We start from the raw sequence: 57,671 nt of genomic DNA on the forward strand, positions 1-57,671 counted from the left end.
TGGTTGTCGGGATATATCAAATATGTACCATGTAGGTTTGCCAAGTGGTGAATTTACGATAAAGCAACTTAAGGGTCGATATATTCAAATAATTGAATTTATCTTCTTGTTTTAAATAGCGTAGTTCATTATTTTTATGGAAATACAAAATTTAACAAAGACCATATAAACGAGATATCAAAACATGGGTATCAGAAAAACACTTCAACTTTTAAATTATAATAACCATGGGAATGACCCAAAGAGACATACGTGCATCTGAATTAATCCACATGAAAAAACTAATATTTACTATCCTTTTCGTATCATTATTTTCACTAGGTTATGCCCAGACTACAGTTCAGATCTCAAAGACATCAAAAGGAGCACCTATTATGTTTGTTGATAGTGTACAGATAAGCCAAGCAGACCTGCAAAAATTGAATCCTAACGACATAGCTTCAGTCAAAGTATATAAAGATAGTCAAGCATTTAAACACATTGACAGTAATGCAAATGGAGCCCTCTACGTTGAAACAAAGCAATTCTGCAGAAAACGCTTTCTTAACTACTTCAAATCTAAATCATCAGCGTTCAAGCATCTATTGGAGTCCCAGGGTAGCGATGACGGTTTTCATTACATCCTTCATGGAAAATTACTTGGCAAAGGCTATGAAGCAAAGCTCGCAACTATTAATGACAAGTTTTTTAAATCCATAACAATCATCGAAAAAAAGGAACTTGTGGACAGATATGGCGCTACGGACAAGAATTTCGGAATATTAATTGTTTCGGATGAGCCAAAAATTTAAAATAATGGAAAATAAAACCGAGCATATAATTCGCTTGTATAGCAACAAAAAGAAAACATTGTTAATGCTAATTGGTTCGCTACTGTTTGTCGCAGGTGGTATTTTCTTTGTAATGCATCCGGAGAGTTTTGACGGTGAACCTCTAATAACGAGGATGATCGGTATCCTATGTATTTTATTTTTTTGTTTCGCCGCCATCGTATTCGTCCGATATTTGATTTCAAACCGGCTACTTCTTGAGATTACGGATCAGGGGCTACATATCGTCGATATACACAAAACTTTTATCGAATGGCAAGATATCAGTGGGTTTAAGGAAATAGCAATCTATTCAACCCCTATTATCATTATCCTAATTAAAAATAGTAAGGCAGTGATAGACGACGAGCCCAATATGATCAAAAAGAAAATGATGCAGTTTAATATGAATTATGGTTCGCCATACAACCTTAGTAGCGGCAATATGGCTATAAGGCATAAGGAGCTATTCAGACTCTTGAATGAAAAACTCATAAAATATTCGAATAACAACGAGTAACAAAACCGGATATTTCTCCGCTACGGCAAAAAGCAAAGCCATTTCAAAAACTGTCAATTTGTTAATTACAATCCTTTTTTACTAAAAGCTGATATTTCAACTATGAAGATTTCCTACACTATCCGTATAAAATTTTAGTGAAACACGGCTAGCATCAAAAACTGTTCTATTAGTGAAAATATATGTACTTCTGGGTTTCAATGAAAAGGAATTCATTTTACCAAACCGAAATGACTCATCTACCCTGTTTTTACTATAAATATCTTTTAAATCTACAGTCTTTTGATGTCTTACATTACCCTTCAATAGAAAGTAATACGAAGTATCATTTTCTTCTATTTCAAAACGTACAATGTCTCCTTCTTTTGATACTATTTTTTTTTCATTCAGATTAATGCAAATATTATTTCCAGCACAACCTACCATTGAATAAGCTATCATCACTAAATATAGAAAGAACACATCATTATTTATTTTCATCATCATTTTTATTAACTCCAATGCTCATTTAACAACAATCCCCTAGATTACTTACAATATCAAAAAGAATCTTTTCAGTAGAAATTATAACCTATACTTCCCTTGGTTAATATCCTTTTCAAAAATTTCCAAATTTGATTTTGCTCTAATTGACCCAAGTTCAGCCCCCCTTTTATATAATTCGTAACTCATCTTTAAATCTTGCCGAATCCCTTCGCCTCTTTCATAAAAATCCGCCAGGTTATTATAAGCCTCTGCATAGCCACCAGTAGCGGACTTTGTATACCAATAGATACATTTCTTTGGATTGTATAATGGGTTATTAACACCTAAAAAACTAATTGAATCAAACTGCTGCGCATAATCATATTGACCTTCCGGATTACCGCTATAAGCGCTTTTTTTTAGGTGATCAAATGCCAGCCAATATAATTTGTGCTTTTCAAAGTTCTTGTTCTTTCTCAAAATCTATGGTTTATTTCTTATTTCCCAATAAGGGATTTCTATTTTAAGCCAACACAATTTATAAAAAAAATCACATTGATAAAACTATTTCAAATTGGCTATTGTTCTTACTATACAAAACGGCTACAAGCTACCTTTCGAAAGAAAGGTTCAACATAAAAATTGGCGTCGTACAGTGAAAATCCAATGGTCTTTAAAAACATTGGATGACGAAACAAAAAGAGGAAACGATAGGAAACATAAAGATTACTGTACAACTAAACGCTAAGAGAAAGGGTCTGATGAGAATCAGGCCCTTTCGACGTAAAAAAGCCACATCTCCCGGCGTGGCTTTAATAAATAGATGATTCACTAGTGGTTTGTCTTTCATTACTGGCAAACCACCAGTTGTAAAATTCTATTTATACGAATTGATCGATTTTGATACTTTCCAGTCATTGCCCACACGCTCCAAAGTAACTAGATCAGTCTTGGTGAAGTTCTCAAATTTCAAAGTGACTTTAGCCACCATATAGTCTGCTGATTCTTCTAAAATGTCTGTGCTTACTGTACAGTTCAAGTGCTCACCTTTTTGCTTTTTCAATAGTTTAACTACGGCACTACGCCTGTTACTTTGCGCATTGGCCGCTTGGATCTTTTGATTGAAATCTTCGGCGAATAACTGCTCTACTCCTGCAGATTCGCCCTCTGTCGTCACCGCAACATAGTGGTCGAGCGCCAAGTCTGCTCTAGAAAGATTAACGTTTGCTTTTGTTGCTTTTGCTCCAGGTCCTTCAGCTGCCATAGCGAAAGTAGATACGGCGATGAGGGCTGCTGCTGCGAATGTTTTTACTAATGCTTTCATAATGTCTTTATTTTATCGTGTTAGTTCTGTTGTTCTTATTTGTTGACTCAAAACTACAACACACTACGCCCCTAGCCTACGGGCTTTAGACTAACAATGAGGAAAACTCGGTGAATAGCGGAAATGCGGAGGTAAACGTATAGTACAAATCCGGTACAGAATACCTCATAAAGTTTTTGGAATAGCCAGCCACATTCAAAAAATAAATGACTAATTTAATGCCGGGAAAGGCTTCCTATACGCGGGCAGTCGATCACCACTCAATAATATATTATACCTAATATTCTTTTATGGAAGATCTAACGACAATTGATGCACATCAGTCACATCCAAGAAATGCTTTTAAGGCAGGTGTATTTTCTTTAGTTTTTCCTGGCCTCGGGCAGGTCTATAACGGACAGATAAAAAAAGGTATTCTTTATTTTGCCCTGAGTTATCTCATTCCTGTAATTTTTGCTGTTACCCGTTGGGCAACCTCCTTTACCGGAATGGTCATTTTTATGACGATCGCGATTTCATTCCTTTTATGTATGGTAATGGATGCTATACGGAATGCAAAAAGACAAAAATTTTATATACTCAAACCGTACAACAAATGGTATAACTACATATTGATCGCCATCTTTATCTTAACAATGAACTTTGTGTTTGATATAAAAAAAATGATAGGCATACAATCTTACATTGCTCAAACAACAGCCAATACCCCAACGATTCTGGAAGGCGACTGGATTATAACAGATACAAAAGCCTACGAAAAAAATACACCTAAAACTGGTGATCTGGTTACGTTTACTAAAGAAGATGGTCAGTTATTCATGTATCGTATCGTTGGTCTGCCCAAAGACACGATCTCACTTAAAGACAATATTGTATCGATAAATAACAAGCTAAGTAAATCTAAATTTATTGCAGACAGAAATATAGAAGGTATAGACTTTTCTGAATTGGAAGAGACATTTCCAAATGGACACAGTCATCGCATCTATAAAAGTAAAGAAGAGTTTGATGATGGTATGATGAATATGAATGATTTCGTTGTTCCGACAGATAGTATTTTTGTATTGGGCGATAGCAGAGATCATGCGTTTGACAGCAGATACATAGGCTGCATCGGCAAGAATCAAATTACGGGACAGATTAAATACAGTTATTGGGGTAAGACTGGGTTCAAACGAATGAATATAAAATTCTGACAGGGAATCACGCCACAGGTATATACTCAGAAGGGGCAGAGTATACCCGATATGAAAGCCTAAACCAAGCTTTTAGAGCTTAAATAGTTAATAAAAATCCGTCCATGAATATGGACGAGGATAGGTCAGCTGATATATCATTTGTTCCCTTTCAGACAGATGATCATAAAAAGCACCGAATTCACTCAAATATTCCTCACCCAATCCCATTCTCCAAAACATATCCCTACTGTCCTTATCGGAAAACTTCGACCAAGGTGCTTGCATAGCGTTTTGAAGTGCTTGAAATTGCCCAAATTGATCTAGAAAATCTCGTACTTCCATCAATGCAAAGCCCAATAAATTTTGACCACGCCAACAATAGATGTTTTCAATATCGACGTCATCTTGTGCAAGTCCAATACCCCAGATGGCATCAACGGGGCTTGCCTCAACAAGAACTCTATTTTCTGTTTTTAACAGATATTCGGCCAGCGCCCAATGTTGATTAAACTTATGGATGTTTCCGTTCTTAACGATCTCAAATTTGCGTTCATTCCAAATCTGATCATCATAGCCTACAAATTGCCTTCCCAACTCTTTGGCCTCACCCGGTTTAATACAGTTGATGATTTTCTCAAAATTCTTCTTATCATCAAAAAGCAATGCTTTTTGGGCCATCATCCAATGTTCCGCAGTCCTATAGGTAATATTATCTACTGTAAACGGACTCTCATACCATTGACTTAAAACAAATTTTCCAACTTCCTGATTTTGCTTAGCTGTATGCCCCCAAAAGAAGAGAAATTTGAAGCTATCTCCATTTTCAAATCTATCTGTTAGCCACTTGATATTATATTTTATCATATGCTCAATTCAAAATTGATCGTCTATTATCCATAGACATACAATGATACGCAAAAAATTGAAGCCACATCTCTCGATGTGACTTCACAAGATAAATTGACCATTAGGCTGCTCGATTTTTTATTACTGCTCACAGAATCTATAGTTTTTTTGATCAGAGAGCCTTTTTAGATATAATCTTCTTTCGCCATAATAGGTATCAATCCGATTAATTACAGCGATTGGGGAATCAATAGCCATCCTCCGATAGACAGTATCATTCCGCACAAAATTATGCGTATCGTTAAAAACAAGAATATCTTGTAACCCGCTATTATCTCCACAATTTTTTCCAAATGGAATTTATTAAACTGTTGTTTTTGCAAGAATAAGGAAAAAGGCTTAAGCCCAAAATAACAAGGAGAGATTTTAGTTTCATCGTAAAACTAATTTGAATACTATGGCAATAGTAAGTAATTTTGCTAAACTATTCCAATCTCCGATTTACAGAAAAGTTTTCTGAAAATGGGTTATAAAGCTTTAAACCTTTGGAATCTCATCAGAATAAGTCCTCATAAGTAACAAGAAAAATTACGGTCAATGTTGAGCCACAGGTCAGACTGCGGCACAACATACATATTAGTTATTTTTTGTCACGAAAAGATCATCAGCTCACTCATTGATAGGGATATACAATCTTTCCCAGCTTTTTGAATGAACCATTTCCCAGCTATGCCCAGTACCTTTCAAATCTTCAGCCAAAAGAATCGTCCCAGGTTCGATTAAAAAAGTTGAACCATCGCTGACTTTAAATCTGATTTTACCTTTCAGCGTAACCACGTATTGTCTTCTTGGAGCTGGATGAGCATTTTTCTCCCATTCTTCTGTTTTATTACTTGTCCAAAATGTACTCGTATTGGCGTGTTTCAATGTTGGAATAAAGCCTTTTTGAAACGAGCAGGTTCCATCCGGGTTGTTAATCAAACGTACTGCAGGCATTTTACCTTCGGCTTCCACGTTGACCTCCTTAATTTTTCCATGACCTTCTTGCGCTTTCACAGCGTTTAAGCTTGATGCTGCCAGTACGCAAGCAATAGCTAGTTTGGATATCATTTTCATTTTGTAATGTTGAAATTATTATTTTGTTGTTTTAATTTTAGAATTCATAAACCGTGTCGTGCACCATCATCCGTTCAAAATAAGGTTTGTATTTAGCGACAAGGGCGAGGTGTCCCGGCAGTTTACCATAAGCCTCTAGTTCCTCCAATGTCGCAAATTCCATGGATGCATTGTAGGTAAACGAGTTGTCCAATACCGCTCTTGGAGAAGAAGCAGCTGGCTTGCCATAACGTACATTTTTGACATAGGGAAGCTTTTTAAGACCTTCAAAAAACTGTTTAAATTCTTCTACCTGTTCAGCAGACAAGTCAGGTTTTAGCCAAAAAAGCAAATAGTGGAAATACACTTTTTTAGTTTTCGCTTTTTTCTCTTTTGCCATCAGTGAGGTAGCCGTAAAGCTCATAACACCAGCAGTACCTAGTGTAAGGATAAAATCTTTTCTTTTCATGTTATTGCTATTTAATTAAAATCAATTCTATATTTAAGCACAAATGCCCACTTGTGATCTGTTACCACAGCTTGATCCGCAGCATTTAAATTATAGATTGGACGATTTTGCGCATCAAAAGTCAGCCGGCTGCTATTACCGTGCATCAGTAGCGAGATACCTGCATCATAAACTAAACTTTTGTCTTTCAATGCCTTGTAGTCCCCTACTTGTACAGAAACCGCTGGCTGCAGCTGTAAATTATGTTTGGATGGATTGAAATAAGGGAGTGTACCGCCGACCTGTGCGTAAAATGTATTTCCCGTGCCAGCATTTGGCAAGCTATTTCCCGCACCATTCAGGCTTGCATTGGCCGCATCGATACCTGTCGCGGGGTTGTTTGTCCCTGCAAAGCGGAGATAGTTAGGACCATAATCGCTGTGCATGGCCATACCATAGGCACTAATCGAAGTTCCATTCTCTTTATCGATTGGCGCATCATAGATGATATCCGCTGCAAAATTGCGCATATCGTCATTTTTGGTCATCTGCTGTTCATCCAGATGCCAAAGTGCATTGTGCATATACTCAAATCCAGCCCCTATGCTGAGCACATCTTTTTTACCGAGATATGTACCCGAATTGAATGGCGTTTCGTTACTTTCTTTATCGTGGAATGCGTAGCGGAAGTACCCTGACACATCTTTACGTGCTTCGTTTTTGCTAAAGGTGGCTTTATTTAATTTAGGATCAGCGCTGGCGGCGGAATATGGATCGGCAAGTACCACCCGATAGTCAAATTTTCCAAGCTGCCCTTTTGCATAGAAGCTCATTTCACGCACGACCATATCAGTCGCCCCAGTATTGGATGTCGCATACAAAGGCAAGTCGTAAAGAAGCGTATTAAGTGGTCCTGTTGTAAATCGGGAAAGACCGCGCCAAGTCGAACGGCCGCCACCGATCGCAAGTTTGGGGCTGAAACTATATTCCGCATAGGCATCCAAGAGATCCATATACGTATTAGTCTTGCTGTTGACGTTTACGTTAGTAGGACCCATCTGTAATACAAACAGTAAATTTTCGGTAGGCTTGTAGGTCATCTTTGCCCTAATACGCCGCAAAGAAAGATCAGATACATTCGAAACGGACTCGTTGTTTACCAAGCTTCCGGGATTAATCTGGCTATATCTCGCCCACAGCTCAGCGTATCCGCTGAAACTGATATAACGTGTATGCTCCTTATTTAAGAAATGAGTAAGTTTTGGATTTCCAAAATCATTGGTTTGCGCCTCGGCGAGCTCTGCGCTACCTAGTCCCAAACTGAGGAACAATGCCAAGGTAAGCTGTTTTCTATTCATGATTCAACCTAATTTTGTTTTTTTGATAAGTCAAAATTAGGCTGAATATGGAGGTGATATTATTAGAAAACCATTAGAATTTTTAGCTTAGTCAAGCCCCTTTGGATAGGCCAGTTTAAGTTCGACTGAAAACACAGTCCCTACATGGAGAGTTGAATTAACCGCTACATTACCCTGATGCATCTCAATAATCCGCTGAACAATTGAGAGACCGATGCCATGTCCCTCTTTTGAAGGCGTACCGGCCACACGGTAAAACAAATCAAAGATATGCGGGATATCCTTGCTGTCTATTCCGATACCATGATCTATTACCTGCACCTGCGCTATGGTTTTATTTCTGGAGAGCAGTACCTGGGCATGCCGATCGGCACTATATTTACAAGCATTCTCGATCAGATTAGCAAAGGCCACTTTCAAGAGGTAGGCATTTGCAGATACCAAGATTTCCTCTTCGTCGATTGCAGCATTAGCATCAAAAGAGATGCTTACCCGATAGTCTTTATTTTTCTCTAAGACCACTAACTTTGCTTCAAGCAGTATTTCATCCAGTCTGATTTCTTCAAAATTTACCTGCGAACTATCGTAGTTTGCCCGGGCAAAATCCAGCAAGGCTGTCGAAAGTACAGTAGCCTCCTTCGCATCGAGCAATGCCCTATCAATAGAGTTAAAATACTCATCCACATTGGTATTCAGCTGCTGCGCCAATTCCAGTTCGGCGATCATAGCTGCCAAAGGTGTTCTAAACTCGTGTGAAATAATGGATACAAAATGGCGCTGGTTATTGAAAGATTTTTCCAACCGATTGAATGTATTGTTGAATGTTTCGATAAGTTCTGAGAGTTCGTCTTTTGCATTACTATAGGAGACACGTGTGCTCAAGTTATGTTCGGACACATCCTTTATCTGATGTATAATGTAATTGATTGGCTTAAGAATATAACGTGCAAATAGAAATGAAGAGAAAAAAATAAAAAATAGGGCAACGATATAAATCGTTATCAAAATATTTTTCAGCCGTTCCATATGTGCAAAACCCGTTACATCGTACGCATGTCCGATCAAGAAAAAAGGCTTACCCTCAAATTGATAGTTTAAGCCCATATACAGTTCTTTGCCTTGCTCCCATGTAAAAAAATTAGACGTTTTGACAGATTCCAATTTAACATCGGGATACGTCGGTTCGCCTATATCGGAAAAAACAACCCTATTCTGCTGATCGAAAACAGTAATCTGGGCTTCGTTGATCAACTTTTTATTTTGTTCATGAATTCTTCTTATCTGATGTTCCTGCACCTGTGCATCAAAAATAAATTCTGCGCGCCAGATGATCTTATAGCGCAACCGATCAACAAATTCTTCCTGCCGATTTAATTCCGAGAAGAAATAAACCGCATAGGCGAATAGAAACAAGATGATAGCCGAAGAGAGCGTAAATACCCAGGAAGTTCTATTGACAATCTTCATTCTTTATTGGATAAAATAAATCCATGTCCGGATTTCGTATGAATCAATTTAGGTGAAAAATCCCGGTCTATTTTTTTACGCAAATAATTGATATATACATCAATATAGTTTGTTCCGGTATCAAAGTTTTTGCTCCATACATTACGTGCTATTTCATCCTTGCTGAGCATGGTCTCCCTATGTTTCAAAAAGAAGTGGAGGAGATCAAACTCTTTGGGAGTCAACTTAATAGGTTGTCCCTGACTATGAACCTGCTTACTCCGGAGATCAATACTGATACGATCATAGGTCAGCATCCCCTGAATCTCTTCTTCACTGATTTCCCTGTGCCGCTTGAGCAAGACAGCGATACGTGCAAAAAGTTCGCGTATTTCAAAAGGTTTCACCATATAATCATCGGCTCCAGCATCAAAACCAGATATTTTTTCATCGATACTGCCCAATGCTGTGAGCATGATGATTGGGATCCTGGGGTAAGCCGCACGCATCTGTTTACTGAGCTCAATCCCATTCATTCTTGGTAACATGATGTCTATGAGAAGTAAATCATAGTCAACAGATTTGGCTTCTTTGATCGCTGATTCCGCATCACCAAAAACATTGACCAGGTAGCCCTGACTTGCTAATCCTTTTTTCACACTCGAAGCAACGCGTTCATTGTCTTCTACGACCATTATTTTCACCATTCTAGCATGCTTGTATGTATCTACTAATACTGCAGGACAAAGTTAGTTATTTTTCAAAAAGGCTGGAGAGTTCGGTTTCAACTTATTAAATGTAACAGCAGTATAATCAAAATTCTATGCCCTCCTCATAGTAGCGCAGCCTCCATGAACTTTAGACAACGGTCAGGAAAACTCGGTAAATTTACCGTTATTGCTATTGCTAAAATGGCATTGTTACCACTCGTGCATTATATTTACCTTTTTTAATCTCAAATAAAACTGCATACCCACCAGCCCCATCGCCGTTAACAGTACTGATGTATAAAATATCATTTGAGTCATCATAGTAGCATGTTGCAAACTCGTTGTTTACATTAAATAGGTTTTCAATTTCCTTTGCCGGGATCTGGATAAATCTCCCCTTTATAGTAGCTTGAATAGAGGTGTAATGGCTTGTAGGGATTTCGCCATCTGTTCCCCAGACCTGCTGCCCTCTAAATTTGTCTACAACGGTATAACCATCATATTGAGTCGATGAAAAATCACCTTTATTTTTTTCATAATCGAAACTATCGGAATTTATTTGCACGGTTATATCTTTTGCAATAAATTTTACGGTGCCTTCATCAGAAAGTACAGTAGGGATCTGCTTGTAGGATTCTATATATTTAATTCTTGAATTGTGTACATACCCAGTAATGCTCTTATTTCTTTTGTCTGTATAATCAACAATTACCCAATCGCCAAACTTTTCATCAGGAAATGCATAAACAATTTCATCAGCAGCAATTTTTGAAACAACCACGCTATTCACTGTAGCTTGTTTTCTCACATTTACATAGCCGTCTTTGTCAATGATTTTTGCAAATTGGGCCGAGGCCAACTGGCATACAGTGAGAAAAAGTAGTACTAAAAGATATCTTTGATTCATTTGGTATAAAGTTATTACTGATAATATTTTGACCCCGACTAATAAGATCTTGGACCATACGATCTTCCTTACGATGATTCATATTTACGAATATGGGTGAAAGATAATAATTTCCCTACCTTTATATCATTTGTTGATTAAAAATCTTTTAAAATAGACGCTCGGACTAGCTTTTTATGAATTTATATAATGAAAATCCTTTTACCCGTTTTCTACTGAAAACTCGCTAGCGTTAATGACTTTTTGTAGATAAATTTCATCACTAAACAATTCTAAATGCTCTTGCAACAATCATTATGTCGTTAGAAGTGGAAGCGGTTTTAATAACAGAACAGTATAACTTATTATTAACTCATTCCATAAGATTTGAAATCATATTCCTCCTCCTTAATGGATTATTTATGATTTCCTGAATGAATAATCCCCAATCCTGTTCCAAATCATTTAGATCGTCAAATGGCGCTGGATAGTTGAATTTAGGAGCAAATGGAAAAGAAAATCTAACAATTAGGTCTTCTTTATGATAAATCAGAAGCTCCATTGTATTCTCCACTAGTGGTATCAAATTTACTTTACAATGATCTCCCACATGGAACGTTGTTGTACCAAATAAAAAATAAAGTTCATTTTTCTCTACGTACAAAGCTGTCAAAACATCTTCAATCTGTCTGTACCATCCATAAATATTGGTGACTGGCTCCAAATTTTTAAACTCTTCGCCAGATTCTAGATCAAACAGTATATCGTGTAATTCAAAATTTCGTAGTAGTTTCATAGCTATCTATTTTTTAGAAAAGTTGGTATTTTTAACTACTAAATCCCCGGAGATTATTTCATTCAAACCAACTTGTCCCTGAATGGATCTAAATAATTTAATCCTCGTTCTTCAAATATTTCCTCAAGCTTTTCGGCACCATTTTCCTTTTTAAAAGCTACCTCCTCCTCCGTAATCGGCAGCAACCAATAGAAATGGACTGACTTATTGTTATCGAGGGTAAGAATTTCGAGTTTGGGTCCGTCGAGATAAGGTAGCGAAATAAGGCCATAAGAGCAAGAAGAATCCAAGCGCCATCCTCTTCCCCAGTTAATGGTATGCCAATGGCCCAGACTCGCGCCAAATTTATGATAATGTGCTACGACTATTAATGATTCAACTAATGTTTCATCTTGCTCACTAGAAAACATATGCAGTTCGAGGGCAAATTCATCATGCAAGCCAGACATACCTATAGTCGCATAAGCCCACATGTTCCGTTCGGTTGTTGGGGGAAATTCCAGCACCCTAAAATGATCGCCTAGATCCTTATAGGGACCTTTTGGCCAAGTCAAAACGTTATATTCCTTTCCCCAATTACAGGTATAGTGTTCTAAAAGTTTCTGATAGTATAAGGCTGTATCCATTTTTTAATTTATTAAAAATAATCTACTCCTATAAAACTATTTCCATATAACTTTTGTTCTTACTATACAGAACGACAACAAGCTTCATTTCGGCAAGAACATTTAACATAAAAATTGGCGTCGTACAGTGAAAATCCAATAGTCTTTAAAAACATTGGATGACGAAACAAAAAAGAGGAAACGATAGGAAACATAAAAATTACTGTACAACTAAACGCTAAGAGAAAGGGTCTGATGAGAATCAGGCCCTTTTGACGTAAAAAAGCCACCTCTCCCGACGTGGCTTCGAACTAAATTTAAACATATGATTCACTAGTGCTTTATTTGTAACTTCGTTTCGCAACGCACTAGTTTTTAGATACTATTTATAAGAATTGATCGATTTGGATACTTTCCAGTCATTGCCCACACACTCCAAAGTAATTAGATCAGTCTTGGTGAAGTTTTCAAATTTTAGAGTCACTTTAGCTACCATATAGTCTGCTGACTCTTCAAGGATATCGGTGCTTACAGTACAGTTCAGCTTTTCGCCTTTTTGTTTTTTCAAGGATTTAACCACTTCGCTCCTACTGTGATTTTGCGTATTGGATGATTGGATCTTTTGATTGAAATCTTCGGCAAACAATTGTTCTACACCTGCTGATTCCCCCTCAGTAGTTACCGCAACATTATGTTCTAAGGCAAAATCTGCTGTGGAAAGGTTAACGTTTGCCTTTGCTGATTTTGCTCCTGGCCCTTCAGCTGCCATTGCAAATGTAGATACTGCGATTAGGGCTGCTGCCGCGAATGTTTTTACTAATGATTTCATAATGTCTTTTTTATAGTGTTAGTATTGTTGTTCTTATTTGTTGACTCAAAACTACAACACAAGAGGTCCCTAGCCTACGGGCTTTAGACCAACATCAAAAAAAACTCGGTGAATGGTGGAAATTGGGAGGTGAAAATATGTACGGATACCAAGTCTAATTTCTGAGCGGCTTTTAGTTTCCTGGATAAACTAAATATCAACTAAGTAAGGGCGAATATTAGACCAACTTACACGAATACGAATCGCTCATCCTAGCCAAATATCTTGTGATTACTTTTAGTATTAGATAATTAAAACATGCCCAAAAGGCATACATTATTTACAAATAAAACTTAAAAACAATGAAAAAGTTATTGATGAGTTTGCTAGCGGTAGCTGCGCTATCGACAGCAGCTTTTGCAGGCACGGACACAAAAGCTGCCAAAGAAAATGCAGAAGTAAAGACAGGTACTTCGGCAGCTGCCGAAAACACCAACAAAGTTGAAGTTGCCGAATCAACAAAAGAAAACAAAGCAACGTTTCTAAGAAAGTGTGTTTACACGCTAACGGTCTACAATACTAGTGGCCAAGTGATTGACACCTTCACTTCGCAAACCTATGTTGAAAATTCCTGTTCAGGATTCTTCGACAACTGCAGAACGATTTACAGACATATGCTTGCCCATGGTGAATTAGGAATATAGTCTGCAACTTATATTTCATTCGAATTATAAGTACTGAAACATAAGCGGGGCCTGGGCCCCGTTTTGTATTGATGTAAAGGCCGAAGGTCAGAAATAAAACATAATCAAAATCAAAAAAAAACTCCTATCGAAAGATCGATATCGCAATTATTTTTAGACTATAAATCCGAATATAAAATAGTATTATTGGATATACATTAAAATTTAAGCCATAGGGGAAGAAGCCTTTTTTTACTGTTTTTTGCCACTGTACTGTTAACAATCCATGTCAGTTGTTCCGGTCAGCCGAGTCAACACGACACTGCTAGTGACTCACTTAGAATTATAGCAAAGAATGCTGATAAATCCCAGGTATTCCCTAAAAGAATAACGCTTGGAAGTCCTGTTTCCAAGGAAATAGGATTATTAAAAAAAGTAGTTCTTGAGAATAAGAATGTAGATACGAAAGAAGAGTATGAAAACAGCTCATTTTCAGAGGTAAAATATTTTTTCGACCCTAAAAACTATATCATTTTAAAGGTCAACACAGACTATCCAGCAATTTTATTCGAAAAATACAATTATAATGCTAATCTTGACTTGACAAAAAACTATCATGAGTTCTATCAGCATCCAATGGTTGGTTTTATGCAAAACCATCAATTTTATGTAGGCGTAAATGCAAATACGGCTTATGAAAACCCCAGCTTATTTCCCATCAAATTTAACAGGCATAGTCATAGTCTCGTTGAAAAAATCGATGACAGACAAGTCAATAACTATCAATTATTAGATAAAGCTGCTGTTGATAGCTTGGAATTAAAATACGGTTCCAATAGAGTATATTTTCGTAACTATTGGAACTTATTAAAAGAACCCAATCCAAAAAATGAATTTTATGAAAAGGTAGTACGCTTAAAAAATTCACTTAAAGCTGCTGCTCAAAAAAAGGATATTAATCCCGAAGATATTGATTTATCCATCTCAATGGTAATCGATAAGGATGGAAAAGTTAATCAACTGGACGCTTATTTGGAATACTCAATTCCGGAGAAACAATCTATTCGCATAGAAGATGTGGTATTAAAATCCTTTTTACAATCTTTAAAGATTGATCTTATCAACAATTATTCATTTTTTATTCCAGCTCAGAATAAAGATAAAAATCCAGTGAACGCATACTTTTTAACCCGATTAAATATTGGATTACCTTATCGAAATTTTAAATAACGAAACAAAAGGGCATAAATCCGAAAAAGCCACATCGCTCGACGTGGCTTCACAACATATATATTTATAGGGAATAAGCATTATTGGTAGGAATGAATTGACCTGGACACCTTCCAATCGCCATTCTCGTAAACCAAAGTCACGAGGTCTGTCATGCTAAAGCTGTCAAATTTCATTGCAATTTTTGCAATCATATAATCTACTGATTTTTCTACGATCTTGATATTTACTTTGCAATTTAGCTTTTCTCCGTGTTGATTTTTCAACGATTTAATCACAGCGCTACGGCCATAGGTCAATATGCTGTTAGCCTGTATCTTTTGGTTGAAATCGTCCGTAAACAGCTGCTCCACGCCTACCGATTCCCCCTTGGTGGTGACTGCAAGATAGTGATCCAGTGCTAAGCCTGCCGTGGAAAGGTTAATGTTTGTCTTTTCTGATTTGTCTCCCCATCTTTCAGCTGCCATGGTGAATGTGGACAAGGCGATTAAAGCTATTGCAGTGCAATTTCTTACGAATGATTTCATGATATCTTTATTTTATTGTGTTAGTTATCGTGTTTCTACTTGTGGGTCCAAAACTTCTGTTTAATATGCATTTACCCCATGGTCTTTAAACCAATGATCGAAGAAACTCGGTGATTGTCATTTACCTACAAGAGATTTCGATCCGGAAGCATGCCGAAGAAATTTAGGACACATTTCGACAACCACATGCCAAACATTATACCAGTTGGACCAAAGCGTACACTTATGCTTTCTGGGCCTTAAAATGGCCTTTTATTAATCTTCTTTTAAAAAGCAAATGTGCGCTTGCGAACAGTTTAGAAACGTATTGTCCGCATCCGTACAATGGATAAAGCGTTAAATAGAGACCGTATCAATTACGCAAACACGGCATTTACAGAAGCAAAAAAGGAATGAGAAGGAAGGAATAACGAACATAAAAAAGCCCGAGAACAATCGGGCTTTTCCAAACGGCAAGTGCTACAATGCCATTGCTATTCGGTATAAATGGACAAACATCCTCAAATCTGTCTTACGGACAAATTCTACAACGTGTTACTTCAGTTTCTGTAAGCGCTCTTTCGCCGCGGGCACAATATCATCGTTTTTATCATAATTGTCAATCACACTTTTCAAGGTACTCTTCGCCTGGAAGGTATTGCCTTTGCGCGCATAGGCATCAGCAAGCAATAGGAAGCTCTTGGCAACCCAGTATTCCTGTGCTTCCCTATTGTTGATCACATCAAAGGCTGTTTCCAGCGCTTTATCATATTCTTTGTTATCATACTGCATTAGTGCCACGCGATAGCGCGCCTCTGCTCCGACTGCCGACTGGCTCTTCAACGCGGCCAGGTTAAATTCTTTCATGGCAGCCGCTACATTCTTTTCTTTTAGCAAGGCTTTTCCACTGTATAGGTGCGCTTTCGCAATTTCTTCCTCGGTTGCACCGTTGTAATTCTTGATCAGGCTCACGTACTTGGCCATTTGCTCCATATCGCCGAGTTCGAAATAACACACCATCAGGTTCGTTACTGCGTAGCCATAGTTCTTTTTATATTCTTCGTTGAGCTCCAATTTTTTGAGGTGTACAATGGCCTCGTTGTATTCCTTGAGATCCAGGTACAGCGCAGCCACTGTCAATAGCGTATTCTCTGAATACTTGCTGGTCCAGTCGTTCAGAATGATATTCAGATCATGCAGTGCTTCCTGTGGATGCCCAGTACGGTACGAACTCACCCCACGGATGTAACGGGCGAATTTTTCTTGTTTGGGTTTTGGAAATTTATCAAAATAAGCATTGATCGCTTCTACAGCGGCTCCGTATTCTCCCCTGGCGAATAGAGACTGTGCGGCCTGAAAAGCCATATTATCCAGTTCCGCAGGACTCAGATTACTGACATTGGTACCCACGGCATAACGGATATAGCTTGAAGCATCCCCCTGATCGAGGTAGATGTTTTCAATGAAACGCATGGCCTGCTCTGCCTCAGCAGTTCGGGTATACTTCTCCACCACCTTCTCGAAAGTCGCTTTCGCCGCTTCGGGCTCATCGTTATTGTACTGCACGAGCCCTATGGTCATTAAGGCACGGGGAATATAACTGCTACGGGGGTACTTTTCGACCATTGCTTGCAGCCCTTCGATAGCGCGGCCATAATCACCCATCGTGAAATAAGTGTAGGGAATTTCAAAGGCAGCATCATCTGCATAGTTCGAAGATGGAAATTGTTTCAGTACGGACCGCAGCGTACTGAGCTTGGTTTCATTGTCGCCTTGTAGACCAAATAAAATACCACGCTGGAAGAAGGCATAATCCTGGTTTGGCGCTTTGCTATTAATCAGCTGGTCGTAGTACTTGTTTGCCCGACCATAATCGCGCAGACACAAATACGAATCACCTAGACGTGCAATAACATCATACCGTATATTTTGATCCACGGTATTTCCTCCGGCAGTCAGAAAGCGTTCAAAATATTTGGCCGCCAACTCAAAACGGTTGTTTCGGTATGCCGCGTACGCCAGCCCGTAATTTGCATAATTATAGACATCAGTATTCCGAGCGACGGGCAGGCTTAGAAACTCGGAGAAGTTTTCTACAGCTTCACCAAATTTGCGCACTTCATACATGGCTTCTGCTTTCCAATAGGTCGCAAGAGCCGCCATTTCAGCATTGACCGGAAACTTTTCAGATCGCATAAACATAGATATGCTATTTTCGAAAGCACGCTCATTATAAAACTCCAATCCGCGGTAGTAGGTTACCTTTTGATAGATCGCATTGACTTCCCGACCGCGCTCTTTTAACGATTCCAGCATACTGACACCAGCATGGAAATTGGTCGTCCCCCGTAGAATTTCAGCGGATAGTGTTTCCGCACTTTCCTTTCTTTTTGAACCCGGATCGACAGGTTTCACTTCCTGGGCGACATATTTCTCGAGGACTTTTTGCGCAGCCTGGGTGGAGTCCATTGCAAACAAGATTTTAGCATAGTTAAATAGCGCATCGGCCTTCACTTGCCGGTCCAAATCCAGCTTTGTAGCTTTGACAAAAGCATTTCGTGCAGCTTGCTTGTCGCCCGTCTCCAATGCGATATGACCTAAGGTCATGATCGCCCCCTGATAAAAGGCATCCGAAGGCTTTATGGCCTCCAACATACCGCTCGCCCTTTTGTATTCGCCGGCACCGTAAGCCAGGTAGCTGATGCGATAATTATCGACATTGCTTTGTGAAGCGTCTGGATGCCGTTGCATCAATTCGTGGTAATAGGCCTGTTTATATTTTTGCTGTGCTAAATAGGTGGCAGTGGCAATCTGGCGCAGTTCGGTCTCAATAGCATCACGGTTGATAAGCGTCATATCCGGGCTGCGGCGCACCTTAACGGCATCAGCCAGCATGGGCCGGTAGTCACGTACGACGTCAATGGAATCCATGGTTTGAACTTCACCAGCGCCACTTTGCACACTATGCTGTTGTGGTTTCTCTTTCTTATCTTTCTGCTGTTTCCCCACTTCCTGCGCATAGCCTGTAAGCAGTAAAGCCGAAAGCGTTCCTGTAAAAAGGTATTTAAGATAGTTGTAGCTCATTCTTTCTTTCAATATCATTGTTCGTCCGTATTTCTGAGTTTTTCCAAACGTTCTTACGCCAAGGAGGCTGTAGTGCAATATTTATCTAAACAAATAGCCAAAACTAAAGAATTCTAGCCACATTCAGTAAATTATCAGCTTGAAAACAGACGCATTAGGTAATTTTTACCTTACCGTTGTTTGATTTTTACGATTTAGAATAACATAAGCTATTCCCAATGCGTCCTCGGCAACCGAGTTGATTACAATAATGAAGCCACTTTCTATAAATTCAAGAGATAATCGCATGGGCGACCTCAACGGCCAATACTGCCCGCATCTTGGCCTAGACGTACATTTTTTCTACTTCTAAAAAATAGTTCTTTGATCGGAATAAAGATCTGAGGCAGGGAAAAAAATCAGTAAAAAAGCGAGTGTTTAATAGGGCCATTTCAATAGGTGCTTATTTTTCCAATAGGATAAATAAAAAACATATTCTTATTATTAATGACAATATATTATATTTAGGTATATAAATATAAACATATGTTTAAACCATTTCTTATTCTCTTCCTAATTTTCATTTCCTGCCACGTGAAAGCTCAAAAAAGCAGTTCTTATTTTTATTTAAAGAATACCGCAGATAGTTTAATTTTTGAAAAGAAGACACCTGAAGCTTATTTGTTATATCGAAAAATGGTCAAGATTAGTGATATAGATCCGTTTATTGATATAGAATTGGTAAAATTAGCACTAAAAGTAAAAGACAGTAAAACAGCGGAAAAATATTTAAAGCAATCTATTTTAAACGGTGCTTCTTTAGGGATGTTAGAGGTTGACAGTAATGTAAATAGTTTTTTAAAACATCATACCAATTGGAGAAAAACCTACGATTTACTTCGTCAAAAACATCTAAGCAAAATAGCTCATTTGGAGGACCGCACAACTTTACTTAATATGTTGGAAAAGGATCAGGCATTGCGTTCCTTATTGGGAGTTATTGAATACAAAAAAGCTGATTCTCTTATTTTCGCTAGTGACACGGCTAATATGGCCGTGATAAAGGAGATTATAGCGAGAACAGAGTTTCCAAATCTTGAAACTGTTGGCATGGATGGCGTAAACGCTATCTTTATATTATTATTACATACTTTAAACAATGGGATTGAGGATGCCAAAAATATTGAAATTTTGACACCATTGATGAAAAAAGCGGTTATAGACCTCAAGTATCCACCTTTCAACATGGCTTTAGTTATCGATAGACACCGGGCCATAATCCGTCAAAAACAGATTTATGGATCATACTGGGAAATGGGTAAACAAAACAAAAGAATTGTTACACCGATTGAGAACATTGATGAGGTAGATGTACGAAGAAAAGAAATTGGGCTACCACCGCTAAGTCTTTTAAGGAACCAAAGAGGGTATGAATTACCTGTGGATTATAAAAACTAAGTGATAATTTCAATTCAGCCAAAAAAAACATCACCTTGATTTAATCTGCCTTTTCATAAAAAAAATCGCAGGTATCATCTACAACAATGACAATACTATTTCCCCGTTTTTTTATGACTAATTCACACGAAGCAGTACCTCCAGAATAACGCAAAACCAATCGCGTATCAAATACGCCGTATGCTACATGGTATTCTCCATTGCCAAAAAAAGAACTTCGATATTTATTGTTATCCAACAAGGTTAGCTCATCATCTCTATCCGGCAGCTCTGCACCTGCAAAGCATTCGTGATATTTGAAGTCATATTTCCCTAATACCATCGAATGCGTAATCAATCTTGAATAAATAATAGCTGTAGCGATTAAAAACAAGATAAGTAAGAATGGCCAACTTCTAGTTTTCTTCATTCCTTTAAATAAAGATATTATTGTTCTTTGGATTTACGATTAAATTTAGAGTTAAAACTTAAAAGAACAAATTTACAATCATAAAAATCTGTGATCATACAAAAAGCCACATCGCAGGATGTGGCTTCTAAACTAAATTTATAAACATGTGATTCACTAGAGCTCGGCTTTTGCTATGACTGAGCTGGCCTCAAATTATGAGCTACTATTTATACGAATTGATCGATTTGGACACTTTCCAGTCATCTCCTTCACGGACAAAGGTTACTAGATCGGTCTTGGTGAAATCTTCAAATTTCAAGGTCATCCTGGCCACCATATAATCGGCTGATGTTTCAAGTATCTCCGTACTTACCCTACAGTTTAGTTTCTCACCTTTTTGTTTTTTCAATGATTTTACCACTTCACTACGGCTATTTGACTTCAACTTTGCTGTTTGAACCTTTTGATTAAAATCTTCAGCAAACAATTGTTCTACACCAGCCGATTCTCCTTCAGCCATGACAGCAACATAGTGCTCTAAAGCAAAGTCTGCGGTTGACAAGTTAACAGTTGTTTTTGCTGTTTTTGATCCTGGGCCCTCAGCTGCCATTGCACATGTTGAAATTGCGATTAAGGCTGCTGCTGCGATTGTTTTTACTAGCGTTTTCATAATATCTTTATTTTGTCGTGTAAGTTTTTCTGTTCTTATTTCTTAATTCAAAACTACGGTTCACTAGAGCTCTAACCGACAGATTTTAGACTAGTTCCCCACAAAACTCGGTGAATGACTGAGATCAAAAGGTGAACGTCAAAATACATTAAGAACATAAGATCCATTTTATTAACTCCGTGCCAAATACTATACCAGCTGTCCCTGTGCGTTCAATAACGCCCCCGATGACCTATTAAAGCACATTTCGTATCTTTTTTCAAAAAAAGTAGATGTACGGATGCGAACAGTTTAAAACAATATCGTTCACATGCGTACACTATATTAAATGCTGGCAAAAAGATGAACTGAAGCCATAAGAGATATATAAAAGCTACGAGCATCGATACAATAAAGCAAGGTCAAATGCTCTTAATTTTTGCCTTGTTGTCTATCGTTATTGCCTGTTTAGGGCTATTCGGTGTAATCACATTCGCTATTCAATTGCGGATAAAGGAAATTGGTATACGTAAAACATTAGGCGCAACATTAAGCAACCTCGTTTATCTACTATGCTCTGATATGGTTAAACTGGTCGGTATAGCACTGTTGATTGCACTGCCGCTCGGATGGTTATTGATGAATCAGTGGCTGCAAGAGTTCGCTTATCGCATTTCGGTCAGCTGGTGGATACTTGCTCTCGCAGGGATTATTGCACTGGTAATTGCTATTCTAACCCTATGTACCAGAGCAATAGCCGCTGCAAAAGCTAATCCGGTCGACAGCTTAAAAGTGGAGTAAGAATTTGAAAACAACCTCTTCCTCAATCACGCCATTCTACTACCCGTACGGCTGTCGCGGGAGCATCAGCTAGACCCTCAGCATCCTTTTGCACTGTAGGCTGCACAAATAAAGCAATTTTACGTTTCTTTTGCCACAACTGGGTATCATATGTAGGTTCCCAGGCTCCTACAGACTGATCACAAAGATCAATAATATTATTAGCCTCTTGCTGCATCCCATTCAACCTCAGTATCGAAGGTCGGTAACCGCGCTCTTGATCCCGAAAGACCAGCGTCAACATTGTTTTATGATCTTTTCCGCGAACCAATAGCTGCGGCCTGGCAATTGGAATATCCTTTGTTCCACCACCACTCAGCGTAAAGGGTGTTTTTCTAAAATCAAAAGACCGGATCTTCCATTCACCCTCTTGTAAATAGATGACCTTGTATTGTGGGATCTCTGATCCTGCGTCACGCCAGTAACTGGCGATAAAAGGATTCCCTTTTTCATCCGCAGCGATAGAGGTTTGATTAATCAATTCGTGCTGTTGTGGGATACGGGCTGCGTATTCAACGGTAGATTCTTTCATAGGTAGCTCGTACCGCATGCCATTACTCTTTTGCCAGGTTAATCCGCCATCGTTTGAACATGCATAAGCCATATCATGATTGCTTTCCACATTGGTACTTTCCCGCCACACCCAAGAAAGATGTATCGTTCCCCGACGATCCACATAACTTTGCCAATAGGCATTTCTCCGCCCCTCGCCATCAATCAGATTGCTATGCATCCGCTCCCACTTCTGTTGTTTACTGTCGTACCTATTAACCACAAGATTACCATGACCGGATCCGCCATCACGATATAAAAACAGCAACTCACCACTGGGCAACTTTAAGAATTCAGGATAGGTCACCTTTGATTCATTTTGTCCCAGCATGGCTTGCTCATAACCTAGCACAAGACTATTGGGGTGAAGGGTACGTGCATATCTCAACTTGCTGTCATGCTGATCCCAGCAAACGTGGAGATATCCTGCCTTATCCACCATAATACTGATCACATTATGGGCATCCTTCACATGCCCAGTATAACCCGAACGTCGCAACTTCCAGACCTTGCCAGAAAGTAACCGCTGACCTAGAACTACATATCCAGCTTCGTCATAATAAGCGATATATTGGTATTTACCATTGCTGGTTAATGAATTTTTACGAAATACGGTTGTGTTGACCGTGTTCTTTGCCCAACCATTTCCGACAAGCGTATTCTTAATTTTCTGCCCTTGTGCATTGTAAATAAACAAGAGGCACGCGCAAGCGAGCATCCCTACTCTTATTAGTTGATTTAGATATTGCTTCATTGAATTTTTTATACATTTGCTGATTCCGCCAAGTCCTTTTGAAAGGAGTCTTATCACCGGAATTTGGGGTTATTGAATGGCTTTGCTCTGATCTTTATGCCAGTCCTGTCCTGACCAGATACGCCGTGCACTCCAGTCGCTCGCTTCACTTGTCCAAAAAGAATCTCCGTCGGGTAATCCCAAAGGCAAAAAAATTACTGAACATAAATAGGGGCTCCCCTGATTATTGTACGGATCGCCCAAGCCCGGCTGATTACCATACATACCCAATGTCAACCAGCCCTTTTCATACGTATTAGGGTTTTCAGTCGATTTTCTCAGTACCGCAGACAGAGCAGCCTTCACCTGTCCTTCGCTAAGCTCCACAGGGAGCCGTTTCTTGAAAGCCATATCGGCGAGATGATGGAAAGCTGCCGCACGATAGATTACAGACCTTCCCGTCGGGGGGAAGCTGCCATCGGCATTGATCATCCGCTCCTGAATTAGGGCATAGCGCGCATTGCGGAGCTTGATTTTTGCAAACATCCCATCATAGTTTTTAGTTTTCAGCTGTATGAAATCCATAATTCCGGCCAGGAAGGGATGGATAACATAACTATTATAGTAATCAAACGCATAATGCGGACCATCCATGTACATTCCATCGCCAACATACCACTGTTCCAATTGCTGCAGCGCATAATCAACGCGCATCACGTCCCAATCATCCGAATACTTCGCTAAAAAAACTTCATTCATCGCTGAAAAGAGCAACCAGTTTGAATAAGCCGGCCGAAATTGGCGGGTAATTTTTATGGATGCTACCAAATTCTTTTTTGTCTGTTTGTCGATATGATCCCACAGCCAAGGACTTCGCATAAATCCCAAAGCGATAAATGAGGCATCAACAAGTTGTTGACCACCGAGATCAAAACGCATAAAATCCCGCGCATTGCTGTCCAAAGCATTTTTAAGTGCTTGAACAGTCCATGCTCTATACTGATCGCGTAACTTTATCTCTTCAGCCGAACCGCCATCCAAAGAAAGCCAGGGCGCTATGCCTGACAATACCCTTCCCAAGACTTCAACATATTGTACTTTGATGCGCTGTTCCTTATTATCCACGTGTATAGAAGTCATTTGTGGCATAGTTAACCGTAGGCTATCATGGGCCAGACTGCGGAGGACAGGACGCAACATCTGATCCATTTCTTTAAGCCAAAAAGCTCTATCCGTCTCCTTTGCTGATACAGGTTTCTCCTTCAAGCCCTGTCCAAGGGCAGTATGGCCTGTCAGAAAAATGACCAAGAACAATAAAATCTTATTTTTCATTTTCAAATCCAATCTATTTTTGAGCTAAATAACGATACATTTCCGAGCCGGCTAATAAAAACGCACCTACACCAAAAGGAGCTGTAGAGTTGGTACCCACCACCTGTCCGGGGATAGCTTTTTCACCGATCGGTTGTACATACCCAACTCTGCCATCGGGTTGTAAAGCGACCTCACTAAGATATTTCCAGCCTTTAACCGCAGCATCTTTAAATTTAAAATCGCTTAGCAATCCATTATTTATTCCCCAGAGCAGTCCATAAGTAAAAAAAGCGGTTCCGCTTGTTTCCCTGCCGGGTGCATGTTCGGAATCTAACATGCTTCGAGTCCAGAATCCCTCCTGCTGTTGACAACTCATGATAGCGGCTGCCATTTCCTTAAAACGCTCCTGATAGTAGGTATAATGTTTATCCTCCTCAGGTAGATCTTGAAGAACCTTCGCAAATGCCGCGAAAACCCAGCCATCGCCCCGGGCCCAAAAATCCTTTTTGCCGTGTAAGCTCTGGTGTTTGGGGAAAACATATTTTGCATCACGGTAATACAATTTCGCTTCCTGATCAAACATGATACTATCGGCATATTGCAAATAAGTATACATCTTATCCAGATAAAGTGAATTCCCTGTCAATTTGTACATTTTAGTCATCACCGGCATCACCATATACAAACCATCGGCCCACCACCAATAGTCCTGTTTATTGGAGTGGATCTGATATTCCATGACTTCTTGAGCACGTGCAATCTTTTCAGGGCTTGGCGATAAATGATAGAGATCGATATAGGTTTGGAAACAGATTTGCCAATCACCAAAAAGAACGTGTTCGTCTGTTTCCCCATAGTTGTATTTCCACAGTTGCGTATCGGTAGACTTGGCTCCTTTCCAATCATTGTATATCGCCCAATCCGTAGAATATTTTAAGTCTCCTGCTGATTTTGAAATCTTATAGAATTCCATATTTCCGGTATGATAAGCTGCCTGATCCCAAAACGCCCAAACTTCGGGCTTATGATGAGACTGCCAGTATTGGTTTGCCTTACTTAGCTGAGCTAGTACGGTCTTTTTGTTCAATTGCTGTCCAAATGAAAAATGTCCTACAAACAATAGACATAAGATTAAATTGATCCGCATATATTTAGATGTATCGTATTTTTTGATAAACTAGCACATAAGCTGCTTAAATTGGTTTGTACACTATTTTAATAGAGACACTTATTACTTTCATCCCGTCCTCTTTTTGCTTTATGAAGCAAAATCTTACTCGTAAAAACTGTTCGTCTTAAATAAACGTACAATATACACTTATTTTAAAAAACAATCGTATCTTTAACCATATAATCTTCAAATTGACTTTTTCTGATCACAAAAGTTGTTTTCAAGATAATAACCTATGATAAGGAAGAATCGATAAATTATCTGATATCGGAAATACCATACTAACATCGCTGCTAACATGCCTAGTTTGAACAGACTCCTACATTCACGTCAGGCCTTGATCCTGATATTCGTTCTCATCCTTGTTCACACAAGCACGCTGACCCACGCGCAATTCCCCAAGGAGATGAATAAAGATTTATCCAATAGTTCGGTGAAATCTATATTTCAGGATAGCCATGGCTTCATGTGGTTTGGTACCTACGACGGGCTAAACAGATTCGACGGTTATGATATAAAAACCTACAGAAATCAGCTAAATAACGAAAATAGCATTCCGCATAATTATATCTATTGTATAGCAGAAGACCATAATAAAAAATTATGGATAGGAACTGGTCAAGGAATTGGAGTCTACGACCGAAATTTTGATACTTTCACGCGTTTAAATTATATAGACCAAAAATCAAAACGGTCATATCATCTCAATGCCGATACGAAATCCATTCAAATCGATAGTGATAATAATATTTATATCGGCACAAACGGCTGGGGGCTATTTTACAAAAGTCATCAAGAAGCATATGCCATACAAATTGCTTTTAAAGATTATAAATCGAACCTATCCACCTTATACTACCACGTATCGGCCACGCACATTGACGCGACCGGCATGGTATGGGTTTTTATAGAGGGACGCGGTTTATATGCTTTCGACAAAAAAACTCAGCAGTTGAATCTTGTATCGAAGGCTATTACGAGTGCAACCTGTATGGCTAGCACAAACAGCGGTGAACTCTTTATTGGTAATTACGAGGGGCTATTTGTTTGGAAAATCAAAGACCATATGCTTTCGTCCTTGTATCCACAGGAGCTTAAATCGAGCCAGATCAACATGCTGACGCTGGAGGGGCAAAACAAACTTTGGTTAGCCACCCAAAACAATGGCATTTTTATACTTAACCTATCTCATGGAAAAGCAGCAAATAAAAATGTTCTACAGCCCGTACAATTTTCACTGAATAGCAAAACCATTTATACGGTTTACATAGACTCCCAGCGTAAAATATGGATTGGCACCGGAAAGGGCGGCATTGAGACCATTGATAACAATGGCTATAAATTTAATTATTTACAGCAGAAACATTATGCGGGATTTAACTTAGCGCACAAATTTGTACGTTCTTTCGTTGAGTATGATAACAAGATCTGGATTGGTACCGAAGGTGATGGCCTTTATGTATGGGATAACAAGACCAATCAGGTTCAATCTTTTCAAAAAGGGCCACAGCAATTGCCAGACAATACGATAAACCATCTTTTGACCGGAACTAACGGAGATCTATGGATCGCAACCGAAAGGGGCATTGCGCGTTATGCAAAAGGTTCGGCTTTAAAATATTATGTTTGCAGGACGCCAAATGGGGTCGTAAATAACAGTGTACAATTACTTTTTAAGGATCAGGATGAGAAGATCTGGGCAGCGACATTTTCTGAGGGAAGAGTATATACATATAATCCGACAAGCGACCAATTTGAAGTCTTCAGCGAAGACATCTATGATATCAATTGCATGATTGACGATAAACAAGGTAATATCTGGATGGGGAATTACAATGAGATCATACAGCTAAACAAGAAGACACGAAAAAGCGCCAGGTATTTAATCGGAAAACCTGTTCGTGCCATTCGGCTCGGAAAAAATAACAGACTTTGGTTAGGAACAGAAGGTAAAGGGCTCTTGGCATTTGATAGCAAATCAAAAAAGATTGTCGAAAATTATTCCACAAATGAAGGTTTGAGTAACAATGCCGTACTTAATATTTTGGAAGATAAAACCGGGAAACTATGGTTAAGTACCTTTAATGGCCTCTCGAAGTTCGATCCTTCCACTAAAAAAATTGTACGATACGAAGAAACGGATGGGCTTCAAAGCAACGAGTTTTCTTATGGAGCAGCATTTAAGCTCAAAGATGGCCATCTTCTTTTCGGAGGAAACAACGGTTTTAACATCTTTGATGCAGATAGTATCAAACTGAAAATTTATGAACCTGCCTTAGCAATCACAAGTCTTAAAATTAACAATAAAAAGATTGCCGAACTGAGCGACCGGGTCGATATTGGAAAAGATAATACTATTCACAAATTGACCCTTCCCTACAATCAATCTACTTTTTCGCTGGAGTTTGCCGCCTTGGAGTTTGATTCGCCACAAAAGATAAAATATAGATACCGCTTGGAAGGTTTAGACAAGCAATGGAACGATGCCGGGTCTACCCGATCTATCAATTACAACGGCCTGCATGAAGGAAATTATACCCTGCTTATTCAATCGACCGACTCGGAAGGCAATTGGACAAATAAGCAGATTAAGCTCGAGATTCAAATTCTCCCGCCTTGGTATAGAAGCTGGTGGGCTTACCTGCTTTACACGCTGGCTATGATCTATACGGGGCTATGGTATCTGCGCTATCGGAGGAGGCAAATCGCTTTAAATTATGAAATACAGCTTTCAAAATTCACCATCCAAAAGGAAAGAGAACTCAATGAAAAGAGGCACGCATTTTTTACCAATATATCGCATGAATTTAGAACACCGCTGACCCTAATTATTAATCCGATTAAAGATCTGCTGAAGACCAATAAAGAGTCTGAAGACAGGGCTTCCCTTCAGGTAGTACATAGGAACGCCAAAAGGCTTTTGAGCTTGGTGGACCAGCTGCTTGTATTTAGAAAAACAGAGGACGGTGCCGAACAGCTCAAAACCAGCATTTTCGACTGTCAAAGCTTTATGAAAGAAATATTTCTATATTTCGCTGCCCAGGCAAAATTACAAAAGATAAATTATCAGTTCCAGGAAAATTCCGATCCGGTCTTTGTCAATGCCGACAAAGAAAAAATTGAGATCATCTTATGCAATCTAATATCAAATGCCTTTAAATTTACGCCTTCCGATGGCGCTATTCATATTGCTCTATCGCAACAGGGTAGGGAATTAACCATTCAGATCAAGGATTCGGGAAAAGGTATCCCCGAACATCTTGGCGATAGAATATTCGACAAATATTTTTCGGATCCACTGACTGGCCCCAAAAAACAAACGGGATTCGGGATCGGCATGTATCTGGTCAAAACTTTTGTTGAAATGCACGCCGGAAAAATAAGTTATACGAGTTCAACAACAGCGGGAACAACATTCGACCTCGTTTTGCCTATCGTGGCACAACAAATGCCGGCCGAAGAACCATTGGCAGATGTAGCGCACCGCAACGAGTCGGGGATTCAAATGCTATACGATGCACAAGTGGTGACAGAAACAGCTCCCACATTTCCAACGGCCATATCAAGCAAAAAATTCAGTATCTTATTGGTTGACGACGACGATGCGATCCGCAGCTATCTTACCGACATTTTTAAGGTAGAATATACGGTCTATGGTGCCCGTAATGGCGTTCAGGCATTAGCTATGATCAACGAAAAACAACCTGATCTGGTCATAAGTGATATTATCATGGAAGAGATGGATGGATTGTCACTCTGCAAAGCCGTAAAATCTAATGCTACGCTCAACCATATTCAAATCATCCTGCTTACTTCAAGTACTTCCGACGGCACGAAGTTAGCCGGAATTCAATATGGTGCCGATGATTATATCCACAAGCCATTTGATTCGGAAATATTGTTGCTTCGGGTCAAGACATTACTGCAGAACAAAAAGAACCTTCAGGACTTTTTCCTTAACGCTATCACATTACAGTCGAATGAGCTAAAGATATCGATCACAGACAAGCTATTCATAGAACGGTGCATTGAGATTATTGAAGAGAACCTACTGGAAGAATTGACTGTAATAAGCCTTGCCGAAAAAACGGGGATGAGTCATTCGTCACTTTATAAAAAAATTAAAACAATTTCAGGCAAATCGATCAATGAATTTATCAGGTCGGTACGACTCAAAAAAGCAGCAGAAATGCTTATTTTGACAGATTCGAAAATTAATGAAGTAGCTAACTTAACAGGTTTTTACGATCAGCGCTACTTTAGACAACAATTCAACAAATTGTTTGGCGATACACCATCCGACTATGTCAAAAAGTACCGAAAAGCATTTCAGAATGAATTCCATGTAGACCGGCCTTAGTCTGAATTGTTAAAAAGTAAAATAAGTCCTGTACAACAATCACGAGCTCTTTCTGCTGTACAGGACGCTATAATTATTCGACTGGTTTTATAACGAAGGAGAATGAATAATCTTTGTACGGCAATGTATATTCGTGAAGCGGCCATGCTCCCCAGCTATTGATTCCGCCTACGCCCATTTGTCTGAGGTCAATATTAACTTGCGTTTGTTTCCTTTTGACAAGGTCAGCGGCATGGCGTTGTTGTCGCTTGGGACCGTCGTCCAAATCCTTATCAAAATAATGCAAGGCACTTATACTGAAAGTAGAATCTGCCGTAAAAAACAATCCCTCACCTTGCTTATTTCTTATTTCCATCCACCTGACATCGGTCTTATTACCTGTCTCCTGTGGCATTACATAAGGAAAATACTGTTGATCGACGGTCTGTTTATAAATTCCGACATGCGATGCAAAATTACGGTCGATGTAGTTCTCCTGTGGTCCCCTACCGTAGTAATTAATGGCCTCAAAGCCAGCAGGCATGATCCATTGCATGCCGAAACGTGGCAGAACAGCAACCTTTTTTGTGGTGTCAGCCGTGAATGATTGAGAAACGCGCATTTCACCCCGTTGATTAATGCAGTATTTCATTGCTAACTGTCCATATACCTGAGGCATTTTGTAGGCCGCATAGACATAGACCAGGCTATCGATTAATTCGGATCTAATTTCAAGTAATTCAATAGAATCCGTAACCTGTTTCCAAGATTTCAGTTTTTCAGGTGTATTTGCACCGAAATCGTTATCATTCGGTGCACGCCAATAATTAGTCTTAAATAAAGCATGCTCATCCATTAAATCCCGTCCTTTGTAATGATATCTGGTCAGCCATCCTGATTTAAGGTCAAACTCCATCTGCAGCTGTTTTGCCGAGATAATCAGATTTCCATCTTTTCGCTCAGTCTTGATTTTCCCCTGTGCCACAATGGTTGTATTAGGTTGAAAAACACCACCTAAAGACAACTGTTCGGTTGCAATAATATGCCCCATAGGAAGTAAGGGTTCGGCTTTTTTCAATCGATAAGTCAGATTCAGAAATTTCTCCCCACGTGCATCTGTTTGATAAGGGATAAACAGCACACCAGATTGTTGCGGCAACACATTCAAGTGACTGATTAAACCAGATTGGGCTTTCTTTCCATCAACAATAAGCTCCCATTGAAGTTCAACATTGTCAAGTCCGGTAAAAAAACGTTCATTGTAAACCTGTATCTTTTTCTCCTTCATTAGGCTGCTATGGATATCTTGATATACTTTCTTCATTTCCCAGGCATGCGGATAGGGTGTCCTATTAGCATAAAAAATGCCTTTGGAAGCATAATTCCAGTCCGTTATGGCTTCCTTAGGCTCATAGTCTCCACCATAGGTATAAACCGTATCGCCTTTAGCGTTGATTTTAATAAAACATTGGTCCACAAAATCCCAGATATATCCGCCTTGGAATATTCCTTTATTTGCCCGAATGATGTCCCAATAATCCTTAAAATTTCCTAATGAATTTCCCATGGCATGGGCATACTCACATTGAATAAAGGGCCTTTGGGGCTTAGGGTTGCGCGCTGCATAATTTTTCATCGCCGATGGGCTTGCATACATGGGAACAATCAGATCGGTATTCCAATCAAATCTTAATTCCCCATAATTATTCACAGCCCTTTCGTATTGTACAGGGCGACTTTTATCGAGCTCTTTCATCCGGAGGTAGGCCCGATAGAAATTGTAGCCATTTCCAGCTTCGTTGCCCATGCTCCAAATAATTACGCTGGGATGATTCCGGTCGCGCTGAATAAGACGTTCAACACGGGCAACATGTGCCTTTTCCCAGGTCGGCCTATTGGCCATCGTATAAGACAGATCATAGCCCATGCCATGAGATTCGATATTAGCCTCATCAATCACATACAATCCATATTGATCACAGAGTTGCAACCAATATTCGGCATTGGGATAGTGGCTGGTACGGACAGCATTGATATTGAACTTTTTCATGAGCTGTACATCACGCAACATATTTTCTTTGGAGATCACATGCCCTGTTACAGGATCTGTTTCGTGCCTGTTTATTCCCTTGATAAGTATAGGCTGTCCATTCACGTGCAACTGACCTTCTTTGATCTCAACCCGACGGAAGCCCACTTGCTGGGGAACGACCTCGCTGAGTTTACCCTCGTGGTCTATTAGCTTAACAGTCACCTGGTATAAATTTGGCATTTCGGCCGACCATAGTGCAGGACGCTCTATGGTCTGTGCAATATCCATCTCTTGTCCCGAGACTTTAACAGTTTTAACTGACACAAGACGACCATTTCTATGTAATGAAACCTCTGCTCTTAACTCATCTTGACTGCTCTGGTTAAAAATCAGCTTAGTATTTAGCTGTCCTTCATCAAAAGAATCGTTGAGGGTCGGTGCCAACTGAATATCACGTAGATATATCGGTTGCCGTGCCAGCAGATAACAGTCTCGTGTGATTCCACTGAGGCGCCACATGTCCTGATCCTCCAAATAATTTGCAACTCCCCAACGCATGACGCGCATTGTGATTAGATTTTTTCCTTTTCTCAAATATCTTGTTACATCAAACTCGGAAGGTAATTTGCTATCCTCCCCATACCCCACATATTGACCATTTACCCAAACAGATAGATTTGATTTGGCAGCCCCAATATGGAGGATAATAGGTTTGCCCTGCCAATCCTCAGGAATGACTACCTCTCGGCGGTACACAGCCGTGGGGTTGAAATCCATCGGCACAATTGGTGGATTTGGTTTTCCGATCAAATAAGTGAATTCAAAACCGGAGGTCGTATACATCGGGAAACCGTATCCATTGAGTTCCCAGTTTGCAGGCACCTGAAAATTAGCCCAAAGATGATCATCATAAGTCAACGATTCAAAATTGGCCGGTAATTTTGACGGACTATCTGCCCATTTAAATTTCCAGGGACCATTCAAACTTAAATAAGCGGAAGATTCACGCCAATCGCTATTGACGATCTGAGACGTATTCGGAAAGGTCACAAAATCGGTATGCATGGGCAGCCGGTTTTCTTCGGTTATCGTTTCATCCAACCAAGGGATTCCTTTTCGGACAAGAGTATCTAGCTGTTGCATTTTACGCGGTCCATGTGTCAAGGTAACACTGGACTGCGCATGTCCAAAATTGAATATCAAACTATAGAGTAGAATAAGCACCAATTTATTCACAAACTGCATGTTTTATTATTTAGCGATTAAGAAATCAATTCAAAAAAGAGTGGTTTGTTTCACAGAATGTAGGTTAAATACGGCCATACGGCAGGCCTAGTGAAATACACTTAAATCCCATTGATCCTTCCAATTTATCTGTACTTTTTCATTCTGGAGATCTACCGGTAGCCAGATATATCTGCTATCCATAAGATCTTTGGGGTTCCAGCGGTCGGCCATAAAGATAAAGGCATCTGTTTTTCCTGCGACAGGAAGAATAAATGTGGATTGACCGCCATAAGTCAAAGCCGAATTTGGCCCTTGCATTGGATCCCCTAGGGATTTCCAGGGGCCAAAAAGACTCTTAGCGACATGGAGCTCTGCACGATTTGGAGCCCAGCCGGTGCATCCGCTGGTGATCAGATAATACTGATCTTTATGCTTGAATAAAGCTGGGGCTTCCCGATGATTCCGGAAGAGTAAGGAATCTTTTGCTGTCACATGTAGGTAATCATCGGTTAATTGAACCAGGCGTAAGGCATAGTTTTCGTCCGATGAATAGATTTGGTAAGCCCTGCCATCGATGTCTACAAATAAACCCATATCACGTGACATATTGTTATTTGGCCGGAAGCTGTGGACAAACTGAAACGGCCCAAGCGGAGAGTCACTGGTAGCAACGGCGGCCCTGGCTGCTGCATAGCCTTGCCCTTTCAACTCAAGATGGAACCACATCACATATTTCTTCAGCTGCTCATGATAGATAACCTTTGGCCGTTCCATAATACAGCCCCAGGCAATATCGCTTGTAGAATCTGCGCTAGGTGTGAGAGCCAATCCTTCAAACTTCCAGTTATACAAATCATTGGATGAGTACACATTGACGCCCTGGGATGTCGTTCCGCCACGTTTCTCACCATACCAATAATATTTTCCATTTTGATGAAGTACGCCGCCGCCATGGGCATTGATCACATCACCGGATTGGTCTTTCCATATTTCCCCTGGCGTAAAGCTATTCATTTCAGCACGTTCTACTTTTTGATAGACCCGGATATAATCAATTTCATATTTAGCGGGAAGTAATTTATCAGCTATCGTGCCACCGTTTATTCCACCGAGGGCCAAATTTAACAGGAGATAATGTGGTTGGGTAAATGGATTGAATCCTGTACCGTCCCGATTGACCAATTGATCCATAGGGACGTGAAGCATTTCCATATCATCCACATAAAGCGTAATGGCATCTTCATCCCAAACCATGCGCCAGATATGAAATTGATCTGCCCAAGCCTTTCCGCCAAGATCTTTGACTGCTTTTGTCTTACCGAACCAATGTGCTTTCCACCGTTGGTCAGTGCCAGTTGCGATATTGGCTAATATATTGCCGCGATAATATTCCATGATATCTATTTCACCATTGGATGGCCATTCCTTGCTCGTGCCTAAAGTCCAGAATGCGGGCCAAAGGCCCTCTCCAACAGGGATACGCGCGCGGATTTCAAAAATTCCGTATTTCCAGTGCTGCTTTCCTAAAGTATTTATCGAAGCCGAAGTATAGGTTATCTTTTTACGGCTGGCAATCCAATCAGAGCTGCCCTGAATAAAACCCGGATGATTACGTTGTTCTTTTTTTGCTTCAATAACCAACAGGCCATTACGACAGGAAGCGTTTTCCTTTTGATACCACTGCTCTTCCCGGTTGCGTTTGAAACCTTCTTCGTAACTCCATTTAGTCGTGTCGGGTGCACCATTATAATCAAATTCATCCGACCAGACCAATTTATACTGCGGTAGGATGGGCTGTTGACTATAGGCGATAAAACAACTTGACAGCAAACTAAGACAGACAGATAAAAGTTTTTTCATGATTTAGTTTAAGTTTCTTTGAGTTAACTGCTCGTGATGATCAGTAAACAAAAATATCCCCCTTTTCCTACGTAGTCAAGGGGGATATTGAGTCAAAAAGAGGGATATATTCGTATTTGTGTAATAATGAGATGACACATATCCCTTTTTATATTTCTACAAGCCGGTTGGGGCAGTTCCACTGATCAGTGACCATCCTGGATTCTGATAAATAACGGAATTTTCTGCTGTTCCATCATCCGAAGCCAACTGGAAATGCTCGACGGCAATAGGTGCAAGATAATGCGCCATGGCAAATTTCACCCCAGTATAAGACAGGGCATTGCTTCGGACCTCCAATGGTCTGAGGTATTCACTCCGTGCAGGATCTGAAACGACAGATTTATCATTGGTAGCGCCATAAATCAGCTGTTCGGGTTTGTACCAATCTTTCATCGGCCCCCAGAGTTTAAAGCCTTCAAAATGGTCTGCTGTTGTAATCAGCTGGTCCATCGCACGCCAGCGCTTGAGATCCATCCAACGTAGACCTTCCGCCATGAGTTCGCTTCTGCGTTCGCGACGTATATTGTACAATGTAGGTGACACAAACTGTCCTGCAGAATACGCGCCCCAATCTTTCTTCTCTTTCTCCATTTGTGTTGCAGCAATGGTTGCATTGAAATCTTGGTCGACCTTAGCACGTGTACGCAATGAGCGCCAATAGGCCTGCGCCTTCGTATCTAAATTTTGATTCTTTTCGAAACAGGCCTCCATATAATTGAGGTAAGCTTCGGTAGCTCGGAAGGTAATACTACCCGTAAATCCCTGTCCGTTTAGCGTTTGTAAACCGTCGTATGAAATACCTTTACGTATAGTATACCCCGTTGTATAACGTCTTTCCCAATCGGTATCGTAAACAGTCGGTGTGGGTTCAATAAGGGTATAGTGCGTACCTTGTCCAATATTGACCAATACATTCTTTTGGCCGGGCTCTTTTAAAAACAATTGTAAACGACCATCGCGATTTTTCCGAACATCTGCGATGTAATCATCGCCCGCATAACCACTGCCGGAAGCGTAAATAGGCAGTCCATTGGACATCAGGAAGCTTTCAACAAGGCCGCGTGTCAAACCAACCGCATAATTGCCACGCTGTGCATATACCGGTACATTGTGTGTCACCAAACTCTGGTTGTATTGTCGCCACAAAAGTACTTCGCCATAGCTGGACATATCCACGGCACCAAACATACTGAAGTAAGGATTCTCATTGTTGGCAGATTCTATTATTCCGGTGTTGCTCACCAGCGGCACATTGTCAGCAACCGCAGCTGCCGATTCCATGGCCTGCGTTAAAAAGTAGTCGATCTCTCCGGCAATACTTCCCGTCGGAAATGCATAATTGCTATTGTATGATTTTGCCGCACCAGGCCATCCTGGTCCTTTAGGGACGAATGCGGTTCCGCTAAAGTATTTGAGCCAGGTACCTTCGTACAAAGCTACTCGGGACTTGAACAGCTGGGCTACATTTTTTGAGATCCGCTGTTTCTTGCCATCGGGAGAACTTTGGTTCAGCAAGGTAATGGCCGAATCCAAGTCTGAAAGTATAAAACGCGCGACTTCATTTCTTGGTGAACGCTTGCTCGCTTCCACTAAAATACTCTTATCCTTATCCGACATCACATTGCGAATAATCGGAAAATCGCCCAAGGCCTGCAATTTCCCAAAGTAAACATAAGCCCGTAAAAAATAGGCTTCACCGATATAATGTGCTATGTTACTGGAATTTCCGAGAATACGATTTTCCTTCCATTTGGGAACCACCGTATTGATAAAATAATTCATCTGATAAATACTTGAAAAATCCCAGTCACCGCCGTTCGATCCAACGCGCCATTGGCCTGGAATAAACTTATTATCGAGTGTTGGAGTAGCCATATTGTCTGTATTTCCGTCGATGCCGAACGTGCCAAAGGACCAGTTGCCATGCGAAGGAAACAGTCCAGCATATTGATTTACGGTATAAGCAGCAAGTTGTGATTCCTCATCCAGATACGCTTCAGGTATGATGGACGAAGGGGGGGCAATATCCAAATATTTATTGCAGGAAGCTAGGCCTACCAAAGCGACAAGGCCCAATTGCATCAATCTAAAAATAGTACTATTGAATTTCATAATGAATCGACTTAAAATGTAACACTTAAACCTGCAGACCATACTTTTGTCAATGGATAAACCGTTCCGTTGCTTCCGCCATCAATAGTTTCGGGATCAAACATTCCCGCTACACTTGAGCCGGTCCAGATATTTTCTCCGGAAACGTATACGCGTAGACGCTCCACACCAAAACGTTTGGTTGTTTCTTTCGGTAAGGTATAGCCTAGCTGAATATTTTTTATGCGGATATAGGCTGCATTTTGCAAAAAGCGCGTCTGCGTCTGTTGATTTTTGGAGGTTCCAAAAACAGGACGTGCGTAATACGCATCAAGATTTTCGCCCAATGGATTGTCTGCGGTACGGAAATAATCAAGATGATCGACCAAGCCCGTTGACCACCATTTTGAAGTTGCTCCCCAAAAATAATAGCCACCTTGCCAATAGTCGCGTTTCATGACACCTTGCATGAAAACACTAAAATCAAAATTTTTGTAATCCGCATTCAGATTCAATCCAAAGGAGTAACGCGGCGTGCTGTTTCCAATCACACGACGATCACCAGGATCGGCCTCTGTATTGCTTCCACCATCTATTTTTCCGTCGCCATTCAAATCCGCATACATGATATCGCCTGCCCCCCATTGTGTTCCTAATGCATTTTGTCCACCATTGGGCAAGCTCGCCAGATGTTGACTCATCTGTTCCTCTGTCTTTGCGATACCAAGGGTTTGATATCCCCATATTTCACCTAACTTTTGGCCTTCCCGATAGTTTGATAATGACCCTATTGCGTTTGGATAGCGTGTTACTGTTGTGGTATAATCCGACAGGAGAAACTTTGCTCCATATGCGAAACCACTGGCTGTACGGTCATTCCAGCCCAGTGTAGCTTCAAACCCTCTTGTTTTTAAGTCGGTATTATTTGTTTGAGGAACCTGGGTTCCTAATGTATTAGGCAACTGTGGAGCTGGGCCGACCATATTAAATGTTTTCCGTTCGAAGACCTCAAAAGACCCAGAAAGTCGGCTATTTAAAAAAGCAAAATCGACGCCTAAGTTTTTGGTATTGATGGATTCCCAGGTCAATAAGGCACTTACCAAGCCTGGAGCCGAAGCAGAATTTGGTCGAGCATTATTAATTAGCCAAGCGCCATTGGCTGTACCCGTTGGTTGCGTGACATAAGTCGGATACCAGACATCGGTATTTTGATTACCCAGTTCTCCGTAGGAAGCTCTTAATTTCAGCATATTAATAAATGGTGCCGACTCTGCAATAAAGTTTTCTTTGGCGATGTTCCATCCTGCAGAAACTGAAGGAAACCAGCCCCAGCGGCTATCGCTGCGGAAGCGTGATGAACCGTCATAACGCAAATTAGCTTCCAATAGGTATTTTTCTGCATAATTGTAATTCAATCGGCCGAAGAAACCCGCTGTTGCCCATTTTTGATATTCGCCAGATACAGAAGGCACTACTGCTTTTCCATTGATGTCTGTGCCGGAGGTCAGATTCAATACCGGTTGATCCGGGATAATGATTCCGTCGCGTTGCACACCGAGATTGCGATAGGCCGTGTGTTCAATCTGACCACCGACCATAACTTTAACATGATGGTCGCCCCAGCTCTTATCGTAATCAGAAAAGATATTAATGTTATAGTAGTTTTCCTTTAAACCAAATTCGTACACATTGGATGAGTTTTTATACAGATACGGATCACCATTCACGTCATGGTTGTAAAGACGCTGCGAGTCCCAATGACGAAATTGAGTTGTGGTTCTATAGTTAAAATTACCAGTTGTACGCCATCCTTTAATAGGTTCGAGGATGAGTTGTAACTGTTGGTAAATGTAATCCTTACTTGATTTATCCTGTCCGCCTTCTTTCATGGCAAGTGCAGGTGAGGGAGAACTGAACAAGTATCCATTTGGATCATACAGAGGCAGCGTTGGCCAGCCCTGTCTGCCTAAATCATCATAAAAACTATTGGTCAATGCAGCCGGACGGTTGTAGTCTTCACGCACCAATCGCGCGTTGTAATTTACCTGAAAGATGTCAGATACTTTAGAATTGATTTTAGCAGCAACAGCGTAACGGTCGTAATGATCCGTATTGAAGGCCATCAACCCTTGTTGTTTCATAATATTACCTGAAAGGTAATAAGTTGTTTTTTCGGTTCCACCATTGAGGCTTAGGTTGTGCTCCTGAGCAAAAGCCTGATCCCGATACATGACATCGAACCAATCGTTGTTGTCGTTACCATAGGCATATCCTTCAGCCCAATACAATTTATTGTTTGGATCGACTATCGTCGAATTTTTCAGGCTTCCGTTTTGATAATCCAGGATGCGCTGCAGATGCTCCGCGGAGAAATGTGGTGAACCACCTGCGTTGACTTCGGCCTGATTAAAGTATTGCGCAAATGTATAAGAATCCATCATCTTCGGCATTAATGTTGGGGCATTCATACGAAAGCTATTATTATAATTTACCGATGTACGTCCAGCCTTTCCAGATTTTGTAGTAACTAAAATAACCCCAAAGGCAGCTCTAGAGCCGTAAATTGAAGCCGCTCCAGCATCTTTTAATACAGATACGCTTTCAATATCCTGTGGATTTAGTGCCGCCAAAGACCCTTCAGAACCATCGATTAAAATCAGTGGTGCCGAAGAAGAGGTTCCGATGGTGCCCGTCCCCCGGATATTAATGGATGGATTGGTTTCCATCGTTCCCGAGTTTTGGGAAATATTTAGTCCTGGTGCCAGTCCTTGCAGTGCCTGGATCGCATTTCTTACCGGCCTATTTTCTAGTTGCTTGGCATCCACCACCGCAACCGAACCGGTCAGGTTTGTTTTTTTCTGCGAACCGAAACCGACCACCACCACTTCATCCAAAACATCTCCTTCGGAAGCATCAAGTTGCACGTTAAGCTCGTAGTTCCCTTGGCTGATCTGTTTGAGCTGACTGAATTCAAAGCGCTGTTTCGCATAACCTAGAAAGGTAAATTCTAATGCCGTGACTGTGGCAGCACTGATCGTATATTTTCCCTGTGTATCTGTTTGTGCTTGCACTGTGGAACCGATATTTTTGACGGTCACTCCGGCCAGTGGCCTATTATTTTCGGTAACCTGGCCCCGTACAGTTATTGACTGCGCATAAGTCTGCTGTAAGCTTAAAAGTAAAAAGCAGATACAACAAAGCCAGCACGGTGTGAATACTATTTTTCTTTTCATAAGTAAAACTGTTTAGTAATTAAAATATTTTGATGAAGCGTAGTACGGCAATATGAGGTAGCATTATTGCGTTTCATTGGGAATTCAAGGATCAAACAATCCACTTTTGATTGGTAAATTCATCATAATTAAACTTGGTTATTTAGCTGTTTTTGAGTTTTAGCCAGCTTACTTTTCCTACACCTATTTTTTATATGATTTGGAGCGGGTATTCAGCTAATCAGGCAAACACTCTTGGTTATTTAATATTGCCAACACCATAAAATGTCGTATTGACACTTGCAATATTATCAAAAACGTTACAACGGAAGGGGGGTAAAATCTTCTTATTTTAAGGGGCAAATTCGTCAAATCAGGCTTTTTGCCCTCAAAAAAAGCCGCATCTCCCGACGCAGCTAAACAACCTATATATTTATTTATAGTGAATGACTAAAATGAAAATTGAACTTCAAAATGCATAAAGAACATAAGATCAATTTTGTTAGCTCCGTGCCAAATACCATACCATAGGGTCCTCTAGTTCATTTATACCTTCTGAAGCGCATTATAGCCTAATTTAGGATCTGCTTCAAAAAATGAAATGTACGTATGCGAACAGTTATTATTCGAATTGTTCACATACGAACAGCACATTAGAAATGAAATAGAAGATTAGTACGCCCAGAGGCGCTCCCTGATGCGAAGCTGTACCGAACATGCCCCAAACGAAAGCCGAGCGATTCCGCATTACAAACTCATTCCCAAGGTAAACGCAACGCCTTTAGATTCCAGATCTACATTTCCGTAACCTATCCCTGTCAAAGGCATTTTAACAAAAGGTTTTACGCCAATATTAATTTTATCGTTAATTTTCTTCTCAATGGAGATCGAGAAATCGGCAACACCAAAGATATGCTGGTTCTCTCCATTCACTTCATAGACGGCACTTTTCTGAGATCCGCCATAGCTACCTCCACCTTCGTAGTCGAAGGTATATTTTTCCTTTAGCATAAAATAGCTCGAAAGTCCTGCACTGACATTGAACTTCACTTTTTTACCTTTCAAAACCGTATAACTCGCTGTCAGTGGTACATCAAGAACATCACATACAGCGCTCACATTGCTCGGCAATTGTGCCATTTCCGGTGGATTTGATGGCGCATAAAATTTATACGCTGACGTATAATTCTTTTTAGCGTAGGTAGCACCCACAGACACACGCAGTGCTTTTGTGAGGGGATAGGAATAGGCCAAACCGATATTTTCACTAAGGGAGGATTTACCTGCCCCCCGCACGCTTGTCAGATCTGGCCCGGCCAAGAAACTAACAACCGACCGCTCTCTTTCCTGCGCATTGGATCCCACACTTTCTTTAGGCTGATAAATGGCTGCCAGACGCTCCCCTGTCCCTTCAACCGGTTCTTCTCTTAAGTTGAAATGAGGCAATCTTTGATTGTTATATTCCATGGTTGGAATTGTGAATACAGTATTTAGTTTTCTTTCTTGCCCGATTATCGGATTTGCATCGGCTATCTTCTCCAAACGGATATCTTGCAGTACGATGGTTTCATTTGAAATCTGGAACACATTATTCGCACGTTTGTTCGGCTGAAATGCAATCCAATCTTGATCCCGTTTGGTTTCGTCTGGCGAATACTCCTTAGGTTGAACAGTTTTGTTCTCCGGAACCTCCTTTTCAGGCGAAATACCGGCTGTATTTATTTCACCTGGTAAATTATTGGTTTTAAATAACGCGCTATTCCAAACAAAAAAGATCGTTAAAACTGCTGCAAGTGTAGCTGCCAAGCTCGTTAAGACGACGATCTTTCGTCTCTTTACACGCCTTTCATTGTCCAATCGCGATTCTATATCTTGCCAATGTGATTCATCAAAGTCAAAGTTAGCATCACTTAAGCCCGACCTAAATAGCTCATCAACCTTATTCTTATCCTTTTCCATCATCTTTTCTCCTCCGTTTTACCAAATTTTACCCCTTGAACTTCCACCATTTCCGCCAGTCTACCACGTGCTTTATGCAGATTAGATTTTGATGTTCCAATGGCAATTCCCAGCATGCCACTAATTTCTTCGTGTCCATAACCATCGATCGCATAGAGATTGAACACTGTTCTGTAGGCAGGTGGAAGCTGCTGTACCATCGCTAATAAATCTTCATAGTTTAACTTTTGACTGATGCTATCATCCTCAATAATGGTATGCTCATACATGGATACATCTACCAAGATGCCCTGTTTAATCTTTGCCCGATAAAAATCAATTGCAGTATTTGTCATGATTTTTTTGATCCATATGGAAAAAGGCTTCTGAAAATCATATTTGTTGATATTTTTAAAAACCTTGAAAAAGCCTTCATTTAAAATACTGATAGCATCTTCCCTGTTATTAGCGTAGCGCAGACATATCCCTAAAGACATAGCGTAGTAGATGGTGTAAAGATCTTTCTGAGCCCTGCGGTCCTCATCAATACATCCTTTAATAATATGGATAGATTTTTCGTCAACTTCTGTTATCGCCACTCGATATTGCTTCTTTCTTTTGATAAATATAGTATTAAGTCTTATACGAGAGGATAATCGAAAAGGTTGCCTCCAAAAAATATTTTTTTTCAACTCAATTTCCAAGCAACCTTTTCACTGACCTGATCGTAATATCAAGACATTATTTTAAAACATACCATTATGAAATCAAACCAAAAACAAGTCAAATTAACTTTTATAGGTGGTCTATTGACCTTAACATTGTTTTCTGCATGTTCAAAAAGCGATGGTGAACCTGGCAATGTCGAAAATAAAAACAAGGGCGTGCAAATGTCTGCCAATACCCAATTTGGTAATATTCTGACCGATGCCGACGGTAAAACACTCTATTTCTTTTCGAATGATACAAAAGGAGCTTCGACCTGCAGCGGTAATTGTTTGACCACTTGGCCGGTTTATTACAGCAGTGAAACAAGCACAGACCTAAAAATTGACAAAAGCCTGATCGGTGAAATAACACGTGAAGATGGCTCGAAACAAAACACATTTAAGGGCTGGCCGCTTTACAATTATGCAGGCGATAGTCAATCCGGTCAGGTGAAAGGAGATGCTGTCAATAAAATATGGTACGTGGCCAAACCTGATTATTTACTCATGGTTGCGAATGCGCAACTTATCGGACACGATACTAAAAACTATTTAGGCGACTATACCGAAGGAACCGGAAAAACAATTTACCTGACCGATGATAAGGGCAGAACGTTGTATGCCTTTAAACCCGACAAATTCAACAAAAACAATTATACTGCTGCAGATTTCAGTAATGATGCGATCTGGCCTATCTTTCAAAAAGAGACTGGAGCTCTGCCTTCGCTTGTTCGTACGGCTGACATCGCTGTCATTACCGTCTATGGAAAGAAACAATTAACGTTCAAAGGATGGCCCTTATATTACTTCGGCCAGGATACACAGCGTGGAGATAATAAAGGGATAAGTTTCCCACGCGTTGGCGTTTGGCCAATCGTAAACGACAACTCTACCGTTGCCCCTGCTAACTAAACCAAAACTAACTATTCAAACTTATGGCACAAAATCTAAAAACCGTAAATCCTTGCCTCAGAGCACATCGTTACCTAGTCATTTTTTTCTTTACCTTAACAGTTCTCTCCTTCTCCGCCTGTACCAAAAAGCAGGCGCAAGAACTTACGAACAATCCGGATAACGGCACTGAAACTGTGACGGTACTAAATGTGTCTTACACGAATTTTTCTAAAGCACTCTTTGAAACGAAATGTAGTTCGTGCCACGCGACAGGACGTTCGGCAAGTGGACGATGGACGTTCAGTGGTTATATCTCCGTCAAAGACAATATTGCAAAGATTAATAATGCGGTACTGGTGACCAAATCCATGCCACTAGGCAGCTCACTCTCCGCAAAAGAAATAGAACTGCTGGATGCATGGATCAAAAGGAATTCACCTGAAAACTAATGTTAGGCATATGAAAAAAATCAACATGTACATAGCGCTCTTCATGATGCTCATCGCTATGACGACCTTTGCGCAGCAAAAGGCTTCTTTTGTTTCAAAAGAGACCAGCATCACCTTTTTTAGTAATGCGCCATTGGAAGACATCGAAGCCAAAAGTACCTTAGGCGCTTCGGCGATGAACCTTCAAACCGGAGATATCATCTTTCGGGTAAAAAATACATCTTTTCAATTTGACAAAAAGCTCATGCAGGAGCATTTCAATGAAAATTACATGGAAAGTGATCAATACCCCCTATCAGAATTTAAAGGCAAAGTCGACAACGCGGACAAATTAACAAAGGATGGCAGCTATACGCTGAACGTAAGAGGCACACTTCTAATCCATGGGGTTACTAAACCTTACAGTACAAAGGCAACATTTACTGTTACAGATGGCACGATAAAGGCGGTAGCAAATTTTCAGGTCAAACTTGCAGATCATAAAATTTCTATTCCTTCCATCGTTGGAAAAAAAATTGCTGAAGTAGTCAAAATCACCGTTGATGCGACCTACAAACCATAATACGAATTCATTACAAATGAGAAAAATACTACTTATACTCCTTTGCTTTCCTTTCGCAAAGTCATTTGCGCAGGAAGATCTCGATAAATTAATCCATATCGATGCACCCAAAAATGAAAAAGTCACGGCGACCTTTAAATCCAGCAATTTGATCAATCTCAAGACCACAGAAACAATTCATCGTAATGAAATGGACTTTAGAGTAGATCACCGCTTTGGCGATATCGCGGGCAGCGCGGGTGGAGGTAAAAATTTCTTTGGCCTCGATAATTCGACCGACATCCGAATAGGTTTTGATTATGGTTTATTCGATAACCTGAACATTGGAATCGCCCGCGCGAAGGGCGCAACGGCTGCTCGGCAGCTATTTGAGGGTAATGTGAAATACCGATTTATCGAACAAACGGTCGACAATAGCATACCTGTTTCCGTAGCTTTTTTTGGAAGCACTACCCTATCCGCGATGGAAGCTAGTACGGATAAGTCTTCAGCAGCAAGCTTTGAGAACTTCAATGACCGATTGAGTTATGTAACGCAGCTCATCATCGCCCGAAAATTCAGCTCAGATCTTTCGCTCGTTGTAGTTCCTTCTTATCTTCACCGAAATTATACGGCTTTTAATGATCAAAATGATGTATTCGCTATCGGTATCGGTGGGCGGGCTAAGGTTAGTAATCGAATTGCGCTAGTCGCAGACTATACATTGCCTTTCCGAAAAGCATCGAACAAGAAGTACCGTGAAGAAGTGGGTGGTCAACGTTACTATAATGCTTTGGGTGTCGGTCTAGAAATGGATACCGGAGGCCATATCTTCCACCTCAATTTTACCAATGCGACCGCAATACAAGAATCTCAGTTTATCAGCGAAACAAATAGCTCATGGGGCAAAGGGCAATTTCGCTGGGGATTTAGTATTGCGCGACGATTCAATTTTAACAAAAAATAAAAGGTATTGCGCTGTTGATGATTTGTAACGAAAACAATCCGTACAAGGCAATAGGAATTCAACAAGCATAAAAGTTCATTGAGGAAATTGTTATCAAATTAAAAAAGCGGATAACAATGCTGTTATCCGCTTTTTATCACACAATACTAAACCTACAAATCGTTCAACCACATATTTACCTCATCCTGTGTTTTACCGGTCTTCTTTTGAAGCTTACCTACCAATTCGTCTTCTTTGCCCTCAGCATACAATAGATCATCGTCGGTAAGGTCTGCATATTGTTGTTTTACCTTGCCTTTGATTTCGTTCCAACGGCCTTTCCATGTTAATTCGCTCATAATTACTTTCGTTTTATTGTTTGTTAATAGAACAGTATCGCTCCGCAAATCGTTTAGAAAATAATGTTATAAAATGTTAAACTCACAACATTCACCTGGCAAACAGGCGCTTTCTATTTTTCGCAGGACTATTTCCGATTACAATTGGCCGTCCATGCCTTGCCGTCTTTTGTATAACCAATTGTCAATTTACCGGCATCAATACGGATAAATCCCGTACCTGCTGAGCCGATATTAACTAAGACGTTATCCTTTTTTTCAAAATCTACTCCATTGAGATTAGGAATGCCATTTCCAAAAGCAAAATTATAGGTATCGCCAACTTTTGTTACAGTAACCGTTCCTTCTCCCGAGGCAACATCGTTATCATTGTTGTTCATGTCATCAAAGCCAATAGTGCCTTCATATTTTCCAACAAAAAGATCGTTATCAGCCGGATCATCATCTTTGCTACATGATGTAAAGCCTACTAATACTGTTAAAATAAGCATACCTAGTCCCAGTGTTTGAATTAATTTTTTCATACGTCGATGTGTTATTGTGAATAATTTATGTATTACAGCAGGGTAAAATTCAAACTTTGTGCCAGTCCAAATACAAGATTCGAAACATACGTATCAAAACGCCCAAGAAGAGGTATAAATACAGTCTAAGGGTATTAATACAATCCGACCAAGACGAAACGCCCAATTGAGAGTCTATAACCGTACATCGAAGATCATTCAGAAAACAAATCTCATCCACTAAGAAAAGAGGCAAAATATTTTTTAAAAAACTTGGAGCGAAAGCGCATTATCGCTAAATTCATTTATTCCAAGCCTACACTATGGAAATCAATTATGCGTCTATTGTCCGAAGATTTGAGGAATACTTTGACGTATGGAGTTCCAAAGTATACCAATATGCGCTCAACAAAACCAAATCTTCTTATCTAGCCGAAGAAACTGTGCAGCGTGTATTTATCAAACTCTGGAAAAATATGCGTGACAAAAATATTGATTCCAGCATAGAATCCCAGATATTCTGTATCACCCGAACAGTAGTGATTGATTTGGTCAAAGCAGAGTATAATCGAAAGAAACTTTTGGATCACGATCAGACAATTGTCTTGCGGCATAGTCCTCATGATGATTTTTATGCCAAACAACTTTCATCCACACTCCATGAAATTGTCGATAAATTACCAAAGAAACGCAGCTGTCCTTTACCTGTTTCAATATATGCTTCTAAACTTTTCACAAATTGTCGCCATCCATCTGTACAAATATCATAGCATTCGATTTCAGGGGATAAGCCAATATGTTCAAGTTTCAACACAATCCCGTTTTCTTTTTCTGTGATGTCCCAAACGATCGTTGTGTTAATCCATTCTTTTTGATTATTCAATTCGGGAAGGGCTATCAATGAATCTTCGACATGCCAAACAACTTTTGCATTTTCATGTAAGTCTTCCACTTGCATTACTTTGTAAATAAGATCTCCAAAGCGAATTGTAAATCTATCGTCATTCTTATTGGAAGAGCCCTCAAACATGATTGTCCACCAAAATGGTATTTCATCGGTTAGTGCTTTAAAGACCCGATCCTTTGTTACACCCAACTGGATAGTTTGACTATAATTTTCCATTGCCAATTTTTATTTTTTGAATATTAAATACGGCCTCGATTTTCCGTTATTATTAACGAATTTATAGATAGATTTTCCAATCGACCTTAGCATAAGACAAGTTTTTCTTTAGTTTTAGGGTAGTACATGACGCTTTTATAAAATTTATAGCGGATAATAGCTGTATTACTTTTATACTCCAAACAACACGTTACTAATCAAATATAAAACCGTCTATGAAGATTATGCTTCAAAAATTAGGAATATTAGGATTTCTGATCGTACTAAATCTCTCCACATAAAAGCCACGTCTCACGACGTGGCCTTAAACTAAACATATGAAACAATTGTATTTTCTGTATAGCGCTGATCATAGCGCAAAATATACTCTTTCGGTGTGCAGCCGATAATCTGTTTAAATACGCGGTTAAAATTTGTAATGCTATTGAAGCCGCAGTTGTAAGCAATAAATGAGATATTTTCCAAATGTAAATGATCTTTTCCCAATTGACTACAAACCTCATTAATTCGTATCCGGTTTAGATAACCAACTAAAGTGATTCCACAGTGTTTTTTGAAATAACGGCAGAATGCCTGTGGCGACAGGTGTGCCCTTTCTGCAACACTTTCTAAAGTAAGCCCATGTTTAAAATGTGTATTGATATAATGACAAACCTTCTCTATGCGGTTATTTTTTCCAGTGGAACCGACTACAGTCTCCATCGGTTCGGGACAGAGCGCATCTGTTCTCTTTGAAATTTGGGCTAGTGTCCGGAGCAAATAGAAGAAATGCATCATTTTATCGATCTTTTCCGATTGTTTTAATAACAGCATACGCTTAGATACCATGTCGAAATCCACCTCCGGAATCTTAAATCCCCTGGAATCCTGACTTAAAAATTGCTCCAAGGATTCAAATTCACCCAACATAAAAAGTTGTTTCAACCTCCCTTCCGGATCAAAAAAGATCGAAATGGATCTAGCGGCATCACCAGCCTTATCCTCGGATACAGATTTAAATACATGTGCTTGGTGAGCAGCGATGAAAAATATATCGTTTTCCTTAAAGGCATGGAGGGTTTCATCCACAAGCAACACACCTTTTCCTTTCGTAATCCACATTAACTGGGCTTCTTGATGACGATGCAAATGTGGATAGAACGATTCCGAGATATCCTCCTGGACAGTGATGCTTTGTCCTTTAATTACAGGAATATTAAATTGTAACGTTTTCATAGCATGTTAGTATTAGGTTACTCAACATTGGTTTTACTAAATATAGACAACAAGCGTAACATATTGAGAAATGTCAATCGCACATCTAATAAAATGTCAAAATTTGCTCATAATTGGTTAATTTTCGCACTGTGGGCATCTAAGTTTAATATAGATCTGGGTTTAATAAAGTGTGGGGAACTTACTATGCTCCCCTAATCTTTATTGTGTAATACGAGTTACCGTTGGCAGTTTTACCTGAACCTCATAAGTACCTTCCATCAATAGCTGGAATCCAAAAACAGGGTTGACATTATTAGCACTTAAGCCGTCGATTTGGGCATACTTCATGGGGATGCGATAGTAATTGAGAAAACCCCAATCTGTTCCATCTTTTCCAATTAATTTAGCAAGCGGAAAAGGTGCAACCTCAAAATCACAGATCAACGAATTATCTGTCACTTGGACTGGATTAAACTTCACATGAGATTCAAACATCGGTCGATCCCCCCGTTTGATCACTTCTCCATTTTTAGGATTGAATGCATTTCCATTTTTATCGACGATCTTTAGGATAACACGAGCGCCATCGTTTGAAATTTTTGTACAAGTCACTTTTGGGGCTGTAATTCCGGTAAAAACTTCTGCAGCGCTCGATCCACTTGCCGCTTGATAGGTTACTTTAAACATATCATCAATCGTAGGTTCTACAATCTCGATGGTTGCCAATTTAGGGAATACACGCTCTCCTCTAGGGTTGGTCATTTTGACATCAAAATTAAAACGCCCTAAAGGTAGATTGGCAGAAGCTCGATTAAAAACCAGCTGTCCACTGACTGTATTAAATTCCATCGGGGCTTTCTTTACTGTTTCTCTCTTTTTATTGAGTAGTTCGACCGTGGTATCTGTCTCGGCATTGAACACTAAACCAGGCTTAAAGGTTAGAATGTCAAATTCTTTAAAAAAGACATCCGGTGCGGGCTGACCTGTTGCTTCATCGTTTAAGTTTAACAATTCGAATGTATAGGGGGGCGTAGAACCATCTGTATTAATACGGTCAGACATCGTTAGGGACATTCCACGTTTGCAAAATATGGTATTATCTTTATATCGTATACCTTCGCTCAAAAAGCCGTTTTCAATTTTCTTGCAGCCAGAAGTCAGCGCAAAAGCAAACAGCAAGCTATATAAAATTTTTAAATTCGTTTTCATATCAGTTTCTAATCAGCCATTTTTCCGGCGTTAAAAAATAAACGATGTGTGTTTTGCAATACATGCAATACACCTGTCGTCGTCCTAATTCCCGAGGTTTGACAATCATAGGATTTATCAAGTTGATCTTTTGGAATCGCATTATAATCGGGTTCCTCAGCATCAAGAGTACCGATCACCTTTGTGAAATTGAGATAATCTACATAATCCAGATAATCGCTGTAGTCACGTGTTCTGCGCAATTTGATATTGAACCTGACATTGGGAATTGCACCAAGCTTGCTTACAAAATATTTGTTGTCAGGGCTGAGATTTTCTCGTGTGATCTTTCCATCGAATAGGTAGATCATCATCGAATCACGTAATTCTTTGACTGGGATGTTATTGATCCCGAACTGAATATTTTCGTTTCCCACCTCAATGATCCTTTGTTGTTTTTTGGCGGCTACATAATCCCGTACGCCATAATCGCTCGTTGCAAAGAACGTGACATCTGAATTCACAATATCTTTAATACCGGCACGGTCTATAATCTTAACCAACGAATCAAAGCTACCATGCTGCTTCAAAAAATCATAAGTTGTCTGGTTCACGTTGGCATCGCTCTTTCCACCATCGACTTTATAATTATCCTTCTTACATGCGAAAAGAAAAATTAATATTGACGCAAACAATCCTGTTATCTTTTTCATAATTCTTTTTTTAGTGCTTACACCTTTCCTCTCCAGTATGAGGTCTGTGTCAACTTGTTATTATTTTTGAATAGGGCTGGATTAATTGGCCAATAGAATCCTTCCTGACGGAAGCGGGACTCCGAGAGCCATGGAACAAAATTGCTGTATTGCCTTGTTCGCAATAGATCATAAAAAATATGCCCTTCGAGATAAAGTTCTTTTCCTCTTTCAATAATATATTCGTACATGACATCGTCTTTACTCGATGTATTATCCACGAAGGCAGATTCATCGGCGCCATTCCTTTTTCTAAATTCATTGATGATGTCTATTGCTTTGGAAACTTGATTTCTATAAAGTGCAATTTCGGCTTTCAACAAGCGCATATCCGCTAACCTAAAGACAATCAGATTATTGCTAACATAAGCATCTTGCTTTTGTGAGGGATTACGGTAGACAACACTTTGATATTTTACGCAAGTAGGTTTATCACTGTTTAGATCGGTAAAATTACGTCTACAACGAATATCACTATCGTCGAAGACCTGTGAAGGCATCGCCTTCCACTCCCATTGCTGCAAACTTGTATTCCAATACCAGTCCCAAACCTGGTCTATTTTATAAAAATGATTTGTCAGATAATCTGCATTGACATAACACCTCGAATTTGTTCCAGAAGTTGCCAGCTGCGCAGTTCTCAAAAACATATTGGCAATATGTTGATTGGTTCCTTCGCGTGTATTTTCACTCATTGCAATTTCAAAAATACCTTCACTCGAAAGTCCTTCGAAAGTCTTATAATAATTAGATGTGTCGGTCAATGAATACATACCATTATTTAAGATTTCATCGATGGCTTTATCTGCTTTGTCTACCGTTTCGAGATCAGGTTGGTTTGAATTGACATCACTCATTGTTGCCTTCCAAAGGTAGAAATGAGCTAACAATGCATTCACCGCGCCTTTATTGGCTGTGACTTTGGCGTTCCCAACAAGTGAATATTGCCAAGGCAACAATTCATGTGCCTGCAGTGCATCCTTCTCGATCTGCGCCATAACCTCTTTTTTGGTACTCCGTGCTAATTCTGGAGCAGAAATAGGGTCGTCGTATTCTTCCGTTACCACGGGCACGTCTCCCCACACGCGTAGCATCATAAAATAAGTGAACGCCCGTAAAAAATAAGCCTCTCCAAGCATCTCATTTTTGAACTTCGTTGGATTGGTCACATCGGTCAGTAAATCGTCCGCCACCTTAGGAACTCGATTAATAATGATATTGCTCATCGTAATCGCTTTATAGTACTTGGTCCAATCTCCAAAATTCTCTACATTGTATTGAAATGTAAAATCTCCATTTTGGATCCCTTCGAGTCCATCACCATTATATTGGATTGTAAAATAATTCTTGGCAATTGCATCGCCATACATAAAGTATCGTGGACTCGGATTCCAGTTACCCGAATTCATCACATCCCGTACCAAAGCATAGTTACCTGCCATAGCACTCCGTAAATCCCCTGAGCTTTTCCAATATGCGCCCGCGAAAGTCGAATTGACGGGTTCTTCCACCAAAAACTTTTTACATGACCCTAGCAAGAAAACCAGCATCAATAGCACCGCTAGTCTATAGTTTAAAAAAAATCTTTTCATCGTCTTAAAAAGTTAGTTCAAATCCTAATGTATATTTTCTTGGAATCGGATAACCACCACCGTTATACTCTCCATATGGGTTTACAGCCTCGGCATCCGGCAATTTTTTTGATTTTTGCCAACGGGCAACATTATCCACTATACCAAAGAATCTCACTTTGGAAATACTCCATTTCTTGCTGATCCGTTCAGGGAGGTTGTAAGAAAAAATCAGGTTCTTAAATCGCATATAGGAACCATTTTCTAAAAAGAAAGTCTGCGCAGAGGTGTAATAGTAACGATAGGTGCCGATATCATATTTTGCGTATTCGGCCTTGTCGCCGGGCTGTTTCCAGATATTGAGTTTGTCCAGATCCCGTATCGAATAGTAAGCAAAATTTGAAGTCGCATCGCCCGAAGTGGAGTTACTGAATTGATCTGATTCAAAAAGATTCAGTACATCCCTCCCAAAACCGTAGGTAAAAAACAAAGTAAGCGAAAAGTCTTTATAACTAAAGACGTTATTCCAGCCTCCGGTCCACTTAAAATTAGGATCTCCAATCGCCCTTTTATCTGGATTAATACCACTATTAAATACGTCTACAAAATAATCGCCATCTATATCTTCAAAATAAAAATCTCCGGGATTGAATGTTCCATTGGAATTTCGATAGCGTTCGCCTGTATATGGATTGACCGGAATATCGTCCAGGGTCGAGAAAACCCCCAGAGTTTTATAGAGATAAAATGCATTGATCGGGCTGCCCACCGAGAGGATATGAGATTTATCAAATCGATCGCCATCCATGACCATATCGCGGCCGCCATTTGGCAGATTCATGATCCGATTCTTGACATAGGAAATATTTAAATTGGACCGCCAGCTCAATGTGGAGCTACGTGGGAACATATCAGCAGACAATTGAATATCGACACCTGAATTGCGGATTCCTACCGAATTTGTTTTGGCGTAATCGTATCCGGACGTGACGGGAAGCATGACGTCAAATAGCCCATCATAGTTTTCCTTATTAAATACATCTACCATAGCTGTAAAACGTCCCTTGTACAATTCCATATCGACACCTAAATTCCATTGCCTATTGCGCTCCCAGCTGAGATTTTTTTGGGCAACGCCATTATTAAAGTTTGGTGTAATAGCCACTTGGCCATTATAGGAAGTTGCTCCGGAATTACCCTGATACCCCCCATTATTGACATTATAGAGATTATACTGCAAATAGTTACTTTTAGGGAGAGATCCGGTCAATCCATAACTTCCTCTAATTTTAAGTAAGGTGAATATAGGATTGTTTTTCAGAAAATCTTCTTCAGTTAAAATCCAGCCGACAGATGCGGACGGAAAATATCCCCATTTGTTGTTTTCTCCAAATCGGGACGATCCATCCGCACGGACAGCCCCTGAAAACAGGTATTTACTATCAAAATCATAGGAAAAGCGACCGAGATAGGACAGCTGTGACCACTTTTGCAAATCGGAGTTGGCACCGATGTTATTTTGCAGAAATCCTGTAACCACTTGGATCTGATCCGATACCCCCTGACTACCCCATGCGGATACATTTTGCATTTTATTTTTTTCCGCTTCCTGACCCAATAGTACATTTAAAGAGTGTTTTCCAAACTGTTTGATATAAGTTAAAAAGTTCGATATCCTGACTTGGCTATTCTCATAAGAATAAGCTGACGAATAATTACCGGCACCGCTCATCAAAGCTGATGGCCTATTATAAGCCCTATTGGCCATATCTTTGATATAGGCGGATTGGGAAGTAAAAGTTAATCCTGGTGCAATATTGAAAATCAGATTTAGATTGGTATTCAGATTAGAAGATTCATTGTTATCAAGACTACTATTATAGATACCCAAAAGGTAAGTTTTTTTTGCATCTGAAAGATTAAAAAGTGATGATGGCATACTACCGGCACTCAAGGCAATTAGGCTCACGTCACTCCCGCTTCCTCGCGCTCGCTTATTATACGAATAGGCCACAATGGGATTGATCGTTAAACGTTCATTGATTGCCTTACTGGACAAATTGAGCCTTCCAGTATAGCGTTTAAATCCGGTTGCTTTAATGATTCCCGCCTCATCGTAATAGTTCCCACTAAAACGATATGAACTAATCGCTGACCCGCCGCTAACAGAAAGATCTGCACTCTTAATCTTTCCTTTTTGGTAGAATAGATCCTGCCAATCTGTATTCCCATTGAATGCAGGGTTCAACGAATCGGTAAGCATAAAGGGCAGATTTCTGAAATCGTTGGAAGAAAGCTGATTCTTTAGTATCCTCATCTTCTGCTCACGCTCGGTTCTTCCGAGTGTCACTTCACGGAGTTCGGGCCGTTGCGTTAGACCACCATATCCGGTTAACATAAAACGCGGATCTCCGTTACGCCCTTTTTTCGTCGTGATCATGATCACCCCATTTGCTGCCCTAGAACCATAAATTGCGGCGGCAGAAGCATCTCGGAGCACATCCACAGATTCGATATCATTCGGATTCAGACCTGCTAGATAATTTGTTCCTGTTCCTGTATTCGGGCCTACAAATTGTTCCGTTGGCTGCGGAACTCCGTCAATAACATAGAGTGGATTACTAATGACATTGTAATAATCGTCATTGGAGTAATTCAGGCTAACGGCCGATGTACCACGAACAGCCAATGTCGGCGAAGCACCTGGAGCGCCAGAAAAATTCTGAACGTTGACGCCGGCCAATCTTCCCTGAAGCAACATATCAAAACTGGCTGCCGGAAGATTTTCCAGATCTTTACCCGAAATACTTGAAATCGCAGCGGTCGCTTTTTTGCGGGAGGTACTCTGGTAACCGATCACTACGGCTTCATCTAGAATACTCAATGTTTCGACCAGGGTAAAGGTCATTTTGCCTGCCTCGGGAATGGGTTGACGAGCCCGCTCGTATCCGATAAAACTTGTCTCTAAGATATCTCCGGATTTACCTGAAATCTTAAAATTCCCCTGATCATCGGTCTGTGTACTGTTGGAAGTACTCGTGTTTCTCAAAGTTACTCCGGCCAATTGTTTACCATTTTTATCACGTACGGTTCCCGTGATCTGCTGGCCCAGTGCAATTAGTGAAGTTAGAAACACAGATAAAAATAAAACTATCTTTTTCATTTGTGTTTGATTAGGTGCTCTTACTTAGGTTATTCCAAATATAAGTGCCAAACACAGGTCACATTTTCTTAATTATTACCTGTTTACAGCACTTTTTTAGCAAAAAACAAAACGAGACATCTTTTAGTCTAGCAAGACTGTTACATTTCAATCCATAGCTTGTTCACACAATTTTATATCTTTAGCGCAAGAAAAAACCGATTTAGGTTCCAAAATCAATTATAGCCCCAGGTAATACAATGACTAAACTAAAATGCATCATCCTATTGTTGTTCTTCAATTGTTTTATGGCAGTTGGTCAGGATGCGATCAGAATAAATCACTTACCTTTCATTCAAGGATTAACAGAGCAATCTGTTTCCATTATTTGGACGACAGACAAGCCTGCTACTGGCTGGGTTGAGCTGGCCCCAGATGACTCCAGTCACTTTTACTTTAAGGAAAGACCAAAATATTATGCGGCTGCCTATGGCTTCAAAAAAGTAGGTACGTTGCATCAAGTTACATTGAACAACCTAAAACCTGGAACACGCTATAGATATCGTGTGTATAGTCAAGAAGTCCTCAAACATGTTGGCGTCAATGTACAATATGGAAAAGTAGTAGCCAGTGATGTTTATCAAAAGGCACCCTTATTTTTCCAAACCTTTGGCCATGCCAGCTCCACCCATTTTACAGTTGTCAATGATATTCATGAGCGCAATGAGGTACTCGATAAGCTACTGGATATCGGCAATCTAAAGACAAGTGACTTTGTGGTATTCAACGGTGATATGGTTAGTAATCTACTCAGTGAAACACAGCTGTATGAGGGGTTCATGGATACCGCCATTAAAAAGTTCGCCAGTGAAAAACCAATGTTTTATGCAAGAGGCAATCATGAAACACGTGGACCTTTTGCCATTGAATATCCCAAATATTTCCCAACACCAACAGGTAAACTATATTACCAATTTAAGCATGGGAATACCGGTTTTATCGTCTTAGATTGCGGTGAAGACAAGCCCGATACCGACATTGAATATAGCGGTATTGTAGACATGGATAACTATAGAAGCGAACAAGCGGCCTGGTTAGCTCAAGCAGTTGAGAACCCGTCATTTAAAGATGCTAAATATAAGATCGTAATCTGCCATATGCCCCCTTTTGGTGGCTGGCACGGGGAACAGGAGATTTTGGAGAAATTTGTTCCTATCCTCAACAAAGCAGGAACACAGATCATGTTATCAGGACATTTACATAGACACATTATCAAAAATGCGACAAATACAGTACAATTTCCGATCATTGTAAATTCCAACAACAATGTGCTCCGCGTAGATTTAGACGACGAAAAAGGAATCTTCAAAATTCTCGATCAGCAGGGGAAAATGGTCGATCAAGTAATCATTAAGCCGTTAAAATAAAGCGGTAAATTCGCGTATGAAATAACGAACACCATTTTTATGAAACGATGATCGATTTAAAGCCGCTCTCACTCGAAGATGTCTCTCCATTTTATGAATGGATCAATGATGAGATGTCTATAAAGTACTCCCTTTCTCTTTTTCAGTCGCTAAACACAAGGGATCAAATCGACAATTGGTTTCTCTCCGTTGTCAACGATTCTAAAAATTTTAATCGTGGAATTTTCCTAAACGACTCTAATAAACT

General features: G+C 40.0%; 49 protein-coding genes and 1 pseudogene (1 of these 50 only partly in view). 15 read left to right on the plus strand and 35 right to left on the minus strand.

The window, feature by feature from the left end:
• The first annotated feature begins 227 nt into the window (after positions 1–227).
• Positions 228–791: a hypothetical protein gene (locus tag B3297_RS19990; RefSeq protein ID WP_286779351.1), complete on the plus strand. Its 564-nt coding sequence runs from the start codon at positions 228–230 to the stop codon at positions 789–791.
• 4 nt (positions 792–795) lie between these two features.
• Complete coding sequence (locus B3297_RS19995) at positions 796–1,329, plus strand: STM3941 family protein (RefSeq protein WP_070566412.1); 534 nt, start codon at positions 796–798, stop codon at positions 1,327–1,329.
• A gap of 96 nt (positions 1,330–1,425) precedes the next feature.
• Here B3297_RS19995 and B3297_RS20000 read toward each other — a convergent pair whose 3' ends face one another.
• From B3297_RS20000 to B3297_RS20010, 3 genes are all read right to left on the minus strand, one after another.
• On the minus strand, positions 1,426–1,815 hold the full coding sequence (locus B3297_RS20000; RefSeq protein WP_070566396.1) for a hypothetical protein: 390 nt from the start codon (positions 1,813–1,815) through the stop codon (positions 1,426–1,428).
• A 78-nt stretch (positions 1,816–1,893) separates the two neighbouring features.
• Positions 1,894–2,274 (minus strand): tetratricopeptide repeat protein, encoded by a 381-nt coding sequence (locus B3297_RS20005; RefSeq protein WP_070566398.1) that lies wholly within the window; start codon positions 2,272–2,274, stop codon positions 1,894–1,896.
• Between the two features lie 397 nt (positions 2,275–2,671).
• Complete coding sequence (locus B3297_RS20010; RefSeq protein ID WP_201639629.1) at positions 2,672–3,118, minus strand: nuclear transport factor 2 family protein; 447 nt, start codon at positions 3,116–3,118, stop codon at positions 2,672–2,674.
• Between the two features lie 290 nt (positions 3,119–3,408).
• Here B3297_RS20010 and lepB point away from each other — a divergent pair, with 290 nt between their 5' ends.
• Entirely contained in the window at positions 3,409–4,314 is a 906-nt protein-coding gene (gene lepB / locus B3297_RS20015) for a signal peptidase I (RefSeq protein ID WP_070565288.1), read from the plus strand.
• An 87-nt stretch (positions 4,315–4,401) separates the two neighbouring features.
• On the opposite strand, the gene B3297_RS20020 is transcribed toward lepB, so the two are convergent.
• The 10 genes from B3297_RS20020 to B3297_RS20065 form a co-directional block, all read right to left on the minus strand.
• Positions 4,402–5,160 carry an NADAR family protein gene (locus B3297_RS20020; RefSeq protein ID WP_286779352.1) on the minus strand — a complete coding sequence of 253 codons (759 nt, stop codon included), beginning with the start codon at positions 5,158–5,160 and terminating at the stop codon, positions 4,402–4,404.
• 651 nt (positions 5,161–5,811) lie between these two features.
• Positions 5,812–6,258 carry a hypothetical protein gene (locus tag B3297_RS20025; protein WP_286779353.1) on the minus strand — a complete coding sequence of 149 codons (447 nt, stop codon included), beginning with the start codon at positions 6,256–6,258 and terminating at the stop codon, positions 5,812–5,814.
• A gap of 37 nt (positions 6,259–6,295) precedes the next feature.
• On the minus strand, positions 6,296–6,706 hold the full coding sequence (locus B3297_RS20030; RefSeq protein WP_286779354.1) for a Dabb family protein: 411 nt from the start codon (positions 6,704–6,706) through the stop codon (positions 6,296–6,298).
• An 11-nt stretch (positions 6,707–6,717) separates the two neighbouring features.
• Positions 6,718–8,043 (minus strand): hypothetical protein, encoded by a 1,326-nt coding sequence (locus B3297_RS20035; protein WP_286779355.1) that lies wholly within the window; start codon positions 8,041–8,043, stop codon positions 6,718–6,720.
• Between the two features lie 87 nt (positions 8,044–8,130).
• Positions 8,131–9,510 carry a sensor histidine kinase gene (locus B3297_RS20040; protein WP_201639632.1) on the minus strand — a complete coding sequence of 460 codons (1,380 nt, stop codon included), beginning with the start codon at positions 9,508–9,510 and terminating at the stop codon, positions 8,131–8,133.
• The gene (locus B3297_RS20045; protein WP_201639633.1) at positions 9,507–10,196 is read right to left on the minus strand and encodes a response regulator transcription factor; all 690 of its coding nucleotides are present in this window, start codon (positions 10,194–10,196) and stop codon (positions 9,507–9,509) included. Before B3297_RS20045 ends, B3297_RS20040 begins: the two co-directional genes overlap by 4 nt.
• A gap of 199 nt (positions 10,197–10,395) precedes the next feature.
• Complete coding sequence (locus B3297_RS20050) at positions 10,396–11,106, minus strand: hypothetical protein (RefSeq protein WP_070565276.1); 711 nt, start codon at positions 11,104–11,106, stop codon at positions 10,396–10,398.
• A 352-nt stretch (positions 11,107–11,458) separates the two neighbouring features.
• A complete protein-coding gene (locus tag B3297_RS20055) occupies positions 11,459–11,881 on the minus strand; it encodes a hypothetical protein (protein ID WP_286779356.1) in 423 nt (140 codons plus the stop codon).
• 62 nt (positions 11,882–11,943) lie between these two features.
• The gene (locus B3297_RS20060) at positions 11,944–12,507 is read right to left on the minus strand and encodes a suppressor of fused domain protein (RefSeq protein WP_286779357.1); all 564 of its coding nucleotides are present in this window, start codon (positions 12,505–12,507) and stop codon (positions 11,944–11,946) included.
• 361 nt (positions 12,508–12,868) lie between these two features.
• Positions 12,869–13,315 carry a hypothetical protein gene (locus B3297_RS20065; protein WP_286779358.1) on the minus strand — a complete coding sequence of 149 codons (447 nt, stop codon included), beginning with the start codon at positions 13,313–13,315 and terminating at the stop codon, positions 12,869–12,871.
• A 341-nt stretch (positions 13,316–13,656) separates the two neighbouring features.
• Between B3297_RS20065 and B3297_RS20070 the strand changes: the two genes are divergently transcribed.
• Both B3297_RS20070 and B3297_RS20075 read left to right on the plus strand, forming a co-directional pair.
• Positions 13,657–13,998, plus strand: coding sequence for a hypothetical protein (locus B3297_RS20070; protein WP_286709354.1), 342 nt, complete (start codon positions 13,657–13,659; stop codon positions 13,996–13,998).
• A gap of 627 nt (positions 13,999–14,625) precedes the next feature.
• Positions 14,626–15,207 (plus strand): hypothetical protein, encoded by a 582-nt coding sequence (locus B3297_RS20075; RefSeq protein ID WP_286779359.1) that lies wholly within the window; start codon positions 14,626–14,628, stop codon positions 15,205–15,207.
• A gap of 80 nt (positions 15,208–15,287) precedes the next feature.
• On the opposite strand, the gene B3297_RS20080 is transcribed toward B3297_RS20075, so the two are convergent.
• On the minus strand, positions 15,288–15,734 hold the full coding sequence (locus tag B3297_RS20080) for a nuclear transport factor 2 family protein (protein ID WP_201639637.1): 447 nt from the start codon (positions 15,732–15,734) through the stop codon (positions 15,288–15,290).
• Between the two features lie 534 nt (positions 15,735–16,268).
• Positions 16,269–18,815 (minus strand): tetratricopeptide repeat protein, encoded by a 2,547-nt coding sequence (locus B3297_RS20085; RefSeq protein WP_286779360.1) that lies wholly within the window; start codon positions 18,813–18,815, stop codon positions 16,269–16,271.
• A gap of 507 nt (positions 18,816–19,322) precedes the next feature.
• On the opposite strand from B3297_RS20085, the gene B3297_RS20090 reads away from it, so the two are divergent.
• Positions 19,323–20,234: a DUF6624 domain-containing protein gene (locus B3297_RS20090; protein ID WP_070565262.1), complete on the plus strand. Its 912-nt coding sequence runs from the start codon at positions 19,323–19,325 to the stop codon at positions 20,232–20,234.
• A 40-nt stretch (positions 20,235–20,274) separates the two neighbouring features.
• Here the strand turns inward: B3297_RS20090 and B3297_RS20095 are convergent, their stop codons facing one another.
• Both B3297_RS20095 and B3297_RS20100 read right to left on the minus strand, forming a co-directional pair.
• Complete coding sequence (locus B3297_RS20095; protein WP_146752988.1) at positions 20,275–20,643, minus strand: hypothetical protein; 369 nt, start codon at positions 20,641–20,643, stop codon at positions 20,275–20,277.
• Between the two features lie 205 nt (positions 20,644–20,848).
• The gene (locus B3297_RS20100) at positions 20,849–21,295 is read right to left on the minus strand and encodes a nuclear transport factor 2 family protein (protein ID WP_286779361.1); all 447 of its coding nucleotides are present in this window, start codon (positions 21,293–21,295) and stop codon (positions 20,849–20,851) included.
• A gap of 405 nt (positions 21,296–21,700) precedes the next feature.
• On the opposite strand from B3297_RS20100, the gene B3297_RS20105 reads away from it, so the two are divergent.
• Positions 21,701–22,075, plus strand: coding sequence for an ABC transporter permease (locus B3297_RS20105; protein ID WP_201639641.1), 375 nt, complete (start codon positions 21,701–21,703; stop codon positions 22,073–22,075).
• 22 nt (positions 22,076–22,097) lie between these two features.
• Here B3297_RS20105 and B3297_RS20110 read toward each other — a convergent pair whose 3' ends face one another.
• The 3 genes from B3297_RS20110 to B3297_RS20120 form a co-directional block, all read right to left on the minus strand.
• Positions 22,098–23,420, minus strand: a complete 1,323-nt coding sequence (locus B3297_RS20110) for a BNR repeat-containing protein (protein WP_236586114.1) — start codon at positions 23,418–23,420, stop codon at positions 22,098–22,100.
• 69 nt (positions 23,421–23,489) lie between these two features.
• Entirely contained in the window at positions 23,490–24,731 is a 1,242-nt protein-coding gene (locus B3297_RS20115) for a DUF2264 domain-containing protein (protein ID WP_201639642.1), read from the minus strand.
• Between the two features lie 13 nt (positions 24,732–24,744).
• Positions 24,745–25,860: a glycoside hydrolase family 88 protein gene (locus B3297_RS20120; RefSeq protein ID WP_201639643.1), complete on the minus strand. Its 1,116-nt coding sequence runs from the start codon at positions 25,858–25,860 to the stop codon at positions 24,745–24,747.
• Between the two features lie 331 nt (positions 25,861–26,191).
• Between B3297_RS20120 and B3297_RS20125 the strand changes: the two genes are divergently transcribed.
• Entirely contained in the window at positions 26,192–30,244 is a 4,053-nt protein-coding gene (locus B3297_RS20125; protein WP_286779362.1) for a hybrid sensor histidine kinase/response regulator transcription factor, read from the plus strand.
• A gap of 73 nt (positions 30,245–30,317) precedes the next feature.
• Here the strand turns inward: B3297_RS20125 and B3297_RS20130 are convergent, their stop codons facing one another.
• The 6 genes from B3297_RS20130 to B3297_RS20155 form a co-directional block, all read right to left on the minus strand.
• Positions 30,318–33,500 carry a glycoside hydrolase family 2 TIM barrel-domain containing protein gene (locus B3297_RS20130; protein ID WP_286779363.1) on the minus strand — a complete coding sequence of 1,061 codons (3,183 nt, stop codon included), beginning with the start codon at positions 33,498–33,500 and terminating at the stop codon, positions 30,318–30,320.
• Positions 33,501–33,587: 87 nt separating this feature from the next.
• Positions 33,588–35,342: a family 43 glycosylhydrolase gene (locus B3297_RS20135; protein ID WP_070565246.1), complete on the minus strand. Its 1,755-nt coding sequence runs from the start codon at positions 35,340–35,342 to the stop codon at positions 33,588–33,590.
• A 156-nt stretch (positions 35,343–35,498) separates the two neighbouring features.
• Positions 35,499–37,496, minus strand: a complete 1,998-nt coding sequence (locus B3297_RS20140) for a RagB/SusD family nutrient uptake outer membrane protein (RefSeq protein WP_070565245.1) — start codon at positions 37,494–37,496, stop codon at positions 35,499–35,501.
• A gap of 11 nt (positions 37,497–37,507) precedes the next feature.
• Positions 37,508–40,708, minus strand: a complete 3,201-nt coding sequence (locus B3297_RS20145) for a SusC/RagA family TonB-linked outer membrane protein (protein WP_286779364.1) — start codon at positions 40,706–40,708, stop codon at positions 37,508–37,510.
• Positions 40,709–41,434: 726 nt separating this feature from the next.
• The gene (locus B3297_RS20150; RefSeq protein ID WP_286779365.1) at positions 41,435–42,649 is read right to left on the minus strand and encodes a hypothetical protein; all 1,215 of its coding nucleotides are present in this window, start codon (positions 42,647–42,649) and stop codon (positions 41,435–41,437) included.
• Positions 42,646–43,224, minus strand: a complete 579-nt coding sequence (locus tag B3297_RS20155) for an RNA polymerase sigma factor (protein WP_236586116.1) — start codon at positions 43,222–43,224, stop codon at positions 42,646–42,648. Before B3297_RS20155 ends, B3297_RS20150 begins: the two co-directional genes overlap by 4 nt.
• A 162-nt stretch (positions 43,225–43,386) precedes the next feature.
• Here B3297_RS20155 and B3297_RS20160 point away from each other — a divergent pair, with 162 nt between their 5' ends.
• The 4 genes from B3297_RS20160 to B3297_RS20175 are packed head-to-tail and all read left to right on the plus strand — an operon-like array spanning position 43,387 to position 46,183.
• Positions 43,387–44,244: a hypothetical protein gene (locus tag B3297_RS20160; protein WP_070565241.1), complete on the plus strand. Its 858-nt coding sequence runs from the start codon at positions 43,387–43,389 to the stop codon at positions 44,242–44,244.
• Positions 44,245–44,267: 23 nt separating this feature from the next.
• Positions 44,268–44,675 (plus strand): c-type cytochrome, encoded by a 408-nt coding sequence (locus tag B3297_RS20165; RefSeq protein ID WP_070565240.1) that lies wholly within the window; start codon positions 44,268–44,270, stop codon positions 44,673–44,675.
• Positions 44,676–44,685: 10 nt separating this feature from the next.
• Positions 44,686–45,237, plus strand: coding sequence for a YceI family protein (locus tag B3297_RS20170; protein WP_070565239.1), 552 nt, complete (start codon positions 44,686–44,688; stop codon positions 45,235–45,237).
• Between the two features lie 16 nt (positions 45,238–45,253).
• A complete protein-coding gene (locus B3297_RS20175) occupies positions 45,254–46,183 on the plus strand; it encodes a DUF5777 family beta-barrel protein (protein WP_286779366.1) in 930 nt (309 codons plus the stop codon).
• Positions 46,184–46,335: 152 nt separating this feature from the next.
• Here B3297_RS20175 and B3297_RS20180 read toward each other — a convergent pair whose 3' ends face one another.
• Positions 46,336–46,521: a CsbD family protein gene (locus tag B3297_RS20180; protein WP_286779367.1), complete on the minus strand. Its 186-nt coding sequence runs from the start codon at positions 46,519–46,521 to the stop codon at positions 46,336–46,338.
• A 128-nt stretch (positions 46,522–46,649) separates the two neighbouring features.
• The gene (locus tag B3297_RS20185; RefSeq protein ID WP_070565238.1) at positions 46,650–47,045 is read right to left on the minus strand and encodes a hypothetical protein; all 396 of its coding nucleotides are present in this window, start codon (positions 47,043–47,045) and stop codon (positions 46,650–46,652) included.
• A 302-nt stretch (positions 47,046–47,347) separates the two neighbouring features.
• On the opposite strand from B3297_RS20185, the pseudogene B3297_RS24910 reads away from it, so the two are divergent.
• Positions 47,348–47,524 (plus strand): annotated as a pseudogene (locus B3297_RS24910) (RNA polymerase sigma factor); the annotation flags it as partial.
• On the opposite strand, the gene B3297_RS20190 reads toward B3297_RS24910, so the two are convergent.
• The 7 genes from B3297_RS20190 to B3297_RS20220 all read right to left on the minus strand — a co-directional run bounded on the left by B3297_RS20190 (position 47,453) and on the right by B3297_RS20220 (position 56,018).
• Positions 47,453–47,638, minus strand: coding sequence for a hypothetical protein (locus B3297_RS20190; RefSeq protein ID WP_070565235.1), 186 nt, complete (start codon positions 47,636–47,638; stop codon positions 47,453–47,455). The pseudogene B3297_RS24910 and the gene B3297_RS20190 sit on opposite strands and share 72 nt — an antisense overlap.
• Positions 47,639–47,655: 17 nt before the next feature.
• Positions 47,656–48,147 (minus strand): SRPBCC family protein, encoded by a 492-nt coding sequence (locus B3297_RS20195; protein WP_286779368.1) that lies wholly within the window; start codon positions 48,145–48,147, stop codon positions 47,656–47,658.
• A 309-nt stretch (positions 48,148–48,456) separates the two neighbouring features.
• The gene (locus B3297_RS20200) at positions 48,457–49,362 is read right to left on the minus strand and encodes an AraC family transcriptional regulator (protein ID WP_286779369.1); all 906 of its coding nucleotides are present in this window, start codon (positions 49,360–49,362) and stop codon (positions 48,457–48,459) included.
• Positions 49,363–49,563: 201 nt separating this feature from the next.
• Positions 49,564–50,553: a DUF5007 domain-containing protein gene (locus B3297_RS20205; RefSeq protein WP_070565228.1), complete on the minus strand. Its 990-nt coding sequence runs from the start codon at positions 50,551–50,553 to the stop codon at positions 49,564–49,566.
• An 8-nt stretch (positions 50,554–50,561) separates the two neighbouring features.
• Positions 50,562–51,245 (minus strand): hypothetical protein, encoded by a 684-nt coding sequence (locus tag B3297_RS20210; protein ID WP_070565225.1) that lies wholly within the window; start codon positions 51,243–51,245, stop codon positions 50,562–50,564.
• Between the two features lie 17 nt (positions 51,246–51,262).
• Positions 51,263–52,876: a RagB/SusD family nutrient uptake outer membrane protein gene (locus B3297_RS20215; RefSeq protein ID WP_046671676.1), complete on the minus strand. Its 1,614-nt coding sequence runs from the start codon at positions 52,874–52,876 to the stop codon at positions 51,263–51,265.
• Between the two features lie 4 nt (positions 52,877–52,880).
• The gene (locus B3297_RS20220; RefSeq protein ID WP_286779370.1) at positions 52,881–56,018 is read right to left on the minus strand and encodes a SusC/RagA family TonB-linked outer membrane protein; all 3,138 of its coding nucleotides are present in this window, start codon (positions 56,016–56,018) and stop codon (positions 52,881–52,883) included.
• Positions 56,019–56,257: 239 nt separating this feature from the next.
• On the opposite strand from B3297_RS20220, the gene B3297_RS20225 reads away from it, so the two are divergent.
• Positions 56,258–57,424, plus strand: coding sequence for an FN3 domain-containing metallophosphoesterase family protein (locus B3297_RS20225; protein WP_115049785.1), 1,167 nt, complete (start codon positions 56,258–56,260; stop codon positions 57,422–57,424).
• Between the two features lie 47 nt (positions 57,425–57,471).
• A protein-coding gene (locus B3297_RS20230) for a GNAT family N-acetyltransferase (protein WP_115049783.1) crosses the window boundary here: on the plus strand, positions 57,472–57,671 show its start. The gene runs 337 nt beyond the window's last position; the window shows 200 of its 537 coding nt (coding positions 1–200); its start codon is at positions 57,472–57,474; its stop codon lies beyond the right edge, outside the window.

Origin of the sequence: Sphingobacterium sp. UBA3519 (assembly GCF_002377215.1) — a bacterium.
GTDB lineage: Bacteria > Bacteroidota > Bacteroidia > Sphingobacteriales > Sphingobacteriaceae > Sphingobacterium > Sphingobacterium multivorum.

Excerpts from the sequence above, each read along its gene's own strand:
- B3297_RS20165 (WP_070565240.1), top strand. The coding sequence starts at position 44,268 with ATGGCACAAAATCTAAAAACCGTAAATCCTTGCCTCAGAGCACATCGT.
- B3297_RS20180 (WP_286779367.1), bottom strand. The coding sequence starts at position 46,521 with ATGAGCGAATTAACATGGAAAGGCCGTTGGAACGAAATCAAAGGCAAG.
- B3297_RS20220 (WP_286779370.1), bottom strand. The coding sequence starts at position 56,018 with ATGAAAAAGATAGTTTTATTTTTATCTGTGTTTCTAACTTCACTAATT.
- B3297_RS20120 (WP_201639643.1), bottom strand. The coding sequence starts at position 25,860 with ATGCGGATCAATTTAATCTTATGTCTATTGTTTGTAGGACATTTTTCA.
- B3297_RS20200 (WP_286779369.1), bottom strand. The coding sequence starts at position 49,362 with ATGAAAACGTTACAATTTAATATTCCTGTAATTAAAGGACAAAGCATC.
- B3297_RS20025 (WP_286779353.1), bottom strand. The coding sequence starts at position 6,258 with ATGAAAATGATATCCAAACTAGCTATTGCTTGCGTACTGGCAGCATCA.
- B3297_RS20040 (WP_201639632.1), bottom strand. The coding sequence starts at position 9,510 with ATGAAGATTGTCAATAGAACTTCCTGGGTATTTACGCTCTCTTCGGCT.
- B3297_RS20020 (WP_286779352.1), bottom strand. The coding sequence starts at position 5,160 with ATGATAAAATATAATATCAAGTGGCTAACAGATAGATTTGAAAATGGA.
- B3297_RS20000 (WP_070566396.1), bottom strand. The coding sequence starts at position 1,815 with ATGATGATGAAAATAAATAATGATGTGTTCTTTCTATATTTAGTGATG.
- B3297_RS20195 (WP_286779368.1), bottom strand. The coding sequence starts at position 48,147 with ATGGAAAATTATAGTCAAACTATCCAGTTGGGTGTAACAAAGGATCGG.
- B3297_RS20190 (WP_070565235.1), bottom strand. The coding sequence starts at position 47,638 with ATGCCGCAAGACAATTGTCTGATCGTGATCCAAAAGTTTCTTTCGATT.
- B3297_RS19995 (WP_070566412.1), top strand. The coding sequence starts at position 796 with ATGGAAAATAAAACCGAGCATATAATTCGCTTGTATAGCAACAAAAAG.
- B3297_RS20140 (WP_070565245.1), bottom strand. The coding sequence starts at position 37,496 with ATGAAATTCAATAGTACTATTTTTAGATTGATGCAATTGGGCCTTGTC.
- B3297_RS20145 (WP_286779364.1), bottom strand. The coding sequence starts at position 40,708 with ATGAAAAGAAAAATAGTATTCACACCGTGCTGGCTTTGTTGTATCTGC.
- B3297_RS20095 (WP_146752988.1), bottom strand. The coding sequence starts at position 20,643 with ATGAAGAAAACTAGAAGTTGGCCATTCTTACTTATCTTGTTTTTAATC.
- B3297_RS20085 (WP_286779360.1), bottom strand. The coding sequence starts at position 18,815 with ATGATATTGAAAGAAAGAATGAGCTACAACTATCTTAAATACCTTTTT.
- B3297_RS20205 (WP_070565228.1), bottom strand. The coding sequence starts at position 50,553 with ATGAAAACGAATTTAAAAATTTTATATAGCTTGCTGTTTGCTTTTGCG.
- B3297_RS20130 (WP_286779363.1), bottom strand. The coding sequence starts at position 33,500 with ATGCAGTTTGTGAATAAATTGGTGCTTATTCTACTCTATAGTTTGATA.
- B3297_RS20170 (WP_070565239.1), top strand. The coding sequence starts at position 44,686 with ATGAAAAAAATCAACATGTACATAGCGCTCTTCATGATGCTCATCGCT.
- B3297_RS20210 (WP_070565225.1), bottom strand. The coding sequence starts at position 51,245 with ATGAAAAAGATAACAGGATTGTTTGCGTCAATATTAATTTTTCTTTTC.
- B3297_RS20075 (WP_286779359.1), top strand. The coding sequence starts at position 14,626 with ATGCAAAACCATCAATTTTATGTAGGCGTAAATGCAAATACGGCTTAT.
- B3297_RS20225 (WP_115049785.1), top strand. The coding sequence starts at position 56,258 with ATGACTAAACTAAAATGCATCATCCTATTGTTGTTCTTCAATTGTTTT.
- lepB (WP_070565288.1), top strand. The coding sequence starts at position 3,409 with ATGGAAGATCTAACGACAATTGATGCACATCAGTCACATCCAAGAAAT.
- B3297_RS20030 (WP_286779354.1), bottom strand. The coding sequence starts at position 6,706 with ATGAAAAGAAAAGATTTTATCCTTACACTAGGTACTGCTGGTGTTATG.
- B3297_RS20110 (WP_236586114.1), bottom strand. The coding sequence starts at position 23,420 with ATGAAGCAATATCTAAATCAACTAATAAGAGTAGGGATGCTCGCTTGC.
- B3297_RS20010 (WP_201639629.1), bottom strand. The coding sequence starts at position 3,118 with ATGAAAGCATTAGTAAAAACATTCGCAGCAGCAGCCCTCATCGCCGTA.
- B3297_RS20100 (WP_286779361.1), bottom strand. The coding sequence starts at position 21,295 with ATGAAAACGCTAGTAAAAACAATCGCAGCAGCAGCCTTAATCGCAATT.
- B3297_RS20045 (WP_201639633.1), bottom strand. The coding sequence starts at position 10,196 with ATGGTGAAAATAATGGTCGTAGAAGACAATGAACGCGTTGCTTCGAGT.
- B3297_RS20035 (WP_286779355.1), bottom strand. The coding sequence starts at position 8,043 with ATGAATAGAAAACAGCTTACCTTGGCATTGTTCCTCAGTTTGGGACTA.
- B3297_RS20135 (WP_070565246.1), bottom strand. The coding sequence starts at position 35,342 with ATGAAAAAACTTTTATCTGTCTGTCTTAGTTTGCTGTCAAGTTGTTTT.
- B3297_RS20105 (WP_201639641.1), top strand. The coding sequence starts at position 21,701 with ATGCTCTTAATTTTTGCCTTGTTGTCTATCGTTATTGCCTGTTTAGGG.
- B3297_RS20115 (WP_201639642.1), bottom strand. The coding sequence starts at position 24,731 with ATGAAAAATAAGATTTTATTGTTCTTGGTCATTTTTCTGACAGGCCAT.
- B3297_RS20175 (WP_286779366.1), top strand. The coding sequence starts at position 45,254 with ATGAGAAAAATACTACTTATACTCCTTTGCTTTCCTTTCGCAAAGTCA.
- B3297_RS20150 (WP_286779365.1), bottom strand. The coding sequence starts at position 42,649 with ATGATGGAAAAGGATAAGAATAAGGTTGATGAGCTATTTAGGTCGGGC.
- B3297_RS19990 (WP_286779351.1), top strand. The coding sequence starts at position 228 with ATGGGAATGACCCAAAGAGACATACGTGCATCTGAATTAATCCACATG.
- B3297_RS20090 (WP_070565262.1), top strand. The coding sequence starts at position 19,323 with ATGTTTAAACCATTTCTTATTCTCTTCCTAATTTTCATTTCCTGCCAC.
- B3297_RS20065 (WP_286779358.1), bottom strand. The coding sequence starts at position 13,315 with ATGAAATCATTAGTAAAAACATTCGCGGCAGCAGCCCTAATCGCAGTA.
- B3297_RS20060 (WP_286779357.1), bottom strand. The coding sequence starts at position 12,507 with ATGGATACAGCCTTATACTATCAGAAACTTTTAGAACACTATACCTGT.
- B3297_RS20215 (WP_046671676.1), bottom strand. The coding sequence starts at position 52,876 with ATGAAAAGATTTTTTTTAAACTATAGACTAGCGGTGCTATTGATGCTG.
- B3297_RS20160 (WP_070565241.1), top strand. The coding sequence starts at position 43,387 with ATGAAATCAAACCAAAAACAAGTCAAATTAACTTTTATAGGTGGTCTA.
- B3297_RS20080 (WP_201639637.1), bottom strand. The coding sequence starts at position 15,734 with ATGAAATCATTCGTAAGAAATTGCACTGCAATAGCTTTAATCGCCTTG.
- B3297_RS20070 (WP_286709354.1), top strand. The coding sequence starts at position 13,657 with ATGAAAAAGTTATTGATGAGTTTGCTAGCGGTAGCTGCGCTATCGACA.
- B3297_RS20185 (WP_070565238.1), bottom strand. The coding sequence starts at position 47,045 with ATGAAAAAATTAATTCAAACACTGGGACTAGGTATGCTTATTTTAACA.
- B3297_RS20050 (WP_070565276.1), bottom strand. The coding sequence starts at position 11,106 with ATGAATCAAAGATATCTTTTAGTACTACTTTTTCTCACTGTATGCCAG.
- B3297_RS20055 (WP_286779356.1), bottom strand. The coding sequence starts at position 11,881 with ATGAAACTACTACGAAATTTTGAATTACACGATATACTGTTTGATCTA.